Origin of the sequence: Methyloversatilis thermotolerans, assembly GCF_000372885.1 — a bacterium.
Lineage (GTDB): Bacteria > Pseudomonadota > Gammaproteobacteria > Burkholderiales > Rhodocyclaceae > Methyloversatilis > Methyloversatilis thermotolerans.
This window is the reverse complement of sequence record NZ_KB889967.1, coordinates 869,117-924,865: the sequence shown is the minus strand read 5'-3', so window position 1 is coordinate 924,865 and position 55,749 is coordinate 869,117. Positions and strand designations below refer to the sequence as shown.

Below are 55,749 nucleotides of genomic sequence, written 5' to 3'. Positions count from 1 at the left end.
GGCAAGGTGCATGATCTGCTCAAGCTGGTGCAGCTCGACTGGCTGGCCGACCGCTTCCCGGCCCAGTTGTCCGGCGGCCAGCGCCAGCGCATCGCGCTTGCCCGCGCGCTGGCGGTGGAACCGCGCGTGCTGCTGCTCGACGAGCCGTTCGGCGCGCTCGATGCCAAGGTGCGCAAGGAGTTGCGCCGCTGGCTGCGCCGACTGCATGACGAACTGCACATCACCTCGATCTTCGTCACGCACGATCAGGAGGAAGCGCTCGAGGTGGCCGACCGCGTGGTACTGATGGACCACGGCCGGGTCGAGCAGATCGGTACTCCGGAAGAGGTCTACCGCCAGCCGGCCACGCCCTTCGTGTATGGCTTCCTCGGCGCGGTGAATCATTTCAGCGGCCGGCTCGAGGGCGAAGGCATACGCGTGGGCGACGCGCTGCTGCGCCACGTCGCACCGGAGTTCAAGCATGGCGATGACGTGATCGCTTTCGCCCGACCGCACGAACTGGAGGTCCTGACCGACGACAGCGTTGCCGGAGGCGTGCCCGCGCGGGTGGCGCGCATCCTGTCCTTCGGCGTCACCGCGCGGGTCGAACTGGAGGGGCTGAATGGCACCGGCAACCAGCACTTCGAAGTCGAACTGAGCAGCGAACAGGCGGAACGGCTCGCGCTGCGGGAAGGGCAGACCGTGCGCCTGAACCCGTCACGCCTGCGCGTATTCGCGCGCTGACCGGACACGGAACACATCATGAATTTCCAGCAACTGCGCATCATCCGCGAAACCGTAAGACGTCAGTTCAACCTGACCGAGGTGGCGAACGCACTGTTCACCTCGCAGTCGGGTGTGAGCAAGCACATCAAGGACCTGGAAGACGAACTGGGCGTCGAACTGTTCGTCCGCAAGGGCAAGCGTCTGCTCGGTCTGACCGAGCCAGGCGCCGAACTGGTGACCATCGTCGAGCGCATGCTGCTCGATGCCGGCAACATCAAGCGTCTGGCCGAACAGTTCGCCCGGCGCGACGAAGGGCAACTGCGTATCGCTACCACCCATACGCAGGCACGCTACGCGCTGCCGCGCGTCGTGACCGAGTTCAAGCGTCTGTTCCCGCGCGTCCATCTGGTACTGCTGCAGGGCAGCCCGCAGGACATCGTCGACCTGCTCAAGGATGGCCAGGCCGATATCGGCATCGCCACCGAAGCGCTGGGCGACATCCCGGAACTGCAGTCCTTTCCGTTCTACTCCTGGCATCACGGCGTGATCGTGCCGGCCGGCCATCCGCTGGAAGCGGTCACCCCACTGACGCTGGAAGCGGTGGCCGAACATCCGGTGGTGACCTATCACGAGGGCTATACCGGACGCACGGCGCTGGATGCGACGTTCGCGCAGGCGGGGCTGGTCCCGGACGTCGTGATGTCTGCGCTCGATGCCGACGTGATCAAGACCTATGTCGAACTCGGTCTGGGCATCGGCATCATCGCGTCGGTGGCGTTCGACGCGCCGCGCGACCGCGCATTGCGCCTGCTCGACAGCAGTCATCTGTTCCCGTCCAACACCACGGTCATCGCCCTGCGCAGGAATCACTACCTGCGCAGCTATGCCTACCGCTTCATCGAACTGTGCCAGCCCTCGCTCAACGAGGTGACCGTGCGCGCCGCACTGAAGCCGTCATCCGACGACTGATCCGCTCCGGGCCGTTCCGGTTGCGGCATCGGCCCGGCATGCCCGCGCCGCACGGTTGCCGGGCGAGCATTTTCCGTACGCGTTTGATACGCCCGCTAATCATTACCCGGCAAAGCGTTGTTGAGAACCGTTCTCATCTCTATATAATCCCTCCCCGCCGCAGGGTTATTGCCACGGTACAGCGTCCCGTCGAAAGCGGGCGTTTCTCATCAAACACCACTCAAGCCAGCCAGCAACCGATGCCGAGCCAGCAACTGTCGCAAGCCCGCCAGAGTCGATACGGAGTCATTCCATGTTTCGTCTCACCGCGCGGGCAGCCGCCCTCGCAGCCGTTTTCGCGGCCTGCAACGCATATGCCGGCGAAGGCACTTTCGGCTGGATCTATACGCTGGATCTGCAACCCAAGGGCACCTGGGAATTCGAACAGCGCCTGCAGTACAACCGCGGCCAGGCGGGCGGCGAATATGAGTTCTGGCAGGGCCGCACCGAACTCGAATACGGCGTAAGCGAGAACTTCCAGCTCGCCGGCTATCTGAACACCAGCTACACCAACGCCTATCGCAACTATCCGGCCACAGCGGAATTCCCGAACGGCGAGACCGGCGGCTGGGGCGTGGCCTACGCGAGCGATGACCGCTACAGCAAGTGGCGTGTCGAGGGGATGTCGCTGGAAGCCATCTACCGTCTCACCAATCCGGTGATCGATCCGGTCGGCGTGGGCGTGTATGCCGAAGTGACGCTGGGCAGCGTGAAGGACGAATTCGAAACCCGTCTGCTGCTGCAGTCGAACTTCATCGACGACAAGCTGGTGCTCGCCGCCAACCTGGTCGCTGCGATCGAGAAGATCAAGTTCGTCGATGGCGAGACCGGCCCGGAAAGCATGGTCGATCTGCTGTTCGGTGCGACCTACCGCTTCGTGCCGAACTGGACTGCCGGCATGGAAGCGCGCTACCACAACGACTATTACGGCTATCACTACGAAACCCACACGCAGGAAGCCTTCTTCTTCGGCCCCAACGTCCATTACGCGACCAAGGAATGGTGGATCACCGGCGCCTGGCGTTTCCAGCCCACTGGCGGCAAATGCTGGGCGCCGAATGACGGCGAGTGCTCGGACGGCCGCGTCTGGGACAGCCATTCAAAGAACGAATTCATCGTCAAGTTCGGCATGCCGCTGTGAGGAGGTGACGCATGAAATGGACTCCGGCGGCCTCGCTGGCCCTGGTCCCGGTCGCCGCGGTGCTCGCACCCGCGGTGGCCGAGGCGAAGATCTACGTCAGCGTCGAGGACACGCAGCAGCGGCTGTTCCCCGGCGAACGGCTCATCCTGAACCCGGTCGCGCTCACCGAGGCACAGCGCGAACGCATGCGCGAACTGTCCTCGGTACGCGAGCCTTTCCGTGGAGAGCGGGTCTGGAAGAGCGAGAAGGGCGGCTGGTTCATCGTCGATGAAGTCGTCGGCAAGCATGAGATGGTCAAGTACGCGCTTGCCATCAATGCCGACGGCACGATACGCGGCATCGAAATCATGGAGTACGTCGAATCCTACGGTTACGAAGTCGGCGAGGCATCGTGGCGCGCGCAGTTCGTCGGCCGCACCGCGCAGGACACGCTGAAGCTGAACAAGGACATCAAGAACATCGCCGGCGCGACGCTGTCGTGCAAGCACCTGACCGACGGCGTGAAGCGGCTGATGGTGATGTACGACATGGTGCTCAAGGGCTCGAAGTGAGGGCGTTGCGACCCTTGCTCGGTACCTATGTCGACATCCGCGTCGATCACGACGATGCGGCGCGCGCAGCGGCGGCGCTCGAGGCCGGTTTCGCGGCGGTCGCGCGCGTGCAGCGCTGCATGTCCGCTTTCGATCCGGAATCCGACGTCGGCCGCATCAACCGGCTGGCGGTCGGCGATGCGCTGGACATCGATCCCTGGACGGCGGACGTGCTGAGGCTGTCGCTCGAGCTGCATCGCGCATCCGGCGGTCTGTTCGACTGCGGCATCGCACCGGAACTGGCGGCCTGGGGCATGCTGCCGCCCGCGCCCAGTGCGATCGCCGGCTCCAGCATCACCCGTCTCAGTTTTGCCGCCGCCGGCACGATACGGGTGAGCGCCCCGCTGCGGCTGGATCTGGGCGGCATCGCCAAGGGTTATGCGGTGGATCGCGCGGCAGACGCGATGCGTGCCTGCGGTGCGCGCGGCGGACTGATCAATGCCGGCGGCGATCTGCGGGTATTCGGTCCGGAGCAGGAAGCCATCCATCTGCGCGATCCCGGCAATCCGGCGCGGCTTCGTCTCGCCGGCTGGCTCGGCGACGGCGCCTGCGCCACCTCGGCCACCTATTTTTCGCGCCGCGATGTCGGCGGGCATGAGGTGTCTGCGCTGGTGGATCCGCGCAACCGGCAGCCGATGCGCACGCGCCGCAGCTACTCCGTGTTCGCACCGTGCTGCGCCGTGGCCGACGCGCTCACCAAGGTGGTCGCGGTTTCACAAGACGCCCATCATCCCTGCCTGGAGCGCTACGACGCTCATGCGCTGATACTCGAATCCTGTCCGGAGCGCCCATGAACCCCTCCCCTCGCCGCCGTGTCGGTCGCCTGCCGCGCGCACAGCGCGTCGCATCCCATGCCATCCTGGCGGTGTGCGCGCTGTCCGGCCTCGCCTTCTTCGTGGTGCACGATCTGCGTACATCGCTGTTCGATCTGCCCGCTCATACCTTCCTCGTCTGGCATGGCATGAGCGCAGCGTTCGCACTGCTGGTGTTCGGCGCGGTGCTGCCGGTGCATGTGCGCGCGGCATGGACCGTGCGACGCAACCGCGGCTCGGGTGTCGCGATGATCGCGGCAATGAGCGTGCTCATGCTGAGCGGGCTTCTGCTCTATTACGGCAATGAGGACGCACGTGACGCCACGGTGCTCGCGCACTGGATCGTCGGCTTCGCCAGCTGTGCGGTGTTTCCGCTGCATCTGCTGCTGGGGCGGCGCGCAGCGGCGACGACAGCGTGCATGACACAGGACGCGGGCCCGCTTCGCACCGCCCCCGACGGCTCGCTGGCCGCGGTGCGGGCCAGCACCGGCATGGAGCGCGGAACGAAGGGCCGGACCGCCTGAGCGCAGGCGGCTTGAATCCGATGTCCGCCGCGCCCCGGCGATGACCTAAAATGCGGAGGTTTCGTCGTCGCACCTGCGGCGATGGCCTCCAGGTCACAGCATGCCCACGCCCCGCCCGCTCAATACCGCCAGTCTGACCGCGCTGTACGACGCCACCGCGTTGCGCCGCATCGAACGCCACTATGCGCCCGACAGTTCGCCGCGCCTGATGGAGCGCGCCGGAGCGACCGGCGCGGCCAAGGTGATGCAGATCCTCGGCGGGCGCCACGGCCGCGTGCTGGTCATGTGCGGCCCGGGCAACAACGGCGGCGATGGCTTCGTCGTGGCGCGGCAGTTGAAGCAGACCGGCTTCGACGTGCTGGTGGCCTATGCCGGCGACGAACATCCGCAGGCCACCGACGCGGTATCCGCCTGGGCCTCGTGGCGTGCCGTCGGCGGCCTGACGGTACCGCGCCTGCCGCGCGGTCCGTTCGCGCTGGTGGTCGATGCGCTGTACGGCATCGGCCTGACGCGACCGATCACGGGCGAGCACGCGGACTGGATCGCGGCGGTCAATGACATGGACTGCCCGGTGCTCGCCATCGACGTGCCCAGCGGCCTGAACGGGGACACCGGCGCGGTGCTTGGCAACGCGGTGCGCGCCACCCACACCGCGACGATGATCGCGCTCAAGCCCGGCCTGCTCACGCTGGACGGGCCGGATCACGCGGGCGAGGTGTCGGTGCACGACCTCGGACTGGATTGCGCGGCCGTGCTGCCACCGTCCGGCTGGCAGACCGGCCGCGGCCTGTTCGAACATCTGCTGCGGCCGCGCGCGCGCAATTCCCACAAGGGCACCCACGGCAACGCGGTGCTGGTGGGCGGCGCGCGCGGCATGGTGGGCGCCGCATTGCTGGCCGGACGGGCGGCGCTCAAGGTGGGCGCGGGACGCGTCTATGTCGGCATGCTGGACAACGCGGCGCTGCCGCTGGATCCGGAACAGCCCGAACTGATGATACGCAGCCCGGCCGAACTGCTGAGCGGCGATCTGGCCACCTCGGTCGCGATCGGCCCCGGTCTGGGGCAAAGTCCCGCCGCGCTGGACCTCATGCGCGATGCCGTACAGACGCCGGCCACGCTGGTCCTGGACGCGGATGCGCTCAATCTCGTGTCGCAGTACCGCGACCTGGAAAAGGCGCTGCTGGACCGCACGGCCGCCACGCTGCTCACGCCGCATCCGATGGAGGCCGCGCGCCTGCTCGGCAGCACCACGGCAGCGGTGCAGAAGGACCGCATCGCGTCGGCGCGCGACCTGGCGCGACGCTTCCGTGCATCGGTGGTGCTCAAGGGCTGCGGCAGTGTGATTGCACTGCCGGACGGCAAATGGTTCATCAACACCACCGGCAATCCGGGCATGGCGTCAGCCGGCATGGGAGACGTGCTCACCGGCATCATCGCCGGCCTGCTCGCCCAGGGCTGGCCGGCCGAACTGGCCCTGCTCGGCGGCGTGCATCTGCACGGGCTGGCCGGCGACCGTCTGGTCGCTCTCGGCAAGGGACCGAATGGCCTGACCGCCGGAGAGGTGATCGAATCGGCTCGCGCGGCGTTCAATGCGCTGATTGCCGGCCACGCCATGCAGGAAGTCGGCCATATCCCGCTCTGATCCTTCCGTCACCGATCCGCCTGCCGCTTCCGCTCCGGTCATCCACGCCGCGCGTCGGCAGCCACTGGTCGGCGTCGCACTGATGCTGGCCGCGCTGTTCTGTTTCGCGGTGCTCGACACGACCGGGAAATTCCTGTCGCAGCGCTATCCGGTCGGCGTGCTGGTGTGGGCGCGCTACCTGGTTCCGGCCATCGTGCTCGGCACCGTGCTCGCGCCGCGCATGGGACGCCTGCTGCTGGCCACTCCACGCTGGCGGCTGCAGATGCTGCGCGCCGCACTGCTGGCTGCGGTGTCCTTCCTCATCATGGGCGGACTGAAATCGATACCGATGGCCGAGGGAACCTCTCTCTTCTTCATCACGCCGCTCATCGTCACCCTGCTGGCCGGGCCGGTGCTGGGCGAGCGGGTCACGCCCGGGCAATGGCTCATCGCGCTGTTCGGCTTTTCCGGCGTTCTGCTGATCGCGCGGCCGGACGGCCATCTGCCGCTGTGGCCGGTCATCATGCTGCTCGCCGGTTCGCTGTTCTACGCGCTGTACCAGCTTGCCACGCGCATGCTGGCGCCGACCGAAAGGCCGCTCACCACGCTCTACTACACCGCGCTGGTCGGTGCCGCACTGTCCACGCTGGCGCTGCCCGCGGCCGCGCACAGCGCCTGGCCGACGCCGCGCGATACGCTGCTCGTGCTGTCGCTGGGCGTATCCGGCATGGCCGGCCACTTTCTTCTCATACGCGCCATGGCCTATGCCCAGGCTTCGGTGCTCAGTCCACTCATCTATGTGCAGCTCGTGTGGGCCACGCTGATGGGCTGGTGGGTATTCGGCGATCTGCCCGGCCTGAGCGCCGTCGCCGGCGCCGCCATCATCGTGGTCAGCGGACTGGCCAGCGCCTGGCTGGCGCACCGGCGCTGACGCCGGCGAACACGCTCAGGCGATCAGCGCCTCGCGCCGCACGCGCTCCTGCAGGGCAAGACTGCCGGGCGGACGCGGAGCCCCGAAACGGCCCTCGGCGAGCAGCACCTCGATCTGCGCGGCAGGTACCGGGCGAGAGAAGCAGTAGCCCTGGACCTGGTCGCATCCCAGCGCGCGCAGCGCGCTCACCTGTTCCATGCGCTCCACCCCCTCGGCCACCACTTCCATGCGCAGCGCATGCGCCATGCGGATGACCGCTTCGACCACGTGGCGCGCCTCGGCCACGCGGTCCATATCGGTCACGAAGGTGCGATCGATCTTGAGCTCGCGCGCCGGCAGTCGACACAGATAGGCGAGACAGGAATACCCGGTGCCGAAATCGTCTATCGCCAGCGTCACGCCCATGGCCCGCAACCCGGCCAGCGCGCGCTGCACGCTGGTGGAATTCTCCATCACCACCGATTCGGTGATTTCGAGCGCCAGCAGGGCCGGATCGATATCGAACTCGTCGATGCAGGCCCGTACGCGATCGAGCAGGTCAGGCTGCCTGAACTGCTGCGGCGACAGATTCACCGCCACCGGAATGCGCCAGCCCGCGTGCTGCCAGGTGCGGATCTGGCCGCATGCCTCACGCAAGGTCCAGAAGCCTATGGTGTTGATCAGGCCGAAACGCTCGGCGACCGGGATGAACTCCGCTGGCGTGATCATGCCCTTGTCCGGGTCCTCCCAGCGTATCAACGCTTCCACGCCGCGCAGCCTGCCGTCGGATGTGCCGACCTTGGGCTGGTAATGGAGCACGAACTCGTCGTTGTCGAGCGCACGTCGCATGGCCCGCTGCAGCCCCAGGATATCGGCATGGTGCTCGTCCAGTTCCGCGGAATACATGCGCCAGGTGTTGCGCCCGGCGTGCTTGGCCGCGTACATCGCCGTATCGGCGCACACCAGCACGCGCGTGTCGTCGCCATCGTCCGGGCACAGCGCCACACCCACCGAGGCCGACACCTGGATGTCATGCGTGTCGATCTGCATGGGCTTGCCGGCCGCGTCCACCAGGCGTTGCGCCATGCGCCCGGCTTGGTCGCGGTCCATCCCGCCCTCGGACATCAGGACGAATTCGTCCCCGCCGATGCGCGCGAGTCGATCGCCCTCGCGCAGGCAGGCACGCAGACGGCGCGCGACGATGCGCAGCACTTCGTCGCCGACGTGGTGGCCGAGGACATCGTTGACCGGCTTGAACCCATCCAGATCGATGAAAAAGATGGCCAGGCGCTGGCCACTGTCGCGTGCGCGGACAGCCGCCTCGGCGAGATCGGATTCGAAGTTCGCGCGATTGGGCAGATCGGTCAGCGGGTCATGCATGGCCGCATGCATGAGCTCGGTGTTGGCCATTCTCAGGCGCTGCGCAAGCTGACGGGTACGATGTTCCATGCGCGCGTCGAACAGCGCGGCGACACTGCCTATCCAGGTGAAGCCGATCGCCGATACCGCGATCGTGAGGCCCAGCCAGGTGGGTTCGATTTCGTGGGCGGCCATGCTGCGCGCGCCCGGCGCCAGCCGGACCGCAGTCATGCACAGTACATGTGCCGCAGCACCGGCAAGCCCGGCCATCACGGCACAGCCCACCTTCAGCAGGAACACGCGCGAACCGCGAAGACCCCGTACTTTCACCAGCGTGAGACTGGCGATCGCGGTCGCCGTGGCCACCAGCAGAACGGCGAGTGCGAGCAGGACCGGATCGTAGCCAGGGGCGGGCGTGATGCGCAGCGACGACAACGCGAAGTGGAATACCAGCGCAATCCCCGCTCCGACCAGCAGCGCGCCCGGCAGCACCCGCGTCAACGAGGCCGCGATGCGGCCGGCCATTGCCAGCGCGGTCAGTGCGACCGCCACGGACACCAGCCAGGACAGCACGGTCCTGCCAAGATCGAAGCCGGTATGCAGAGGCAGCACCCGGGCCAGCATGCCGACGAAATGCATGGACCAGATCGCCGTGCCGAGTACCAGCGCGCCCGACGCCACCCACAGGCGCGCCGCCATGCGGTCGGCGCTGAGGATGCGCTGGGTCAGATCAAGAGCAGTCCATGCAGCCATGACCGCCACCAGCACAGACAGCACACCGAGCGGCAGATGATAGGGACCGCTCATTGCGCCCGGTACCCGACAGGCCTGGCGGCGACCCGAAGCGCGACCTGCGCCGACACGCATCGATTCATGCTCTCTCCCCCACACATCCTGCGGACCCTCGCGCCAGCGCCCGCGCTTCCTTCCCACTCGCGCCGGTCACCGTACGGGTTCTCGTATCGTTCCGGGTTTTCGGCCCGGGCTTCAGCAACTTGAGGACGTACGCCGCATCTGCCGGCGACCGGATGATCCGCGCCCGGCCGCTGCACAGCGTCCATGCCACAGGACGAGAGTACACCTTCCGCGCTCATCCGTGACGTCTTGTCGCGATGCTAGAATCGACGCCCACTCAGCTTCATGAACGACCATGCGCGAAAACGACCAGCTTGCAATCGAGATACAGCGGAACGTGGCGCTTGCGCTGGCCGAGGACGTCGGAACCGGCGACCTGACCGCACGCCTCATTCCTGCCGGTCGCGCCGCGCAAGGGCTGGTGACGGCACGTGAGGAAGCCGTTCTGTGCGGGCGCGACTGGTTCGAAGCCTGTCTGCGCGCACTCGACCCCAAAACCAGCGTTGCCTGGCATGTCGAAGAGGGCGAATGGATAGCGCCCGATCAGACGCTGTGCGAAATCATGTCGGAAACGCGCGCGCTGCTCACCGCCGAGCGGGCCGCGCTGAACTTCGTGCAGTTGCTGTCGGCCACGGCCACGCTCACCCGTCGCTTCGTCGATGCCATCGCCGGCACGTCGGCACGCATCGTCGATACACGCAAGACGCTGCCCGGCCTGCGCCTCGCGCAGAAGTACGCGGTCACCGTCGGCGGCGGCCTGAATCACCGCATGGGACTGTACGACGGCATCCTGATCAAGGAAAACCACATCATGGCAGCCGGCGGCATACGCCCGGTGCTGGCCCGTGCGCGCGCCATCGCGCCGTCGAACGCCTTCATCCAGATCGAAGTCGAAACGCTGGCCCAGTTGCGCGAGGCACTGGATGCCGGGGCAACCATGATCCTGCTGGACAACATGAGCATCGACCAGATGCGCGAAGCGGCGAAGATCAATGCCGGTCGTGCCGAGCTCGAAGCGTCCGGCGGCGTGAATCTCGACCGCGTGCGCGCGATCGCCGAAACAGGCGTCGACCGCATTTCCATTGGCGTGCTCACGAAGAATGTGCGCGCGATCGACCTGTCGCTGCGCCACGTCGAACGCTGAAGCCCCGCCGCGCAAAGTACGCGGCGCCCCCGGACCGGATCAGCGCAGATAGGTGCGACTGATTTCGCGGAATTCCTCCGAACCGGCCGCACCCAGCCATTCGAAAGCCACCATCTCGCGCGACACGATGACGACCCCATGCTGACGCAACCGCTCGAGCGCCAGCTCTCGGTTGGCCGGATCGCGCGATGCCACGCAGTCGGCCGCGACGAACACCTGGCGACCGCTTGACTGCAGATCCATCGCCGTCTGCAGCACGCAGATATGCGCCTCGACGCCGAGCATGACCACCTGGGGGCGGGAGGCATCGAGCAGCGGCTTCAGGCAACCGTCGGCCACACAGGAAAAGTGCATCTTCGACACGATGTTGCCGGCCGGTATCAGCTCGCGCAGTTCGCTCACGGTCGGCCCCAGGCCCTTCGGATACTGTTCGCTGACCAGCACCGGCACCGCCAGGCGCTGCGCGATGCGCACCATCCACACCGCGTTGTCGATCAGCCTCTGCGCGTCATCCATGGCAGGCAGCAGCCGCTCCTGCATGTCGATGAGCAGCAGGGATGAACGATGGCGATCGATCAACATCGGGAACTCCGTTTCATGAGGCTGTGAGGCAGCGCGCAGGGTAACAGGCCAGGGTGACGCTGAAAACCCGCCGTCGCAGTTCGCCGTAACGGGCCGGCCTGAGCTCCGCGGACCTGCGCACGCCGTCACTGTGGGACAGGGGGTGCAATCAGCGGGACAGGCCGTCAAGGAAGAGGTCGAGCGCACCGCCGGCCTGGACCCATGCGGCTTCTGGCCCGCTGTCGACAGGGCGCAGATGTCCCATCGCCAACAAGGCCGAAAGGCCATGCACCTGCGCCCAGCAGGCCTGTGCCAACTGCCGCGCATCACCCGTCCGGAATGTGCCGGTGTGCTGCCCGGCGGCGACCAGTTCGCACAGATGCGCGAACAGCGCGGCACCCGCCTCGCACAGCGCCGTGCCAGCATCGGGCTGCGCGACCCGCGCGAACATATGGGCAAGCTGCCGCGGATGGTCGAGACCGAACCCGATATAGGCCAGTCCGCTCGCCTTCAGGCGACTGCGTGCGTCAGGCGCAGCGTGCTCGACCGCCCGCCTGCTCCGCTCGATAAGGTCGCGGAACCCCTGCTCGGCAAGCGCGTCCAGCAGCGCGCCCTTGTCGATGAAATGACGATAGGCCGCGGTATGCGATACCCCCACCGCGCGCGCCATATCGCGCATCGACAGGCTGTCCGGCCCATCGCTTTCCATGCGCGCGGCGGCGCAGTTCAGCAGCGCTGAACGCAGATCGCCGTGGTGATAGCGGTCGTTTGCCATGCAGATACAGAACTTGATGTTTCCAGTGCTTACTTTACCTCCATTCTGATGTTACCATCGGAAACCTCATCCACTTCCGGCGCGGAGGCGGACCGCTCGCGCATTCAAGCGTCGGCGGCTCCATCGCGCCGCCGCCCGAGGCACACGATGGCGACTCCATTTTCCGACGCCCTGCTCGCGGCACTTCATCACCTGGCCGCGTTCACGCTGGTTTCCGTCCTCCTGGCCGAATGGTTCATGACGGCGCAGCCCGACCCGACCGAACGCGATCTGGCACAACTCCGACGGCTGGATCTTCTGTATGGCTTGATGGCCGTCCTCGTACTTGCAGGCGGCGTGGCGCGCCTGGTCTGGGGGGCGCAGGCATGGTCCTACTACGCGGCGAGTCCCGCCTTCTGGGCCAAGATGGTCTGCTTCGCGGTCGTCGGTGCGCTGTCCGTCAAACCCACGCTGTTGCTGCTCGCGACCCGCGCGCCGGCAGCCGACGGGCACGCGGACACGCTGCGTCGCGTCCGTCACTGGATAAGCGCCGAGCTGTGCGCCATCCCCCTCCTGCTGCTGTTCGCCAGCCTCATGGCACGAGGTTTCTGACATGACGGCACCGAACTTGCTGTCATCCGGTGCCCCCTGAACCACCGAATGGAGATGAAAGAATGGGCGTGATCGGCATATCGGACCATCGCACAGGCAACAACGGTGGAACGTCCACGGCGCCCTCATGGGGCCCGGGCGGTGACGCAATCCAGTGGACCGCCTTGTTGAGCGAACGACTCAAGGACGCGCGGATCAACATTGCGGAACTGCCGGAGGCGCAATACCGCGACTTCATCGAAAACGAGCAGAGACGCATCGACGCCAACGCTTTCCACCTCGAGCAGCAATACACCGAGCGTGTGGATCCGCCCGTCGACAGTCCGCTCACCCGTCCCTATGCAACCATTGTCGTCGGCGGCAAGGTCGTGGCCACGATAGACAATCAGGGCGTGATCACCACCGACGATGCGCTGAGCGATGCGCTGAAGAACCGCCTGGCCGCTGCCGACACCGGCAAGGGCGGGCCGCTGCAGGCGGAAACAAATGCCGCAATTCTTGCCGCCCACTTCGGCGGTCGCATCCGCCCGGCGAGCACAGCGATCACGCAGGCGAAGTACGAGGAACTGGTCGCCACCCCGGCAGCGACGCCGCGGGTGGATACGAACGCCATGCAGAAGGACCCGCTGCATGCGCAGATCGAACGCTGGAGCGCAGGGCTGGAAGACATCATGCGCCAGCGCGAATACTTTCTGGGCACGCGCTCGCCGTCGGGCGCCCCACCTGCAAGCTGAAGACCCCGGCCGCCCGTGCGGCCCGGGCTGCGCGGCCGGCAGCCCAGGAACCCGGTACTGTTCGCGGCTGACCTCCGCATTGCACCGCGATTCCGGATCGTTCAGAGCGTGGTTCGACGCGACCGCGACGAAGGCCGCCGGTGGCGGCACCATGATCGCGTACATGCATGTCCTGGCGGGTCAGCATCACGTGAAGGGGCGACGCCGGGCCTCGCGCAGGCGCCGTATCGTGGTGGGCTGCCGGCTAGAGCAGCGGCAAGGTATCCACTGACATTTCATCCAGTCGCGCAAGTTCTTCGGTTTCCTGCCACGCCTGGTACTCCAGCGCGCCAACGACGGCAATCGCGAGCAGCAAGCCGGCGGCGAGCGCGATCCTCCAGGCGCCAGGCGACGTCGCGCGTGCCGCCGGGGCCGCGTCCACGCCGCAAGCCAGGAGCCGCGCGTCCGGCTCCGGCACCGTCATGCTGCGCAAGGCGTCGCGCAGCGCGTCATCCGAAAACAATCGGCTCATGCCGAATCCCCTTCCGACAACAGGGTTTTCAATCGCGCGCGGGCACGGAACAGCAGCTGATGCGCCGCGTTCTCCGCAATCTGCAGTTCCCGTGCAATATGCGCCACATCGTGGTCCTGCCACGCCCACATCATCAACGCGACGCGCTGGCGTTCGGGCAACTTCGCCATCGCCCGCACCAGCTCTCCGCTTTCGGCCGCCTGCTGCCAGCTTTGTTCCGGCGTCGGGGCCTCGTCCGCCAGATCTTCGAGCTCGGCCTCGTCGGCCTGCGGGCGGATGCGCCGGAAGCGATCCATGCACAGATTGCGCACGATGCCGAGAAACCAGGTGCTGAGCTGAGCGCGTGCCTCGAAACGGGCACCGTGCTGCCAGAGCCTGCAGAAAGCCTCCTGTACCACGTCCTCGGCATCGGATCCGCTTCCGGTCAGTCGCCACGCCAGCGCATGCGCCGGCCGGCTCAGTCGCGAAACCAGCACGGTCGCCGCCCGGCGATCGCCGTCCAGTGCACGCTGCAACAGCGCCGCGTCGCTGCGCCATGTCACCGGCAGCACGGCCACGAAACCGCCCACGCCTTCAGCGCGCGAACTCACGCTTGATCCGCTCGCGCTGTTCCGGCGTCATCCTCTGCAACATGTCGCGCCGCTCGCGCAGCAGTGCGCGCCGCTCCTCCGGCGTCAGCGACTGGATGTAGGCGCGCCGTTCCGCACGCGCACGTTCCCGGTCGTCTTCGCTCATCGATTGCCACTGTTCGCGCAGACGTTCTCCGATGTCCTGCCTCTGTTCGGGCGGCAGCGTGGACAGGCGCTCGCGCAGCCTCTCGCGGAATGCTGCGCGCTCCTGCGGCGAAGCGGACTTCAGTCTTTCGCGCAGCGCGCGCGCCTGTTCTTCGCGCTGCTGCGGTGACTGTGCAGCCCATTCCGCCGGATCGGGAACCGGCGGCAGACCGGCGCCCGCCGCCGGCGTGATGAGCGCGAGCGCGAACAGGAAAAATGACAGAGGGTGGTATCGGACATGCATGACGAAACCCGGAAAAGGTGTCCTGCCATGTAGACGCGGCTCCGCACAGATGCTTACGCCCGCCCGGCCGCTTACCTTCTCTTACAGCGGCCAGGCGTAAGACCCCGGCATGACCCCGCGTCGACAGGGCATGGCAGCGCATTCCGCGCCCGCCGACAACCTGGAGCATGACATGAATACCCCGACCGCCGTCGCCGCAAGCCTGCTTCTGATCGCTGGCGCCGCTCTGGCCCAGACACCTTCCGGATACATGGAAACACGCATCGACAATCGCCAGGACAGACAGGAACAACGTATCGACCAGGGCGTGGAAAACGGTCACCTCAGCGAGCAGGAGGCGAACCGCCTCGCGCATCAACAGACGCACATCGACCGCGTCGAAAACCGCGCACTGGCGGATGGAACGGTCGACAAGCGTGAAGCGCGACGCATGGAGCATCTGCAGGACAGGGCGAACCGTTCCATCAGGCACCAGAAGCACGACCGCCAGAGCGCGAACTGACGTCGCGCGGACGCCGGCCCTCTGGCGGCGTCCATCCCATCCACCCGCTTGGCGTCCCGACCCGCTTCTCCCTGTCGCTCACCTCCGCGCCTTCCCCATCGCTCCAGGGTCAAAGGCCATCGTTCAGGGGTCCAATGCCTGCGGCCCGGGAAAATCTCCTGATAAGCAAAATTTATCAAAATCTAGGCAAAACCAGGGCTTGAGGCCTCCTTAAGGATTTTTTTCCGGCAAAAGGCGACGGCACCCTACGCCGGCTTTTGCGCCGAAACGTTTTTCTGTAGCGGATAAAGGAGAACCGACAGAAACACTGATATGGCAGCAAAGAAACTCTGATCAATTTTGCCCTCATAAGCGGATCAGCGATCTCCGATACGGAATTCAAGCTGCTGACGAAAGCACACCGCAACAACGCCCGGTCAGCCCAAGTTTCGCTTCACCCCGATTTCATTCAGCCATTCCAACTTGGAGATCCAACCATGAAGACTCGTATCGTGATCGCAGCTCTGATGTCCTGTTTCAGCGGCCTGTCGGCTGCGGAAGAAGCGAAGGGCGTGATGGGCGAGCGCTACGCTCCGGCGATGTCCGCCCCCGCATACGCTGCCGGCCTGAATGGCCGTGCCAAGCCGGTTGAAGTCGCCGCCAAGCCGGCCGGCCGCACCGGTGTCATGGGCGAAAGCCTGGACGCCCCGGCTGCCGCGCCAACCTACGCCTCCGGCCTGAATGGCCGCGTCAAGCCGGTTGAAGTCGCCGCCAAGCCGGCCGGCCGCACCGGTGTCATGGGTGAAAGCCTGGACGCCCCGGCTGCCGCGCCGACCTACGCCGCCGGCCTGAATGGCCGTGCGAAGTCGCTCGCAGTTGCCGGCAAGTCGCCCCAAATGCAGCAGCATCCCGCCGTGCTGGCGCAAAGCTCGCGCGATTTCGTCGTGACCGCCGACCTGGCCACCGTTACGCACCCGGCCATTCGCCACCGAGCGCACTGAAATCCCCGCAGGGGAATGCACGACAAAAAGGGGAAGGCTTCGGCCTTCCCCTTTTTGCTCAGCTCATCTCAGGCGCGCCTTCAGTTCCTCGGACGCCTGATGCAGGGCTGCCCGCGTCGCCGGCAACTGACTCAGCACATTGAGCAGTCCGAAGTCGTGGATCATGCCGTTGTAGCGCGCAACCGTCACATCCACCCCCGCGGCGTCGAGCTTGCGCGCGTAGGCCTCTCCCTCGTCGCGCAACACGTCCTTCTCCGCAGTCTGGATCAGCGCCGGCGGCAGACCGCTCAACTGCGTACGGTCGGCCAGCAGGGGGGACGCGTGGATCTGCTGCCGCTGGGCCGGATCGGTCGTGTAGGCGTTCCAGAACCACTTCATCATGTCGCGCGTCAGGAAGTGGTCATGCGCGAATTCGTCATACGACGCGTTCTCGAAATTGGCGTGCGTGACCGGCCAGAACAGCACTTGCGAACGGATGGCGGGCGCGCCCCTTTCCTTGGCCATGAGGGCCACAACCGCCGCCATATTGCCCCCCACGCTGTTGCCGACCACCGCGAGGCGACTGCCGTCGACGCCGATATCGGCGCCATGTTCGGCTACCCAGCGCGTCGCGGCATAGGCCTGGTTGATGGCGACCGGATAGCGCGCTTCCGGAGACGGCGTGTAATTGACGAATACCGCCACCGCACCGGAACCGGCCACGAGGTCACGCACAAAGCGCTCATGTGTCGGGTAGTCGCCCAGTATCCAGCCGCCGCCATGGAAAAACATGAATACCGGCAATACGCCCTTCACGCCCGCCGGACGCACGACGGTCAGATCGATGTCCTGCCCGTCGACCCGGATGCGCTTCTCGCTCACGTCGGCCGGTGCGAGCGGCACATTGGCGCCCGACTGCGCATTGACAAGGACGGCGCGCGCTTCCGCCGGACTGAGCGTTTCAAGCGGCTTGCCGCCGCCCGAGGCCAGCGCCTCGAGGAAGGCCTGGGTGCGATGTTCCACGCCGGGGCTGCCGGCGGCCAGCGCCACACTGGCGGTGGCGGCGAGTGCGATGGACGAAACGAGACGGGTGAGCGTTTTCATGATGCTGTTCTCCTTGACGATGCGAGCCGGGCTCAGACGGACACGTGCAGGCGCACGTCGATGTTGTTGCGCGTTGCATTGGAATACGGGCACACGATGTGGGCGCGGTCGACCAGGATCTGCGCCGCATCGCGATCCAGTCCGGGCAGCGAAATGCGCAGGTCGACCTCGATGCCGAAGCCATTCGGAATGGCGCCTATGCCGACGTCTCCCTGCACGCTCACATCGGCAGGAATCGCGAGCTTGTCGCGATGGGCGACGAACTTCATCGCACCCAGGAAGCAGGCGCTGTAACCGGCCGCGAACAACTGTTCAGGATTGGTGCCGGCTCCACCCGCACCGCCCAGTTCCCGCGGCGTGGTCAGACTGACGTCGAGCACGCCGTCACTCGACGTGGCTCGGCCATCGCGGCCACCGGTAGCACGGGCCTGGGCGCGGTAGAGGACTGTTTCGATTGCCATGGTGAATCTCCTTCGTAGGTTGGTCGGAAAATATGTTCAACTATTTAATCGCACACGACTAATAAGCCAGTCGCTAGCGTTTTAATCGCACGCGATGTTTATGTTTCAGAAAAAGGCGGTGCGCGTGCCCACCGCCTTTTTCAGATCACGCGTGACTGAACAAGCGTGATCGTGTCTGCAACAAGCTCGCCCTCAGATCGCCGATCTCTTCCAGCGAGCACTGCAGGGCCTCCGCAACCCCGCACTGCACGGCGGGAGCGCGCATCTGCAGCGACTTCCCCGCTTCGGTGAGCGATACGATGACCTGCCTTTCATCGCTGGTCGAGCGCTGGCGCCGCACGAAACCCTGAGCTTCCAGGCGTTTGAGCAGCGGCGTCAGCGTCGGCGACTCGAGAAACAGTTTCGTGCCGATGTCGGACACCGTCTGGCTGTCCTGTTCCCACAGCACCAGCATGACCAGATACTGCGGATAGGTCAGATCCAGCTCCTTCAGAAGTCGCCGATATACCTTGTTCATTGCGAGCATGGTCGAATACAGCGCAAAACAGAGCTGGTTTCCCAGCTTCGGTACGGCGTCTGCGTCGATGTCGCGTGTGTTGTGGCTGTCCATGGGTTGAACTTTATATCGCTTACTATTCAATTGCAAGCACTGCTTTATAAAGATGCCGTAAGAAAATGTATCGCCCGCACGTCCACGACGGTATCGACAGGACTCAAAGGACTTTCCCCCATGATGAAGAACACGCTGTCCTGGCTGACCATGGTGCTCATGCTGGCGACCGCATTGCCTGCCCAGGCGCTCCGCCCGCAAGGGAGGCCCCCCGATCCGGTGCTGACCATCACGCACGACGGCCTGCAACGCCAGGCCCTGATCCATGTTCCGGCAAGCTACCGCGAGGGCTCGCCGCTGCCCCTCATCGTCGCCATGCACGGAGGCGGCGGCTCGATGCAGCACATGGCCGACGATCGCCGCTTCGGTCTCATTTCGCTGTCCGAACGCAGCGGCTACATCGTCGTGTTCCCGAATGGCTACAGCCGCCGCGGCAACGGTCGGCTTGCCACCTGGAATGCCGGCAACTGCTGTGCGGCATCGCGCGACGAACAGATAGACGACAGCGGCTTCATCGCACAGGCGATCAAGGAAACGTCGCGCCGATACAGCGTCGACCCGGCGCGCATCTACGCGACAGGCATGTCGAATGGCGCAATGATGGCCTACCGCCTCGCCTGCGATCACCCGGACCTGATACGCGCGATCACGGCGGTGGCGGGCACCGACAACACCCGCACCTGTCCGGACGGACGGGCGGTATCGGTACTGCACATCCATGCAAAGGACGACAGCCGCGTGCTGTTCGAAGGCGGCGCAGGCGCGGCCTTCCGGCGGGAGCAGGTGGTGACCGATTTCACTTCCGTGAAGGACAGCATCCAACGTTGGGTGGCGCGCAACGGATGTCCGAGTGCTGCGCGCACCGTACTCGACACCGCGGGCGCGCGCTGCGAGCGCTACGCACCGTGCCGCGATGACAGCGAGGTGGCGCTGTGCGTGACCGATACCGGCGACCACTCCTGGCCGGGCGGCCGCAAGGGACGAGGCATGGAGCCGTCGCAAGCGCTGTCGGCCACGGAAAGAATGGATGAGTTCTTCCGCCGGCATGGCATGCACTGACGCTCCCTTGCAGGAAGACGCCGACACGCGCGCGGCTGCGCTCGCCATCGGGATAACATCCCGAATGCCAGCCCGACGATGGACACGGCGGGTCCGATCAAGCACGAGGAGAGCGCACATGAGCTTACGCAGTGGCAGTCTGATCGTCTTTGCAACCTTGCTCGCGGCCTGCGGCAAGCCCTCCGATGTCCCGGTCCCGTCCCCTGCCGAACCGCCGGTGAAGGACAACGCCAGCGATGCGCCACCGGTGGTACCGTCCGCGCCGCCCGCTTCACAAGCCCCGACCGGTAACGCACCGGCTCCCGCCGATGTGATGCCGGCTGCCGCACCGGTCGCGACGCCTCCGGCGCCCGCTCCAGCCGCACCGGATGTCGAGCAGCGCGCGCCGGTCGAAGGCGCCACTGCAGTCGCCGGCTCCGGCGGCGACGTGATCAAGGGCTGGAAGACCTGGCGTTCCGCCGCATGCGAACGCTGTCATGGTCCGGCCCAGGAAGGCATGGTCGGCCCGTCGCTGATCGAATCGCTGAAAACGCTGAGCAAGGAAGAGGTGCGCAAGACCGTCATCGAAGGTCGTCTGGAACGGGGCATGCCGGGGCATCCCTATCTCGCCGACAAGTTCGATGACCTGTATGCCTATCTGAAGGGACGCTCCGACGGCAGCATTCCGACGGTCAGACCGGACGGCGCCTGAGTGGCTCCCATGCAGCAGATACTGGTCTATGGTGATTCGCTGTCCTGGGGCATCGTGCCGGGCACGCGTCAGCGCCTCGACTTCGATGCCCGCTGGCCGGGCGCGATGGAGGGTCGCCTGCTCGCCGGCGGATACCGGGTCCGCGTGATCGAGGACTGTCTGAACGGCCGGCGCACCGTCTGGGATGATCCGTTCAAGCCCGGCCGAAAGGGCGTTGACGGACTGGCGCAGCGCATCGAAACCCATTCTCCGCTCGCGCTGGTCATCCTGATGCTGGGCAGCAACGATTTCCAGTCCATGCACCCGCACAGCGCGTGGCACTCCGCGCAGGGAACCGCGGTCCTGCTGCGTGCGATACGCGAGGCACCGATCGAGCCCGGAATGCCGGTCCCGCCGGTACTGGTGGTGGCCCCGCCGCCAGCGGGTACCCCCTCGGGCGCCATCGCCGCGAAATTCGCCGGCGCGGAATTCAAGTGCATCGGCCTGGCCAGCGCCCTGCATGCAGTGTGCGCGGAACATGGCGCCCACTTCTTCGATGCCGGAACCGTGGTGCGTTCCAGCGCGATCGACGGCGTGCATCTGGATGCGCCCGATCATGCCGCACTGGGCGAAGCGCTCGCCCGCGAAGTGCATGCGCTGGGCGTACTGAGCCGGCCGCCCGCTTGAGCAACGGCACCCCGGACCGCTCAGGGCCGGGTTGAAGCACTTTCCCGCGCGGCCGCCACATTGCGTTCCACCATGGCCTTGGCCACGGTGTGGTACAGCGGTTTGCTGAAGATGCGCGACACGCCGGCCGACAGCAGGGACACGGCCATCAAGCCGATGATGACCGAGTAGCCATCCACCATTTCCATCACGATGATGAAGGAGGTGATCGGCGCCTGTGTCACCGCGGCGAGGAAACCTGCCATGCACAGCACGAGCAGCATGCCCGGCGCGTCGGCCTGACCGAGCAGAGGCGCGAGATTGTTGCCCACGCCGGCGCCGATGGCCAGGCTGGGCGCGAAGATGCCGCCCGGCAAGCCGCTCAGGTAGGCAATCAGGGTGGCGATGAACTTGACCGGACCGTAATACCACGCGAGCTGGCTGTCGCCATCGAGCAGCGCGCGCGTCTCGGCATAGCCGCTGCCGAACGCCAGACCGCCGCTCGCGTACCCCAGTGCCGCCACCAGCAGGCCGCACAGGAAGGCGAAGCGAACCGGGCGGCGGCGCCGGTAGTCGGCCAGAGGACCGCGCCACGAGATCGACCCCATGATGAGCATGCGCGAGAACAGGCCACCGGATGCGCCGCACACCAGGGCGGTCACCGCAACCGCCAGCGCCATCTCGCGGTCGCTGCCGCCGATGGCGATCTGGCCGAAATAGCTGGACTTGCCGAGAAAGGTCTGCGACACGATGCCCGCGAGAACGATGGCCGTGATGATGAGACCGCTCATGCGCGCCTCGACGCTGCGCGTCAGTTCCTCGATCGCGAACGCGATGCCGGCCAGTGGCGTATTGAACGCAGCCGCGATGCCGGCGGCACCGCCCGCCACCAGCATGTGCGTGCGCGGGATGTGCAGACTGCCCGGCAGGGCACGATGCAGCGCATTGAGCAGCGAGGCACCGACCTGCACGGTCGGGCCTTCGCGACCGAGAGAGAACCCGCTGCCGACGGCCGCCACACCGACCAGCACCTTGCCGACGATGATGCGCAACGACAGCAACGGCTTCCAGCCGGGCACTTCCGGCCGCGTCATTTCCGCGATGGTCTGCGGAATGCCGCTGCCTTCCGCTCCGCCGAACCAGCGACGGGTCAGCCACACGCACAGCGCGCCACCGAAAGGGGCGATCACGAAGGGCCACCACGGGTAGTCGCTGCTGGTGCTGCGGAAAAGATGTATCGCGTGATCCGAAAGCTGCGCGAATCCGACCGCCAGCATCCCCACCCCGACCGCCCCGCCCCACAGCAGCAGGCGTCCCAGCCAGAGCTTCAGATAGGCGATCTGACGACGTCGTACCGCCCGATTGCGCAGATACAGACGGATGCGAATATAGGTTTTGCGCAAAGCGCCTGAATCAAACATCATGAATGGTCGGCCCGGGATGTACATTGACGCAAAGAACGAATCGCAAGATACGTGCCGCCCGGCCTGTCGGTCCGCACCCCGTCTGTCCGCGGGAAGTCTGCCCATCGTTGATGCGCGCTGCCGAGACATCATGCACCATCACAGGGCATGTTCTGCCAAGCATTTACATCGGGAGAGGGATCATGAGCCGAAAGTCTGCCGGGATCGCGGTCAGCCCGCATCATCTGGCCAGCGAATCCGCGCGCGACGTGCTGCGCGAAGGCGGCAACGCGATCGAGGCCATGATTGCCGCCGCGGCGACCATCGCCGTCGTCTATCCGCACATGAATTCGCTCGGCGGCGACAGCTTCTGGCTGATTGCCGAACCGGGGCAGGCACCGCGCGCCATCGACGCATGCGGTGCGGCCGGCGCGCTGGCCAGCCGTCACTGGTATTTCGACCAGGACATGTACGAGCGCATTCCGAATCGCGGCCCGCTGGCGGCGCTCACCGTCGCCGGCACCGTATCCGGCTGGCAACTCGCGCTGGAAGCCGCTGCCAAGGCAGGCGGAACGCTGCCGCTGTCGCGCCTGCTGCGCGACGCCGAACATCACGCGCGGCATGGTGTTCCGGTCACCACCAATCTGGCGCGCAGCCTCGCGGCCAAGATCGGAGAGGTGGGCGAACAGCCTTATTTCCAGCTCAACTACATGCCGGACGGCGAACTGCCGCAGGCCGGCACCCTGCTCTACCAGCCCAGGCTCGCCGACACGCTGGCCCAGCTCGTGCGCAACGGATTGGCCGATTTCTACACCGGCGAGCTGGCTCGGCGCATGGCGTCGGCGCTGGAACGCGCGGGCAGCCCGCTGCGGCTGGCCGACTTCGGCGCGCATCGCGCGCAATGGCGCACGCCGCTCGAACTGACCCACCGCCTGGGCCAGTTCTACAACATGCCGCCGCCCAGCCAAGGGCTGCTGTCCCTCATCATCCTCGGCCTGCTCGAGCGGCTGGACATCGGGCGCCACGATCCGATGTCGGCCGATTTCATCCATCTGGCGGTCGAAGCCACCCGCCAGGCCTTCATCATCCGCGACCGCTATCTGACCGATCCGGCGCGCATGCGGGTCGATCCGCAGTCGCTGCTGAGCAGCGACTGCCTGGACACGCTGGCCAGCCATGTCGATCCGGACCGGGCCGGTGGCCACTTCACCAGCCTGCCCGGCGACACGGTATGGCTGGGCGCCATCGACGGCGCCGGCCGCGCGGTCAGCTTCATCCAGAGCATCTACCACGAGTTCGGCAGCGGTGTGGTGGCGGGCGACACCGGCGTGCTCTGGCAGAACCGCGGCGTGAGCTTTTCGCTGCAGGCGGGCGCCCTGAACGCGCTGGAGCCCTTCCGCAAACCTTTCCACACGCTCAATCCACCGCTCGCCCGACTGAAGGATGGGCGCACCGTGGTCTATGGCAGCATGGGTGGCGACGGCCAGCCGCAGTTCCAGGCCGCCGTGCTGTGCCGCTATCTGTATGCCGGCAACGACCTGCAGCAGGCGGTATCGGCGCCGCGCTGGCTGCTCGGCCGCACCTGGGGCTCGGTCAGCGAAACGCTCAAGCTGGAAGGACGTTTTCCGCAGTCGCTGTTCGACGAACTGGCCGCGCGCGGCCACGTGCTCGAGGCGCTGGGCAATTTCGACGACAGCGCCGGCCATGCCGGCATCGCGGTCCGGCATCGCGACGGCCGGCTGGAAGGCGCGGCCGACCCGCGATCCGACGGTTCGGCCGAAGTCGCCTGAAGCCCGCCCCGGTCAGGCGGCGCCCACACCGGTGCGGATGAGGGTGCCGACATGCCGGCCGCGCAGGGCGGCGGTCAAGCGGCCGGGCACTCGACCATTGATGAGCTGCACATGCCGCAGATGGCGAGCGTTTGCCATCACCTCGAGCAGTGCGCGATCGAAGGGCAGCGGCCCGACCTGCCGCTGCAACTCATGCGCGTCGACATCGGCAAGCAGTTCTGCCTGTGCCGCGTCCGGCCCGTTCGGGTCGGCGGTATATACCCCGTCCACGTCCTCGACCAGGGTCAGGCTGGCGGCGCCCAATGCGTCGGCCAGCAGGAAGGCGCCGGTATCCGCGCGATGCGGCGGAATGCGCGAGGTCGGAAATTCGTGGTGATGGTAGGGCGGGAAGGCGCTGCCCACCACCGCGCGCGCGGCAGTCAGGTGAATGGCGAGCTGATTGGCGATGGCCGGATGCTCGATGTAGGACACGCCGTCCCGCGCCAGCAGCGACGCGAGGAGGTGCCCGTTCTGCCCGGCTTCGCTGGCCGCCAGCGGCGCCAGCGATCCGACCGGCAGACCGAGATCCAGCCCCACGCCATACAGGTGGCGTGCACGGATGCCGGCCCCGGTCAGGATGAGCAGGCGGTGTTCGGGCAACAGCGCGCGCAGCTCCTCGACCACGGGCAGGATGGCTTGATGGCCGCGATCCATGATGGCGCGGCCACCGATCTTCACGACATGCAGCCAGGGCAGCAGAGGTATCGGCTTGACGCCCGCGACCGGGCGCGTGAGCTGCCTGTCCTGCAGGGTCTGCCGCGCCAGCGGCGACGCCACATGCTTGATGGTATTCGAGCTATCGACCATGGTTCTGCCTTCAGTTCGCGGTGATGACGGTGCCGACATGTTCGCCGGCGAGCGCGCGGGTGAGCTTGCCGGGTATCAGCCCGTTGATCACCTGGACTTCGCGCACATGACGCGCCGCCTGCAGCAGATCGAGCACCGGAAATTCGAGGATGGAGTCGTGCAGCCCGCGCGACTTCATCTCATCCACTGAAATCCTGGGGATGAAGGTGGCCGACCTGTCAGTTTTTGGATTCGCCGTGAACAGGCCGTCCTCGTCCTTGACGAACACCATGGCCTTGCAGCCGAACTGCTCGGCCAGCAGGAAACAGCCTGCATCGGTCCGGTAGGGCGGAATGACGCCCTCGGCCGCCGGTCGCATCCACAGCTTGTAGGGCGGCATGCCGCTGAATATCACCGCATTGACCTGGGCGAGGTACAGCGGCACCGCCGACAGCCCCGCCCCATCCACCGTCGATATGCCGTGCTTCGCCATCAACTGCCCCAGCATGGCGGCGTTCTGGTCGGCCACCGAAGCGCCAAGCTGGGACAGCACGCCAGCCGGCAGATTGAGTCCGGCCGCGATGGCGTACAGATGGCGTGCGCGTGTGCCCGCGCCGGTTCCGATCAGCAGCTTGTGGCGCGCGCGTGCCGCGACGATTTCATCGACCAGTGGATACACGGCCGCGCGACCGCGGTCGATGATGCTCTGGCCACCGATCTTGATCACCGTGGCCTCGGGCAGGATGCGGAAATCCGCCGCCGTTTCCGCCGCAGCCTGCAGTTGCGCATCGGTCAGCGAGCGCTGCATCAGCAGCGCTTCCAGCTCCGCGCTCGCTCCCTGGGTTACCTCGATATCGGCCATGGACACTCCTCAAGTTCGATGCCGGGACGCGCGGACTGCGCGCGCATCCTGTATTCATGAGGATATAGCAGGCCGAAGCGTGTGCAAGGTCCGGTGCCGAAGAAAATGCTCGGGCATCGCCCGCTCAGCGCAGGCCGGACCGCGCGCGTCGCTTCTTCAGCCAGATCACGATTCCGGTGACCGACAGCAGCGCCACCGCCAGGCCCATCAGCGACACCAGGATGCGGCCGGGCAATCCGAGGATGCGACCGGAATGCAGCGGAAACTGGGCCGCCAGGAAAATGTCTCCGGCACTGCCCTCGCCCGGCACGACGGCGCCCACGAGATCGCCGCTGCGCGCATCGATGTACAGCCAGGGCGGCCCCAGCCCCGCTTCGCCATGATCGCCGCCCGGTTCGAAGAAACCCACGCCATACACGCCATAGCCATCGGCATAGAAGATGCCGCCGGGCGGCGGGGTCCAGCCGCGGCGGGCCGCTTCAGCACGCGCCAATTCGAGCGCCGACTCGCGGTCGAGCACGGGTTCGATCGGCTGGTCCGGCGGTCGAGGCGTCACGGTGTCGAACGGGTTCGGGCTGAGCGGCGAGAACAGAGCGGTCAGCGGGGCGACGAGCTGGCTGCGCAGATTCATCGACACCGAGGTGAACGCGAGCACGCACAGCAACAGCCACAGCCACACACCGCCCGAACGGTGCACATCGAAATTGAGCCGGTAGCCGCCCTGGCGCCAGCGGAAGGCGAAAGACTTGCGCCATGACGAAGCCTTCGGAAAGCTGATCCACAGCGCGACCAGGCAATCCAGGGTCCAGCCGACCGCGATCAGGCCCATGAACCAGATGCCCAGTTCGATGCCCCAGCCATCCGGTATGTGCATCGAGTAGTGCAGCTTGTACAGGAAGGGCAGCAGGTTCTCGCGGCTCAGGGACAGATCGCCCCACAGGCGACGGCCCTGGATGGCGCCGGTCGCCGGATCGAGCGCGAGCTGGTTGAAGCCCGGCTCGTAGCGACGTCCGGTGCGCGGGTCGACGCGTGGCTCCACCCAGATCTGCTGAGAATGGCCGGGCTCCACGGCCAGCGGCAGATAGTTCACCCGCAGCCGCGCATCGGCCGCCTCGATGCGTCGCGCCAGTTCGAGCGCAGGGATGGGCGTGGCGGTGACCGGCGCATCGAAGAAGCCTGGATTGAGCCATTCGTCCAGTTCGTGATCCCACGAAATGAAGGCGCCGGTCAGTCCCGCGACGAACAGGAACAGCGCAGACGCGAGACCGAACCAGCGGTGCAGCAGCACGAGCACGTTGCGCATGATGGAATGGAATGCGAAAGCCGGTGCGATGCGGGCGGCACCCGGCCGCCCTGCACGCTCACCAGCGATAGTTGAGACTGGCCATCACCAGGCGCCCGCGACCGCGATAGCAATAGCCGTCGTGACACATGAGATAGGCCTTGTCGGTCAGGTTGTTGGCGCGCAGCGCCACACTTGCACCGTGCAGCATGCCGCCCAGGTCATAGCCGATGCGCGCATCGACCAGCGTGTAGTCATCGTTGCGCAAGGTGTTCTGGCTGTCGGCATAGCTTTCGCCAATCCAGCGTGCCCCCACGCCGACATCCAGGCCATTCACGAACGAATACTTGCCCCACAGCGACGCCATCTGCCTCGGTATGCCGACCGGCTGCCGGCCTTCGGTGCCGTCGTTCGAGCGCGTGATATCGACATCCTGCAGGGTGTAGGCCGCGACCAGCTCCAGTCGCTGAAGCAGGTGCCCGCTGGCTTCCAGTTCGATGCCCCGGCTGCGCGTCTCTCCGGTCTGGATCCGGTTGTTCACGTTGGCCGGATCGCGCGTGAGCGCGTTCTGCTGCACGAGATGGAACACGCTGGCGGTGAGCAGCGCGCGGCGGCCGGCGGGCTGGTACTTGATGCCGGCTTCGACCTGCTTGCCCACGGTTGGCTTGTAGGCATCGCCATAGAAGTTGGTGCCGAACTGCGGCGAGAACGAGGTGGCGTAACTCACGTACGGCGCAAGCTCCGGCGTGAGCATGTACAGCACGCCCAGGCTGCCGGTGGTCTTCCAGTCGGTCTGGCTGCTCGACGATCCGGCCATCCTGTCCTTCTGCGTCTGTTCGGCGCGATCGCGGCGCACGCCGGCGGACAGCCGCCAGTCGCCCCACTGCGCCTGGTCCATCGCGTACGCGCCGGTGTTGGTGCCGCTCACATCCTGATCTACCGACAGCGTGGACGGTCGCGCGATGGACTGGTGATAGTCCGGATCGCTGATGCTGATCGACGGCGCGGAGCCGCTCAGATAGCGGATGCTGCCATCCAGCTTCGAATGATCGATGCCGCCGATCAGCTTGTGCTGCACGGCGCCGGTCGCGAAACGCGACTCCAGCGAGGTATCGACGCTCAGGTTGTGCATGCTTTCGTATACCCCGTAGGTCGTGCGCTGGATGGTGTCGCCATCGGCATCCAGGGTGCCGCTGAGATACTGGTTGTCGGTATCGACATGGCCGTAGCGCAGGTTCTGTCGCAGCACCAGCGTGTCGCTGATGCGGTGTTCGGCTTCATAGCCGGCGACATACTGCGTCTGTTTCAGGCCGTCGAAATCGACGTCGCCGGGCCAGAACCGGCTCAGTTCGCCGGAAGGCAACTGGAACGGTCGCGGCGAACCGGCGGTTTCGAAGTGCTGCGCGTGCGCCAGCAGCGTGATGCGCGTGCGGTCCGATACCTGCCAGGTCAGTGCAGGCGCGAAATACAGGCTGTCGTCGTTCACACCCACGACATCGGATTCGCTGTCGCGTGCGAGCGCGGTCAGGCGATAGCTCACATCGCCGTTCTCGGTCAAGGCACCGCCGAAGTCGCCCTGCGCCTGATAGTGGTCATCGCTACCCACCTGCACCTCCACCTCGCGCAGCGCCTCCCGCGTCGGACGCTTGCTCACGCGATTGATCATGCCGCCCGGGCTGATCTGGCCGAACAGCACCGAATTCGGCCCCTTCAACACTTCCAGACGTTCCAGGCCATAGGGTTCGGTGCGGAAATAGGACAGCCATCCGGTATTGGTCTGACGCAGCCCATCGCGATAATCGGCGGTGCTGGTGACATCGAAACCACGCACCGTGATCTGGTCGAAGCGCGGGTCATTGCCCCAGGCGGCGATCTGCACCCCCGCCGTATACGCGACCGCCTGTTCGACATTCAGCACACCGCGATCGCGCATCTGGTCGGCAGTGACCACGGTCACCGAACGAGGCGTTTCCAGCAGCGGTGTGTCGGTCTTGCTGGCCGATGCCGCGCGACGGGCCACATAGCCATCCACCGGCCCGGTGGCGGTCTCGGCCTCGGCATCGGCACGCGCGGTCACCAGCACCGCCCGCATGGTCGTGACCCCGGACTCGGGTACCGGCGCCTTGCGCAGCGCGTAGCTGCCGTCACTGCGCGCGACCGGTTCGAGGCCGCTGCCAGCGAGCAGGCGGCGCAGGCCCTCTTGGATATCGAAACTGCCCTGCAGCCCTGCAGTGCGCAGATTCGCCACCAGGGCCGGATCGAAACTGAGCAGCACGCCGGCGGTGGCGCCCGCCTGGTTAAGCGCCGCCGCGAGCGGGCCGGGCGCAATGTCGAAACGGAAGACAGTGGCGCCGGACTGCGCAGCCACAGGAGCGGCCCACAGCATGGAAGCGGCCACGGCGCCGCCGAAGGCCAGCGCAAGCGACAACGAAAGAGGCGCCGCCCGCAGGCGGCGCTGACTTGGACGGAAGATCGGCACGGAAAGCATTCCTCGAAAGGTTGGAAAGAAGGTTTCCTTCCACTGCCAATCGAGTGAAGAAAAAGTACAGTGCCGGCGTTGGTTACCGCGCGGATGCGCCCGGACGCGCGGGCAGCAGCGCATGCCCGGCAGCCGGATCGCCGGCGTCGCGCGCCAGCACCCGCACCGGCAGCGTGGCTGCCACCGCAGCCAGCGCACGCACGCTGTCGGCCAGCGGGAAGGTGCCGGAAATGCGCCAGTCGGCGACCTCCGGCGACACGACGATGGGCGCCCGGCGATAGCGCGCCAGTTCGACCGCGAAATCGGAAAGCGTCATCGCATCGGCGACCAGCATGCCGCGCGACCATGCGTTGTCCGCCACTCCGAGCGCGCGCAAGGTGGTGACGCCGGCGCGGTCGAAGCGCACGAACTGACCGGCATGCAACAGGGCGGGACCGCGAGCCGGAACGGCCGCCGCCGGATGGATGGCGACGCGCGACTCGAGCACGCCCACTTCGCTCCAGCCGTCTTGCTGCCGCACCGAGAAACGGGTACCGAGCGCCTCGACCCGGCCTTCGGCCGTCACCGCGAAGAAGGGTGGCACCGCTTCGGCCGGATGGCCGGTGCTGATCAGCACACGACCGCGCCGCAGGACGACGAGCCGGGCCCGCGCGGTGAAATCGATCTCGATGGCGGTGTCGGTATCCATCTGCAGCACGCTGCCATCGGCCAGGATGACGTCGCGCATTTCGCCCACCGCCGTGCAGTGATCCGCCGACAGATCGCTGCGTCGCCAGCCCTGCCAGCCGGCGACGCTGCCGATGAGGGCGGCCAGCATGCCTCCCATGACACGTCTGCGGCCACGATCAGGCGTGGCACGCCGGCCGAGCACGTCGGCGGCGGTCTGCGCATGGGCGGCCGGCAACTGCGCGAACAGCGCGGTGGCGGATTCCGCCCGGCGCCAGCCGGCTTCGTTGCGGGCGTCCTCGGCACGCCAGGCGCGCCAGCGCTCGCGATCGGCGTCGGTCGCCTCGCCCGACGCCAGCAGCACGAACCACTGCGCCGCTTCGGCCAGCGCGTCCGCGTCGGGATCGGCCAGCGACGACGGATCGCTCACGACAGATCGATCCGCATGCAATGGGTGATGGCCTGCAACATGTACTTCTTCACCATGCTCACCGACACCTCCAGCCGTGTGGCAATGTCGGCGTAACTCAGGCCTTCGAGCTGCGACAGCAGGAAGGCGGTGCGCGCCCGTTGCGACAGGCCGTCGAGCACGGCATCGATCTGTTCCAGGGTTTCCAGTATCAGCGCGCGCTCCTCCGGGCTGGGTGCCAGCGGCTCCGGCCGTGTGGCGAGCGCTTCGAGATAGGCGCGCTCGATGTCCTGGCGACGCAGGTGATTCACCATCAGGCCGTGCGCCACCGTCGTCAGGAAGGCGCGCGGCTCGCGCAGTTCCGACAGCGCACCCGGCTTCAGAAGACGGACGAAGGTATCGTGTGCCAGATCGGCAGCGCGATGCGTGCACCCCAGCTTTCGGCGTAACCACGCATGCAGCCAGCCGTGGTGGTTGCGGTACAGATCGGCGACGGAATCGGCGGTGGACACGGGCACTTCCTGGGCGGGAACAGGCCCGCTGCGGGCACTGCGGACCATACTGATAATGGTTCTTATTCTCCAACACCCTGCCGCACCGCGTCAATCCCGGCCGGCGCACCGCGCTGCCGGAATCGCGCCTGCCTCCGGTCAGCGCCGCCGTCGCGACGCCCACACGCCAGCCAGACCCGCGGTCGCCAGCAGCAGCGCCGACGAAGGCTCAGGCACGGTATTGACTTCGCGAAAATCGAAGGTGGCGGAAAACGCCAGTTCCTCGTTTTCCGTGAACCGCCACTGATCCCTCAGCATCTCGTCCAGGTCGCTGAAAGCCGAGGCGGGAATGTTCCAGCCGGCCCCGCCCAGCACATTGCCCACCGTGGCCAGACGCAGGCGCGAATCGTCAGGAATGGTCAGTTCGAAGTTGGTCGCGAACAGGAACATCATGTAGGTATCGCCGGCATTCACCGCGACATCGAAATCGAAGGTGTACTCCTTGAACTCCAGACCGGTGGTTACGGGTACCGAAATCACGTCGCTGCGATACAACACCGGGCCCTCGATAAAGCGCGTAAACGGGTTGTACTTGACCAGCAGCGCCTGCATCTCGACCGGAATCATGTTGGTGCCGCGGCCCTGTATGGCATCGCTGAGCAGGAAGGTGAAATCCAGCATCCGGTTGGTGCCGGTCGGCGCACGCAGGAACTGGCCCCATCCCGAAAATCCCGAAGATCCGAAGTCGCCGATGTTGGTCGATCCGTCCCACGACGACAGCGTACTCACCACCACCGGCGCCGCCGTCGCCGACTGCATGCCCGCTGCCAGTCCGAACAGCAGCGGCGCCATCGTTTTCCATCCCGCATTCATCTTCAGCCCTCCTCCTTGTGTCACGGTGTGCCCGGCGCGTACGTACCGAAAAGCTGCCTTCGCCGAGGCCTTCAAGTCGCCCGAAGCGAGGGCGATTCCGAGGTCGCATTCTGTTTGCGTGGCAGAGAACGCATCAATACGCATATGCGCGTAGCGGAGCGGCAAGCGTCAGGCCTCGTGTGGCAGGCGTCACGGAAGGCGCGTTGCCGGGGCGACCCGCCGTCCGGCCCCGGAAACAGACCTGCCCGCCGCTGTCCGGGGCGACGCGCCCGCTCCCGCACCGCGCCGTGACGCGCTGCACGGCCTCATGCGCGAACCTGCGGCCACTACGCACTAGTGCGTATTGCTCCACCTGGCCACCGATCGCGTAATCTTGGCCATCCCAGAAACGGTGATTGCCATGCCTGTCCGACATTCCCTCCGCCACCGCCTGCTGTTCGCCGCCCTGCTCGCTGCCGGCTTCTGCTCGCCGGCCCGGGCGGTCAATTTCGAAGTGCTGTTCGACGGCTTCGATTACGTGGCCGACTTCGACGACTACGAACTCAAGAGCGGTTCAGCAACGGTGAACTCTCTCGTGGTTGGCGATGCCGGTGCCGCATCCTTCCTGCACAGCGGCGGCACGCTGCGCGTCACCGATACGCTCACACTGGGCATGCGCGACGGGTCGGTCGGTGTCTATTCCCTGTCCGGCGGCTCCCTGCTGACCAGCAAGATGTGGGTGGGCGCCGGTGGAAGCGGCTCCTTCCTGCACAACGGCGGCGGAATCAGCGTGAGCGGCAGGCTGTACATGAACGGTACCTACCTGATGCAGAACAGCAGTTCAGTGCTGCTGGCTTCCGGCGGTGTCGAAGTGCTGGGTGGCACCATGCTCATCTACGACGGCGCGATCACCGGCAATGTGTACACGGTGTTCAGCAGCAGCACCAACGGCCCGCCAACGATCAAGCTGTTCGGCGGAGAGCTCAACGGCAATGTGACCATAGACACCGGCAAGCTCACGCTTGAAGGAGGCACCATCAGCGGCAATGTCACCATCAACCGCAACGATGGCCTGCATCTGGCCGGTGGACGCATCGATGGCACGCTCATCCTGAACGCCGGGGTGAATGCACTGAGCTATACCGGCACCACCTTCGTGGGTGGCCTGATCAACTACCGCACCATGACCAGCACCAGCGGCGAGAGCTGCTGCGCGCCGGGCGTGCTGGACATCGGCAGCGGGGGTTTCGACAACCGCGGCACCTTCTACGCACGCGGACGCATCAACAGCGCCGGCCAGAGCCGCAATTCCGGCACCTGGCGCGTCGATGCGCCACTCACGCTGGGCGGCACCGGCGGCCTGCTCAACAGCGGCATCCTGCAACTGTCGTTCGGCGAGGCGTCGAACGTGACGCTCGAGCAGAGCGCATTCGTGCTCGCCAACACCGGCCAGATACAGATCAATGGTGCGCGCGTGAACGGCAATGGCCGTCTCGAGAACCGTGCAGGCGGACGCATCGAGGGCTACGGCAACATCGACAGCGTGTTCGCGCAACAGGGATCGCTGCTGGTGGCGAACGGCACGCTGAACGTGAGCCGCGGTTTCATCAACACCGGCGCCATCACGGTCAACGAGAACGGCACGCTGGGCGGTGGCGAGATCGACAGCCGCGGCAGCATGCAGGTGTATGGAAAGGTCAACAGTGCGGTGCGCAACAGCGGTTCGCTGATGGCGGACGTGCGCTACGCGTCGCCGGTCGTGTTCGGCGGCAATCTGTACAACGAAGGCGTGATGGAGGTCCGGGGGGGCACCGTGCGCCTGGATCGCGGCATGCTGAATCGCGGCACGGTGAACGTCGATCGCTACGCGAAACTGGGCGGTGGCGAGATCGACAACCGCGGCAGCCTGAACGTGGCCGGCACGGTGTCCGGCGATGTGCTCAACACCGGCCGCATCGACACCGCGCCGCCCGGCACCGACGTGCTGTTCGAGGGCACTGTGCGCAACCAGCGCGATGGGCTGATCGCGATCGCGCAAGGCGTATCGGGCAGCAGCACCCGTTTCACCGGGCCGGTCACGCTGGCCACCGGTTCGCGCCTGGAAACGGCGAACGGCGCGAGCGCCGGATTCAGCGGCCTGCTCACCCTGATGGATGGCAGCCGCGTGTCGCTTGCCAGCGGCAGCCGGCTCGATCTGCTCGGCGACGTCATGATCAACGGTCGCATCGATGTCGACGGCAGCGGCTGGCTGGCGTTCCTGGCGGGAAGCTCGCTCGACTTCGACGCCATCACCTCGCGACTTGAAACCCGGGGCGGGCTGCTCCTGCACACCACGACGCTGGATATGGACCTCGACATTTCCGTGTCGGGCACACGCCGCTCCCAGCGCATCGACGCCGAAAGCCTCGCCATCTGGAACAGCACGCTCGCCCTCAACCTCAACAGCGGCATCACGCTGCGCGAGGGCGACCGCTTCGACCTGCTGGACTGGACCACCTTCGAAGGCGATGGCTTCAGCCGCATCGATACCTCGGGGGTTCGCCTCGCCGACGGCCTGGGCTGGGATTTCAGCCAGCTCTACACCACCGGCGAAATCGCCGTCGTCGCGGTGCCGGAGGCAAACACCTGGGCGATGCTGCTGGTCGGGCTGGCGGTGCTCGGGCTGAGCACGCGGCGCAAGCAGTACGCGTAAGGGCGCGCCAGCCCATGCTGCCCGCGTCCGGCATCACGCGCGGGGCGCCACCCTGCCCTCACCCGCCCGGCGTCCTTCGGTCCGTCGGCGGGAACGGCGCCGGCGCGGCCTTGCCCGCATCCGGATCGTTGCGGTTCGACGCCATGTAGGCGATGAGTGCCATGCGCATCGCCTCTTCGACCGACATGTGCACCGGCGTCACCCAGGCGCGCGGAACGAACACCGTATAGCCGCCTATCATGTAACCCATGGGCAGATACACGGCGATCTGGTCGGACAGCTCGGCCAGCCCGTCGGGCAGTCCATCCATGGACTGACGCGTCACCAGGCCGACGATGCCCATTTCGTTGCCCGGCATGCGCAGCAGCACCACCTGCTGCGCCGGCGTGTCGGTGTGCGGCGCGAAGTAGTCGGCAAAATTCTTCAGAGACGAATAGATGCTCTTCACCACCGGCAGATTGGTGAACGGCAGCTCCACCAGCGACAGCAGCCGGCCGGTGGCCGGCTGCGACACCAGCGCACCCAGCGCAAGGATGAGCACGGCACCGAGCGCGATGCCCAGCCCCGGCAGATAGAAGTCACCGACGATGGGCCGAATGAGCATCATGGCCAGGCTTTCCGTCCACGTCACGAACAGCACGAGCACGTACACGGTCAGCGCCAGCGGCAGGAAGGTGATCAGGCCGCGAAAGAAATACTGGTAAAGACGGTGGTTGTTCATGAGGAATGAGGGGAACGAAGGCGGGATCAGCATACCTTGTGGCGGCTGCGGCCGGCGCGTGCGGTCGTCCGCGCGGGGCCATCGGTCCTTCCACCCTTGTTCTCGCGGCGGCTGTCGCTGATCGCTTGCGTGGCGCTGCGTCGCGCGGCCGCTCCGCTCTTCCGCCACCGCTGCCTGGCGACGCCCTGTCGCAAATGCCGCGTTGCCGACACCCATGTAGGCATTCTGCCGGTATGCCCCCGGCACCCGTCCGGCCTCGTTCACGGGACGCGTCTGGACACCTTGTGCCCGATCAACAAATGACCAGACGAAACCGCCGCTCACCCAATGAAAACGACATTCATTGTTCCAGATCACCAGGAATGGAAGGCTCTCCGATCCATCATGAACCTCAACGTCATACCACCGATGCGGCACACATATTGCGAACGAGGAAGGTCCGATCCGGACGCAACAAGGAGCCCATCATGGCAAATGTCACCTTTTCATCCCCGCTGATGCCGCGCGACGTCACCGTCTATGCGGTGGCTGGCGAACGCGGCACGCTGCTCGCTCTCGCCAAGGAGCACCACATTCCGATTCCCTTCGACTGTCAGGACGGCGAGTGCGGGTCCTGTCTTGTCGAGGTCGTGCATTACCACCCCGGCGTGCGCTATGGCATCGCCCTGACCGAAAAGGAGAAGGAAATCCTGCGACAGCTCGGCAAGATCACCAAGCAGGAAATCATGGACGCCGAAGTCAACGACATGCCGCCGCGCCACCGCCTGGCCTGTCAGTGTTTCGTCCGCAACGAGGACATCGCCGTTGTGTTCGAAGGCGATGTGACGAAGCCGGTAAAGGGCCCAGCCCTGTCCATCGCCGCCGCGATCTACAAGGGCGGTGTCGGCATCCGCACGCTGGACCAGTTCCTGAGCTATGCAGTCAAGGTCGAGGAGGACGCCGCGCTGCACTTCGAGAACCTGGCGGAAAAGATGAAGTCCTGCGGCAATGAAGATGTCGCGGCCCTGTTTTCGCAACTCGGGGGCTACTCGCGCCTGCACCTTCAGGAAGCGAGGGCGAAGTGCACCCGATACGAAGTCGTCGAGCACCTGCCCGCCAGTTCCGCCTGGCCCGACCATGCGACGCCGGAACAGACAGCCTTATGGGCGGCCGACCCCGCCCTGACCCGGCTGGGAGCGCTCAAGGCCGCGCTGCAGGGCGAACGCCGCGGCTACGAGTTCTACTACGCGATCGCCCACACCACGCGCGACGCGACCATCCGCACGGTCGCCCGGGAATTCGTGCGTGAGGAAGCCGAGCACGTCGAAAAGCTGAAGCTGTGGATAGCACAGGAGGAAGCGGCGCTGCGTCGCAGCAGCGACACGGTTGCGGGCTGACACCCGCGAGCGGGACGAGCCCGTCTTCACGCCGGCCCGTCCCCCTTCCTGTGTGCGCGAACGCGTCGTTCGCCGTCGCACGGCTTCCGGCCCCTGTCCGACCCGCCCGGCCCGGGCACCCGCCTTGCTGCCGGATGCGCGGACCGCCTCCGCGGCCCTTCGCAACACTCCATCCCTGCACAGGAGGCTCACGCCATGACCGCTCACTCATCGGAATCGCACACCCGCAGATCGCAGGAGGCGCTGACGCTGTTGCGCGCCGATCACAAGCATGTCGACGAACTGTTCGAGAAGTACGAGAGCGCGCGCACGAGCGCCCAGAAGAAATCCATCGTGCGGGACATCTGTACCGAGCTCGAGGTGCACGCGAGCATCGAGGAGGAAATTTTCTATCCGGCGGTAAAAGCTGCGCTCAAGGACAAGGAACTGGTGCCCGAAGCGACGGTGGAACACGCCACCCTGAAAGACCTGATCGGGCAGTTGCGTGATACCGAGCCTGACGGCGAAATGTTCGATGCCAGGGTGAAGGTGCTGTCCGAATACGTGAAGCACCACGTGAAGGAGGAACAGAACGAAATGTTTCCCAAGGTGAAGGACACGGATCTCGACCTGTCCGAACTGGCCGAACAGATGAAACAGCGGAAGGAAGAACTGCTGGCCAACGCGCCTCACTGAGCGCAACGCGGTGGCGGGCGGCCCGCCGCTTCGCGTCTTGCGCCGATACAGGCCGATGGGCCAGCTCAGTCGCCCGTCATCCGCCTCGCGCGGAGCGGCGGGCGCGCGCGGCGACCAGTGCGAGCCCGGTCAGCATGAGGCCCCAGGCGGCCGGTTCGGGCACCACGGTCACGTCACCGTCGCGCACCGCCCACACCGGGAAGGCATTGCCCTTGGCCACGAAGTACTGATCGCCGCCCTGGAAGGACACCACCCAGGCACCGGACGCATCGGTCACGCCTTCAGAGGACCAGTAGTAATTGGGCTGGATGTTGCGGAACGGACCGTCCTGAAAGACGGGCGCACGCGCCACACCCGCAGCGGTGTAGGCTCCGAGATTGCCGAGGGTGACGTTGTACAGATGGGCCAGTTCGCTCTGCGTGCTGGTGATGTTCCAGCCGATGTCCGAACCGCCGTCGTACCGGGTGGTGAACACGAAACTGCTGCCATTGACCGGTCGCGTCGTCGGCAGGCGCCAGTCGTCGATGCCATATACGTCCAGCGCCTCCACCCAGTCCCGCGCGCCCTGCCAGCCGAACAGGCCGCTCACCGAGTCACCCAAGGTAACCGCCGCATTGGCATCGGCCAGCCAGGTGATGTCGAGCACCGTGTCGTAATACGCCTCGAAGCCGTTCGCGGCGTTGCCGTCGAGGTCGCGGCCCTGAAGCGTGGTGGTCCAGGTGCCCATGGTCGGGTCGCTCGCCGCCAGCAGCGGCGACGACATGCCCGCGCACATCAGGGCGAGCACGGCAGGCAGGCGTGCGGAAACCCGCCGCCCGAAGGAAAAGGAGAACAAGCTTGTCATGAACGGCCCTCTTGGATGGATGCATGAACAGGCGAATGGCGCGAAGCCCCCTGCCCTGACCGGGCTGCGGGCTCCGCACGCGCCTGGACGCGGATTTCGGCTTCTGTCGGCGCGCTGTGCAGAGCCGTGACAGCACTGCATGCAAAGTATGTAAAGCGCCGTCTTGAGGGGTCAATCGGCCGAAAGTACTTCCGTCATGCCTGCCGTGAAATAGTCCGGCATGCGCCACGCTCGCGCCGTGAATGCGCCCTTCTCGCGCCCGCTCACGACGGCCGTACGGCAGCCCCTGCGCGCGCGCAGAACGCAGGCGGGAGAACGCGGACGGAATACGCCGGGTGCGCCCTGCGTCCGCTCACGGCGTAAGGTCGGCAGCGTCAGGCCGGCAGGTGCGCGCCTGCAGCAGGCGGATCGCCGTTCATTGTTGCCGGGTCCGTTCGCCGCGCCGTCTCAGCACAGCGCCGATCACGCCGGCACCGGCCAGCAGCGTGGCCCAGTTCGCGGGCTCGGGGATGGCAGGACGGACGTCGACATTGTCGATCTGTATGCCGTCGACGCTGCTCACCTTGAGCATGAAAAAAACCAGCGCGTCCAGATCGAGCTGTATGCGCGAAACACCCGACGCGTCCTGTGCCTCGACCGTGCGCTCGCCGAGCGCGCGCTGGACGCCATCCGGAACGCATTCAGGAGTCTGGAATTCATGTCTTTCAGCTTTTCGCAAGGCAACACACGAAAATCCATTCGTCCGCGAGATCGTCATCCGTTCGGTGCGAGTGGCCATGTGGCGCTGTACGAGATCGAGAACGAAGAAACCGTGACCACTCTCGCGGCCAGGCATCAGCGTGAGGATGATGACTGCTGATTAGTCGGCGCGGCCCGCCAGTCATGCAGGGCTGGTCACTGACTGCTCAAGAGGACATGCCGACCAACGTTTTCCCGGCCGATCGATCCGCGGCAAGGGCGGCGGCGTACAGGACATCGATGCTCATGTCACGGGCGATGGCGCAAGCCAGTCTTCCACCTTCAGCCTGGGCATGCGCTGAAACTCGCGCAGGTTATGCGTCACCAGTGTCAGCGCACGTGATCTGGCATGTGCCGCGATCAGCATGTCATGGCTGCTGATCGGGGTGCCGGCGGGGGTGCCAGCGCGCTCAAGCGTGGCGCGTATGTCGGCATAGTGCGCGTCCGCCGGCTCGTCGAGGGGCCGCACCACCATTGCCTCCAGCAGCGCATTGACACGCTCGGTCAGTACTGCAGAGCCTTTTCGTTGTGCGCCGAAGCGCAACTCGCAGGCCACTACGATGCGGGTGCACACCACGTCCGGGGCCACATCGGACAGGTGCTGCATCACCGGGCCACGCGGGTCGCGGATCAGTTCAGGCAGTGCATTCGCATCCAGCATCCAGAGCGTTTGCGCCATCGGAACTCGGCCCGTTCCTGGGGCGGCAGGTCTTCCACCTCGGGCAGACCTTCGTCCAGCGGCGCCCAGGAAGCCAGAAGGTCCAGCAGGCGGTTCTTGCGGATGGGCGTGAGGATGAGGCTGTCGCCTTCCTTCCGGATCAGTACCTCGGCACCTTCAAGTTCGAACTCTCGCGGGATGCGTACCGCCTGATTGCGGCCGTTGCGGAACAATGAGGCGTGGCGTTCGGTGATGGTTGATCCTGGAGTGTGGCTGGCATATGGCGCAACAGATACCTTGGTTCGGCAGCGGTCAACGTCGGAGAGGGCGCGGATCGTGTGTTGCCCGAAAAACAGGCGAATGGTGCTTTGGGAATGTTGCTGCGTCCCCTGTTGTTACGCGTGCCTGGTCGCAGCATCGTGATCTATCATGACGCATCAAGATGAATCCTGACGGAGGCGACATGTCCGCCCAGACTCGCGAAAAGTTCTCATCTCAGGCCTCGCCCGAAGTGCTCGCCGCGCTGAGGCGGATTGCCGAATCCGAAGGCCGGCAGTTCCAGGTGGTGCTGGACGAAGCCCTGCGCGACTATATCGAGCGCAAGGCACAGGGCCGGCCGCGCAGGCATGTCATGGAAGCGTTCGCGGACAGCCTCGGCGAATTCGACAGCCTGTACCGCGAGCTTGCCAAGTGAGTGCCAAGTGAGCGCCCAGTGAGGGCACGGGATTACCTGACCCTTGCCGACGTGCTCGCGCTGCATGCCGTGCTGATTCAGCGATATGGCGGCAGCCCGGGCCTGCGTGATGCCGGAGCACTCGAATCCGCGCTGTTCCGACCGCAGTCCGGCTACTACGAAGACGTCGTGGCCGAAGCTGCGGCGCTGTTCGAAAGCCTCGCCATCAACCACCCCTTCATCGACGGCAACAAGCGTGTCGCCTTCGCCGCGACCGACGTGTTCCTGCGCATCAATGGCTGCCGTCTGAATCAGTCACCGGACGCCGTATTTGCCCGGATGATGGACATGTTCGACGCCGGCACCTTTGACATCGCCCATCTGGAGCCGTGGTTGCGCGGCATCATCGCCCGGCCGGAATAGCGCGTGGCGGAAACGCTCATGGGGTCGCGATGAGGCGTGCGCGGCATTCCTTTCCAGCAGGAGAAATCCGTCGCGTCAGGGGCAGGCTTCAGTGGGAAAGTGACCTCGACGCGATGATCGCCACCCCCTGCATCGAATCTGATTACGCGCTGCGCTACAGCAACCGCGACTTCGACTCATTTGTCACACATCTCGGGCTGAGTTCGGCGATGAGCTGAACCGGGCAGAGGTGGAAGAGGGTGGAGAAAACAGGGGAAATGTTGCTACGTCCCCTATTGTTTCTAGGATCCGTGGGACGGGCGGATCATAGGTTGGAATGCGAGACGTGACAAAGGAGTGTTTTGGGTGACCGGGGGCGAAAACGTGGTTTGTCCTTTATTGCTAGTTGCATGGAGCTGAACATCGACAGCACGGGGTTCTCTTGGTGACGCATGGGAATTCGGGAAAAGTAGGAAGAGAATTCGGGGCGGGAGTCTGCCTCAAACCTCGACCCCGAGCAGAGGTCGGGGTTTCTCACCATTATGTTAAGTTAAGTGCTTAACGCGACGGTTTGCTCTACGCTACTCCCTGACGTAGTCGAAGGGCGGGGAGTGAACCGCCCCGGATTTTGCGGAGGCTCCAAGTCTTGAGAAGATGGAGCCATGAAGAAATCATCGAAGTTCTCACCTGAGGTTCGCGAGCGTGCTGTCCGGCTGGTGCATGAGCACCGCGGGGAGTACCCGTCGTTGTGGGCGGCGGTCGAATCGATCGCACCGAAGATTGGTTGCGTGCCGCAGACGCTGCTGGATTGGGTCAAGCAGGCGGAAGTCGACGCGGGCGCGCGTCCGGGCGTGACGACGGCGGATGCGCAGCGCATCAAGGATCTGGAACGCGAGGTCAAGGAGCTTCGCCGCGCCAACGAGATCCTGAAACTTGCCAGCGCGTTTTTCGCCCAGGCGGAGCTCGACCGCCGTTTGAAGTGATGTACGGGCTGGTCGATGAGCACCGCGACCGCCACGGGGTCGAGCCGATGTGCAAGGTTCTGCAGATCGCCCCGTCGGCCTATCGGCGCCATGCGGCGCGCTGCAGAGATGCTTCTCTGCTCAGTGCCAGAGCGAAACGGGATGCTGCGTTGCAGCCTGCGATCAAACAGGTGTGGGATGCGAATCTGCAGGTCTATGGCGCGGACAAGGTCTGGAAGCAGATGAACCGCGAGGACGTAGAGGTTGCGCGCTGCACGGTCGAACGTCTGATGCGCAGGCTCGGCCTGCGAGGTGTCGTACGTGGCAGGAAGGTGCGTACCACGGTCGCAGACCCCAAAGTGGCGTGCCCGCTGGACAAGGTCAATCGGCAGTTCAGTGCCGAGCGGCCGAACCAGCTGTGGGTCTCGGATTTCACCTACGTCTCAACCTGGCAGGGCTGGTTGTATGTGGCTTTCGTGGTGGATGTGTTTGCCCGACGCATCGTGGGCTGGCGCGTAAGCACTTCGATGAGTACCGACTTCGTGCTCGATGCGCTGGAACAGGCGCTGTACGCGCGTCAGCCCGAGCGCGACAGCAGCCTGATTCATCACTCGGACCGCGGCTCGCAATACGTGTCGATCCGCTACAGCGAACGACTGGCAGAAGCAGGCATCGAGCCTTCGGTGGGCAGCAAGGGCGACAGCTACGACAACGCGCTGGCCGAGACCATCAACGGGTTGTACAAGACTGAGCTGATCCATCGCCGTGCGCCGTGGAAGACACGGGAGGCGGTGGAACTGGCCACCCTCGAATGGGTGTCCTGGTTCAACCACCATCGCCTGCTCAGTTCCATCGGCTACATTCCGCCTGCCGAGGCAGAGGCGAACTACTATCGGCAACTCACCCGTCGGGCCGACCTCGTGCCAGCCTGACTTAACCCAACGGGCCTCCGCGAAACCCGGGGCGGTTCAGCTTGGTTAATAACTTAGTAACCGCTTTTATGGCATCTTACGGTCGCCAGCATTACATTCCGGTTTTTCTTTTAAAGCAATGGCACAGCGCGCCAGATGATAGGCTCACTCAGTATCGTTGGTTGAACGGCAATCTGGTGATGGAGCGGAAGCGGGCGAAGTACGTCGGACACGCGAGCCACACCTACTCGCTTCTTAGCAAACCTCAACCTGATCCGTATATAGAACGAGATTATTTTGGTCGCCTGATCGATGACCCTGCGGCAATTATTCATCGTCGGTTGCTACAGCCTGGAATTCGAGAGTGCTCAAGCGCGGAGGCGTCTCAATGGACTCGATTTATTGTTTCGTTGATGGTGCGCGCACCGGAAATTATCGCGTTCGGACGGTCTGCAAGTGCCCGTCGTATCAGTCAGTATGAGCGTATGACCGCGGAGGAGATCGCCGGGATTGGTGGGGCAGGTCTCGATTCTGAGCTAAGGCGCTTGGCAAGGGAGCTTAGCGATACGGAGAAAGGGGATATGCTAATTAAAGCCTTGCCCCGAGTTTTGGAGACCCCAATTTTCGTGGATGCCGTGAACAATAAACACTGGTTTGTTCGCGATGTTTCCTCTGTGGAGATAGATTTGCTTATTGGCGACCAACCGCTCTGTGCTGATGACAAGCTGAGCGCATGTCGAATACTTTACTTACCACTTTCGCCCAATAGAATATTCTTTGCTACGTCTGACCCCAAGCGCATGAAACGAATCGATGCGATGTCGAAGAGGGAGCTCGTAATGGCAATTAATCGCGATACAGTGTCCAAGGCATCTAGGTACGTATGGGGAACGTGCGGGCGGCATGAGCCGTTAGTCAAGAAGTTTTTGAAAGCGCCCAGTAGGCCCGATTAAATTGTGTGGCGGTCGGTTTTTTGTAACGGCTTACAAGTGTAATGAGCTTCTAGTTTTAACTATTTTTGTTTCGCCTGTTTTTATTCTTTGTGTGCCGCGCGCAGGCGGTTCCCCCTCGCCCCACATATGGCCTCGATATGGGCGGACGCAGAGCCCCCAATGTGCGAAAAAATGGCCGCGAGCCCGTTCCCCGTGCCCGCGGCCTGACGACAATCGACGCAACGGCGCCGATCATCTGGGTCAAGTCAGTACGTCTTGTACGGCAGGAACTTCCCGCTCATCGTGATGCTCACGCGGTCGCCAGCGGGATTGGCTTCCCGGGCCAGATCCATCTTGAAGTCGATCGCGCTCATGATGCCGTCGCCGAATTCTTCGTGGATGAGTGCCTTGAAGGTGGTGCCGTACACATTGATCAGTTCGTAGAAGCGGTAGATCAGCGGGTCGGTGGGCACGGCGGTGGGCAGCGAGCCCTTGTAGGGCACGACCTGGAGCTGGGTGACGGCTTCTTCCGGCAGGTCCAGCATTTCGCCTATCGTTTTTGCCTGGGCGGCATCGAAGGTCATCTGGCCGAGCAGGCCGGCGGTGACCCATTCCTTGCTCAGGCCGACGGCCTTGGCGATGTCGGCCCACTTCAGGCCCTTGGCAACCTTGCGTTCGATGATGAGGTCGGTCACGTCTTCGCGCTTCATGTCAGTCTCTCCTTTGACGGGTTCAGGCGGATTGGCTCGCTTGGCCGGGATGGACAAGGGGCGGATGCTTGGGGTCCCAGTCGGGACCGGGTTGGAATTCGCGCGAGCGCTTCACCAGGAAATCCACCAGGTGATTGCGCAGCGTGTAGAAGGCGGGCTGCTGGTGCAGGGTTTCGCGCACGCGCGGCCGGGCCAGCGGATTGACGACGATTTCGGCGATCTTGGCGCGCGGGCCGTTGGTCATGAGCACGATGCGGTCGGCCAGCAGGATGGCCTCATCCACGTCGTGGGTGATCATGAACACGGTCTGCTGCGTGGCTTCGACGATGCCGATCAACTCGTCCTGGATGCTGCCGCGGGTGAGCGCGTCGAGCGCGCCAAACGGCTCGTCCAGCAGCAGCATTTTCGGTTCGATCGAGAAGGCGCGGGCGATGCCGACGCGCTGCTTCATGCCGCCGGACAGTTCTGCCGGCTTCTTGTCCAGCGCGTGGCCGAGATGCACCAGTTCGAGGTATTTCACCGCGTGTTCGCGCACCTGTTTGGCCGACCAGTCGGGGTGACGGCTGCGCACGGCGAATTCGACGTTCTTCAGCGCGCTGAGCCAGGGCATGAGTGCGTGCCCCTGGAACACCACGCCGCGGTCGAGCGAGGGGCCGCGCACTTCGCGGCCATCCATGATGACGTGGCCGTCGGTCGCTTCGTCCAGTCCGGCCAGGATGTTCAGGATGGTGGTCTTGCCGCAGCCCGAGTGACCGAGCACGCACACGAACTGGCCGCGCTCGATGCCGAAATGCAGCTCTTCGAACACCGGTGCGGGATCGGGCTTGCCTGGTTGCGGAAACTGCCGCTTCAGGCCCTCGACCTTCAGGAAGGGTTGGGTGGTCATTGTGGTGAGGCCTTTTTTTGCTGCGGATGACGCGGATGCAAGTGACGGGGCGTCGTCGAGATCGCCGGACGCCTGCGTGCGCAGCGTCACGACCGGTGCGAGTGATGCGTTCATGCTCGTTCCCTCCCCGCTCATTCGCGCCACGAGATCGCACGCGCGATCCACGCCAGGATGTGGTCCAGCAACATGCCCACCAGACCGATCAGCAGGATGGCCGTGATGATGTTGGTGATGGACAGGTTGTTCCACTCGTTCCAGACGAAGTAGCCGATGCCGGTGCCGCCCACCAGCATTTCGGCGGCAACGATGACCAGCCAGGCGATGCCGATGGAAATGCGCATGCCGGTAAGTATCGTCGGCGCCGCCGCCGGCAATATGACCAGGAAGGCCTTGCGCATCGGGCTCACTTCGAGGGTGCGGGCCACGTTCAGCCACTCTCGGCGTACCGATGCGACGCCGAAGGCGGTATTCACCAGCATGGGCCACAGCGAGCAGATGAAGATGACGAAGATGGCGGAAATGCCCGAGTCCTTGATGGTGTAGAGCGCGAGCGGCATCCAGGCCAGCGGAGAGATCGGCTTCAGGATCTGGATGAAGGGGTCGAGCGCCTTGTACACCAGCGGCGACATGCCGATCACGAAGCCCAGCGGAATCGCCACCAGCGCGGCCAGCAGATAGCCGCCAAGCACGCGCGCGATGGAATAGCTGATCTGTATGCCCAGCCCCTTGTCATTGGTGCCGCGGTCGTAGAACGGATCGCTCAGGTGTTCCCATATCTTGGCGGCGACCTCGCCCGGGCCAGGCATGGCGGACTGGCCACCGGCCTGAGCCTGGGCGCCCATCAAGGCCGCGTACTCCGGGTCCATGTCCGGGGCTGCGCCGCCGCCCGACGGCGCACTGGTCGCCAGATACCACACGCCGACGAACAGCGCGAAGAACAGCGCCGACAGCAGCGGCGCCAGCCATGCCTTCTTCATGCCGCCACCTTCTTGATCTTGAAGCTGTTGATGTATTCCTCGGGCTTGGCGGGGTCGAATTCCTTCTTCATGACCGAGAACTTCTTGGTCGTGCTTGACGGCACCGGCAGCCCCACTTCCTTCATGAGCTGGGCCGCGTCGGTGGCGAGGAACACTTCCTTGGCGATCTTCTGGTAATCGATATCGCCCTTGATCTGGCCCCAGCGCTTCATCTGGGTCAGGATCCACACGGCGAAGGATTCCCACGGGAAGGGTTCGAAGCCGATGCGGCCCGGCACCTTCTGGATGCCGCCCAGGCCGTCGGCATAGGTGCCGGTAAGCACCTGTTCGACCACGGTGACCGGCTGGTTCAGATAGTTGGCGGGCGCGATCGCCTCGGCGATCTGCTTGCGGTTGGCCGGGTTGCTCGCGGTGGCCGTGGCGCTGATGACGGCGCGCAGAAGCGCCTTGTAGGTGTTCGGCATGGTGGTGACGAACTCCTTGCTCGCGGCGAAGGCGCAGCACGGATGCCCTTCCCAGATGTCGCGGGTGAGGGTGTGGATGAAGCCCACGCCGTCGTACACCGCGCGCTGGTTCACCGGATCCGGCGCGAGGAAGCCGTCGATATTGCCGGCGCGCAGATTGGCCACCATTTCCGGGGGCGGCACCGAGCGGATCTGCACATCGGCATCCGGGTCGATGCCGTGCTCCGCCAGGTAGTAGCGCAGCAGGTAGTTGTGCATCGAATAGTCGAAGGGCACGGCGAACTTGAAGCCCTTCCAGCCCTTGGGATCGCGCTTGTCCTTGTGCTTCACCGACAGCGTGATGGCCTGGCCGTTGATGTTTTCCACGGCAGGCATGGTCCAGGGAATCGGGTTCGAGCCGGCGCCGACCGAAATCGCCAGCGGCATCGGCGACAGCATGTGGGCGGCGTCGTATTCCTTGGCCAGCGACTTGTCGCGGATGACCGCCCAGCCGGCGGTCTTCACCACTTCCACGTCCAGCCCCTGCTTCGAGTAATAGCCCAGCGGGTGCGCCATGATGATGGGCGTGGCGCAGGTGATGGGGATGAAGCCCACCTTGAGCTTGGTCTTTTCCAGCGGGCCGGGCGAGGCGAAGGCATCCTTCACCGTGCCCAGCGGCAGGAAGGTGGAAATGGCCGCCATCGCGGTGCTGGCGCCGACCGCGCGGATGAAGTTGCGGCGGGTTTCGTCGTGCGGGAACAGCGCGCGCATGACGGCGCCTTCGACCGCGCGGTCCAGCATGGCCTCTTCCGACAGCGATTCGGCGTGATCGTGTTCCGCCTGGCTGTGGTGGCGGCCGCAGGAGCAGCCACTCAGTTTCACGTTCGGGTCGAAGGGGTTGCGGAAGGTGCTCATGGCGGGCTCTCCTTGTGCTGTAGTTCAGTGAGCGAAGCAGGGAACGGGGTTGGGTGCGTATTCGATGTCGTGCGCGTACAGCTCGTAGGCGGCGCCGTATTCCATGCAGCGCGCGACATCGCGGATGAAAGCGTCGTCGTAACCGGCGCGACGCAGCAGGTGAAAACCGAGTTCCATGCCGGAGGCGATGCCACCGGCGGTGACGATGCGGCCGGCATCGACCACGCGCGCATTCGATATGCGGCAGGCGGGCGCGATTTCGGCGAGCCGGTCTATCGGCAGCTTGCCCAGATGGGACGATTCGATGCGGTCGCCTTCCTTGCGGTTGGTGGCGGGTATGCCATCGAGCAGGCCCATGTGACCGTACACCCAGGAACCGGTGCACACGCTGGTGAGCAGGCAGTGCGCAGGCAGCGTGCCGATGAATTCATGCAGCCTCACATTCCACATTTCCTGACGGGTGCCGGCACCACCGGGGATGAGGAAAGCATCCATGGCCGGCCGGTCGGCGAAGCTGTAGTTGGGCAGCAGCGTGAAGCCGGCCTGCGCCTGCACCGGACGCATGGCATCCGACACGAGGAACACCTCGAGTTCGGGATCGAAGCGGCGCGCCACCGAAAACACGCCATGCGGTGCGGTGAAGTCGACGATCTCGGCGTCCTTGAAGACATAGATGCCAAGCCGGAATCCGCGCTTGCGCTGCGAGCCCACCGTGAAATCTCCCCGTGCGTTCATGGAACGTACTGTAGGGATGGGCGCGCGCCGGCTGTATCGCGACAGCCGTGATTGTTTTGTAGTGCGTGAACTACACGGCCGCCGGGCGGCGGCCGTCGCGGGGATGCCGTGACAGGGTCAGGCGGTGGCGCGCTGCTGGTTCAGCGCCTGCGACACGGCGCGCTCGAACATCGGTGCGGCGTCGACGACGCGCGCGTCGCCGCGCGACAGTTGCAGCGCCAGCGCGTCCGGTGCAATGGATGTGGCGCGCGGCGAGGCAGGATTGGTGAACAGATAGATGCCGCGCTGCGGGCTCACCCAGTTCAGCCGCATGCGCACGAAGCTGCCGTCGGCCTGGCGGAATTCCAGCCAGTCGCCGCGCTTCAGTTCCATGATGCGGGTTTCCGCATCGAAATCCACCTGGGCCGGCAGGTTGAGCGAAATGTCCTCGTACTCCAGCCCGTCGTGCTCGATGTGCTCGGTCACCACCTCGGGTGCCGGCAGCGCGTCGTTGGCGGATGCCGCACCGGGCACCCATTGCGTCACCGGCGGTGGCGCCGACGGCACGCCCGGCTTGATCCACTGCGCGTGCAGGTCGAACAGGCCGTTGAGCAGCAGCAGCTTGTCCGACGGATGGATCTGCGCGGTATCGAAACCCTGGTTGAGCCTGCGCAACAGACCGGGCAGCGCCTGCACCAGGCCGCGCCGCTCGTCCGGATCGGCCTTGGGCTGCACGCTCCAGATCAGTTCGTCGGCGGTAACCAGCGCCTGACGGTAATCGACATCGGCTTCGTCGCCGCGCTCGGCCAGCATGCGCAGCAGCGTGCGCCAGGCGCCATCGAGCAGCGACTGCACCACGGTGGGCAGCGGTGTGCGCAGGCGGTCGTCGATGTCGTCGTCGGCGCGCCGACGCGCGTCCTCGCGCCGCAGCCTGTCCTGCTCCCGCTCGGCGGCAAGCTGGGCGGCCGCTTCGGCGCGCTTGGCCTCTTCCGCCTCGATGTCGCGGATGAAAGCTTCGAGGTCGTTGTTGCAGGCCTCGAACAGACTGATGTCGCGCTCGAAATCGCGCAGGATGCGGTCGACGATTTCCGCCAGCTTCAGGTAGAGCGGATCGTCGTGGCCGACGTCGCGCCCCCAGCGCAGCATGGCGTCGGAAATGAGGTCCAGCAGATGGCGCGCCGGATGGGCGCGGCTGGAAAAGAAACTGCGATCCAGCATGGCCACCTTGACCAGCGGAATCTGCAATCGGCCGACCAGCGCCTTGATCGGGTCAGCGATGTTTGCGTCGTTGAAAATGAGGTCGAACAGCATGGCCACGATGTCGACCGTGATGGCGTCGAACTGGCCGAGGTGTCGCCCCAGATCCGAACTGCGGAAGTCGCGCAGCAGGTTCACCGGCCCGGCGCCCACCAGCGAAGAGGTGGGCAGCATGCGCAGGTCGGCCTCGGCCTGCAGCGCGCTCAGCGCCTCGAACACGAAGGGCGAGGCCGGCGTGACCGCGCCGCCGGCGGGCGCGGCTGCCGGCAGCGGCATGCCCTGCGCCGACATCTGGCTCTGCACGAGCTGGGCCAGCATGGCGTAGATGTCGCCTTCGCTCGCCTCGCCGCCGTGACCGCCGCCCGCGCCGAATGGATCGCCGAAACCATTGAACGACGTGGTGCCGAAACCCTGTACCGACGACACGGTGCCGAAATCCTGCTGCGGCTGGAAGCCGCTTTCCTGGGCTGCCGCAGCAGGTGCGCGCGGTCGTGCGCCAACCGGGCCGGTGCGGCGGAAGCCGCGACGCAGGCCGGGCAGGATGTTCTGCCGCACCAGGCGCTGGTTCAGCTCCTGATAAAGCCGCGACAGCTCGTTCGAAATCTGCGATTCCAGCGACTGCAGCAGCACCAGCCGCATCTGCACGCCCGGGTCGACCTCTTCGCAGGCCGCGCGCAGCGCCTGGGCGACTGCCTCGGTGCCTATCGGGTTGTCCGCGTCGCTGGTTTCGTCCTTGCCGAGCAGCGTACCCAGACGCTGCTCGACGCCATACAGCTCTTCTTCGCAGTGTTCCTTGAGCTTGCGGGTGATTTCGCTGAGCGCGATGTCCTGCGTCAGGTCGTCCTCGTCCACCAGGCTCAGTTCGTCCAGCGAGGTGGGCGCCTCGGTGGATTGTTTCAGCGGTTCGCCGCGCACGCGCGCGTCGAAATAGCGCGACAGGTGGTCGATGAAGGCGCGTTCGATGACGGCCCACTGTTCGCGCGCCTTGCCGCAGGTAAACATGTAGAGGTTGCGCTGGTCGCGATCCAGTTCCGCCTCGGCGCGCGACACCAGATCTTCCTCGATCTTGGTGAGCATGCCGTGCAGGGATTCGCGCAGACGACGCAGCGTGAAATCGCGGCAGTCGTTGAGCACGCGTCCGCGTTCGGGCGGCAATGCAGTCGACGGTGGTGTGGGAACGGCGCTCATCATGGTCTTTCTTCGGTCCGGCAGTCCGACCGATCAGGCCTGAGCCCGGGCAGGCACCTTCCGAGCGGGCGGCGCTGCGCCCTGCTTCGCTGCAGCCCCGCTGTCTTGGCGCGGCAGGCACCGAAGACCGGAAGCTTTGCGTCGCCGCCTCTCGACGGGTTTGCCCTGGTTCAGCCCGGGAACGCGGTGCATTCCCTTATCGGACTTCACTCAATTTAACGGACTGTCGCCGGCAGACTTGAGCGCTCGTTACACGTCGCAACACGCGGCGGCGTGCCGCAGGTCAGACGTGGAGCGTGGCGATGATGGAATCGATCTCTTCCTGCGATTCGGCGATCACCGCCTGCAGCGTCTCGTTGTCGAGATCGGCTTTCACGGCATCGGCAATGACCTCCTCGTTTTCCGGAGGTTCGCAGCAGAAGGGATTGGGGAAGGCGGCGAGACTTTCCGCCAGGAACAGCACGTCGGCCAGCGAACGTGGCGGCACCACCGGACCGGACATGGTTTCGTCGTCCACTGCCTCGATGATCTGCGCCGGCGCCTTCAGCGCCTCCAGCACGGCACGGCCGACGCTGCGGCTGAAGCTGAACATCAGTCCCCCCAGTTCCTCCTCGCGCTGCAGCAGCGCAGGAAAGGCCGAGGCGCGCGCCAGCAGATAGAACTGGCCGATCTCGTGCACGACGCCGGCGAACATCGCCGCGTCCGGATTCAGACGCGACAGCCGGCGCGCGATGACGAAGCTGAGCGCCGAAACATGGATGGTGTGCTGCCACAGGTCATACGTCATGACGCGCAGCCGTTCGTCGGCGCGCGCATCCACCATCTGGCGCACGATGAGCGACATGGTGAGCATGCGCACCGGATCGATGCCGACACGGCCGACCGCGGTGCGCACGTCGCTCACCTCGTTGCCGCTGCGGTTGTAGGCCACCGAATTGGCGAGCTTGAGCGTCTTGGCGCTGAGCACGGGCTCGGCGCCGACCAGACGCGCCACTTCGTTGATGTTGATGCCCGGGTCCTCGAGCGCCTGGCGGATGCGCAACGATACTTCGATGCTGGTCGGGAAGACGATATCGCCCGATTCGAGCTCGGCGGACAGACGTTGCAGTGCTTCGAGCGATGCGTTCACCGGTTCACCCATGATGGTCTCGCAGTCCACGTGACGGATGGTCGGTTATCGGCCCGCGTCACGCGAACTTTAGAACAACTGACTGCCGGACGGGTTCCGGCGCATGGCCGCCTAACCGGCGTTGGCCGCGATGAAGGCCTTCATCGCGACGACGTCCGCATCCATCACTTCGAAGCGCTGGGGCAGGGATTCCAGGTTCTCCATGCCGGCCGGACGCACCGGCTCGCGGCCCAGCGCCTCCACCACGGTTTCCGAGAACTTGGCCGGCAGCGCCGTTTCCAGCACGATCATCGGCACATCCGCTTCGCGCCGCTCCAGCGCCACCTTCAGGCCGTCGGCGGTGTGCGTGTCGATCGCCCTGCCCCAGCGCTCATTGGCAAGGCGCATCGTGCTCACGCGATGGGCGTGATTGCTGGAACCGGACTGGAAGCCGTAATCGCTCGCCACCCGGCCGAACAGCGGCGAGGCCGACAGATCGAACGGACGGCCGCGATCCACCTCGCCCCACATGGCGCGCACCTGCGCGGTGTCGCGGCCGGTCAGGTCATAGATGAAGCGCTCGAAATTGCTGGCCTTGGAAATATCCATGGACGGGCTGGTGGTGTGCAGCGTTTCCGCCGTGCCGCGCGGGCGGTACACGCCGCTGCGGAAGAACTCGTCCAGCACGTCGTTCTCGTTGGTGGCGACCACCAGGTGGCGGATCGGCAGACCCATCATGCGCGCGATGTGGCCGGCGCACACATTGCCGAAATTGCCGGAGGGCACGGTGAAGCTCACCTGCTCGTCGTTGCTCTTCGTGGCCGAGAAATAGCCCTTGAAGTAGTACACGACCTGGGCCGACACGCGCGCCCAGTTGATCGAATTGACGGTGCCGATGCGGTACTTCGCCTTGAATTCCAGGTCGTTGGACACCGCCTTCACCATGTCCTGGCAGTCGTCGAACACGCCGCGCACCGCGATATTGAAAATGTTCGGGTCCTGCAGGCTGAACATCTGCGCGGTCTGGAAACGGCTCATCTTGCCGTGCGGGCTCAGCATGAACACGCGGATGCCGCGCTTGCCGCGCATGGCGTATTCCGCGCTCGAACCGGTGTCGCCCGAGGTGGCGCCGAAAATGTTCAGCGAGTCGCCGCTGCGGGCGAGCGCGTACTCGAACAGATTGCCCAGCAACTGCATCGCCATGTCCTTGAAGGCCAGCGTCGGGCCATTGGACAGTTCGAGCAGGTGCAGGCCGGGTTCCAACGTGTACAGCGGCGTGATGTCGCGCGCGTCGGAACCGGAGACGGTGTTGCAGTACACCTCGGGCGTATAGGTGCGGTCGATCAGCGCTTTCAGGTCATCGGCCGGAATGTCGTCTGCGAAGCGCGACAGGACGGCGAAAGCGAGCTGGCGGTAATCCATGCCGCGCATGGCATCGAGATCGGCACGCGAGAAGGCCGGATACTGCGCCGGCATGGCGAGGCCGCCATCTTCCATCAGGCCGCCCAGCAGGATGTCGGTGAAACGCTTCTGCGGCGCCTGGCCGCGGGTGGAGACGTAATGCATGTGCGATGCGCGCGTGTCGTGCGGAAACGTAAAGTCCGCCATTCTATCGCGGCCGCCTACTCGTCGCCGGACAGGGTGATGCGGCTGCCGCGCGCGCCCTCGTCGCGCCCGAGCTGCATGAACACGATGGACGACAGCATGGACAGCAGGCCAACGCAGGCAAATGTGGAGCGGAACACGTCGATCACCGCGTGCGCCGCGCCTTCACCGGTGCCACCGAAGGCGGCGAGCAACATGGCGGCAGCCGCGACACCCAGGCTCATCGAAAGCTGCATCACCACCGACAGCAGACTGTTGCCGGCCGCCGCCGTGTCGTCGCCGAGATCGATCAGCGCCAGCGTGTTCATGGCCGTGAACTGCAGAGACGCCACGATGCCATAAAGGGTCAGATGCGCCAGCAGTACCCCGTCGGCAGTGGTGGCGTCGTGCAGCGCGAAGGTCGCGATGAGCAGCCCTTGCGCCAGCGTGTTGCCTACCAGCAGCCGGCGATAGCCGAAATGACGGATCAGCCGTTCGGCCAGCGCCTTGGCGCTCATCGCGCCGAGCGCCGCCGGCACCAGGAAGAGCCCGGCGCGCGTCGGCGAATAGTCCAGCCCGATCTGCAGGTAGAGCGGCATCAGATAAGGCATGGCGCCGCTGCCGATGCGCGCGAACAGATTGCCCAGAATGCCGACGGAAAAAGTCGGGATGCGGAACAGCGCGAGCGAGAACAGCGCGCCGGGCGTACGTGCCGCATGCAGCCAGTAGCCGGTCAGACAGGCCAGGCCCGACACCACGAGCAGCAGCGAAGCCGCGGTGCTCAGCGCGCGTTCGCCCACGCCCTGCAGTGCCAGCGACACCAGCACCATGCCGGCGCCGAACAGCACGAAACCCGCCACATCGAAACGCGCCAACCCGCCCCGCAGGTCCGGCATCCAGCGCAGGCTGGCCAGCAGGCCCAGTGCGCCGACCGGCAGATTGATCAGGAACACCCAGTGCCAGCTCGCGACATCGACCAGCCAGCCACCCAGTGCCGGCCCGATCAGCGGCCCGAGCAAGCCGGGTATCGTGACGAAGGCCAGCACACCGAGCAGCCGGTCGCGCGGAAAGGCACGCAGGATGGCCAGCCGCCCGACCGGCAGCATGAGCGCCCCGCCCGCCCCCTGGATCACCCGTGCCAGTACCAGTGCGCCCAGGCTCGGCGCCAGCGCGCACAGCAGCGAACCGGCGCTGAACAGCGCGATCGCGCTCATGAACACGCGGCGGCTGCCGAAGCGGTCGGCCAGCCACCCGGACAGCGGAATCAGCAGCGCCACGGTGAGCATGTAGGCCACCACCACCGCGTGCATCTGCAGCGGGCTGTGGTCGAGGTCGCGCGCCATCGCCGGCAGCGCGGTATTCAATATGGTGGCATCCAGCGTCTGCATGAAGAACGCGGTGGCAACCAACCAGGGCAATGCGGTGTAGGGCGAAGCGGCAGCGCTCATCGGGGACCGGCCGCAGCGGCCGAAATCGACGGAAGACGCGAGTGTCGCCGCAGCCGGCGATGGCGTCAAAAGGACAACGCGCATCGCACCTGGAGCGGAGCCGGGGTGTCGCAGGAGCGAGCGCAGCTCGCGATCCCACCCCCGAACGAAGCCCACGGCCCGCCCACGCCGCATCGCGGCCAGAGGCCGCTCCCACAACAGCTCGCCCTGACCGCGACCGAGCCGGGGTTCTGTAGGAGCGAGCCCCGCTCGCGACACCACCCCCGAACGAAGCCCGCGGCCTGCATGCGCCGCGTCGCGACCTGGGGTCGCTCCTACAACAGCGCACCCAAACCACGAACGGAGCCGAGGTTCCGCAGGAGCGAGCCCCGCTCGCGACACCACCCCAGAACAAAGCCACCGGCCAGCCAAGACCGCGTCGCGACCTTGGGGTCGCTCCACAAGAGCACGTCCCCCACGAAAGGAGCCGGGTTCATGTAGGAGCAAGCCCCGCTCGCGACTCCACCCGAGAACAAAGCCAGCGGCCAGCCAAGGCCGCGTCGCGACCTGAGGGTCGCTCCTACGGCAAAGCGCGCCCTGACCACGAAGGACACCGGTTTCGTGTAGGAGCGAGCCCCGCTCGCGACTCCACCCCAGAACAAAGCCAGCGGCCAGCCAAGGCCGCGTCGCGACCTTGGGTCGCTCCTACGGCAAAGCGCGCCCTGACCACGAACGACACGGGCGAGGTCACATCGACCACGGCCGCCTGCCCCCTCTCCCACATCAGTGGGAGAGCGGCCAGGGTTGAGGGCTAGCGGGCTTGCCCGCGATTCCACCCTCGAACAAAGCCCGCGGCCTGCATGCGCCGCATCGCGGCCAGAGGCCGCTCCCACAACAGCTCGCCCGAAGCGGCATCGGAGCCGGGGTTTCGTGGGAGATTCTATGTTCGGCCGCAAGCGTTTTCGTGTTGTTTCGGGACATAGTCGGCCGCGTTCTTCATCACAGAGA

General features: G+C 65.6%; 55 protein-coding genes, 1 riboswitch and 1 other annotated feature (1 of these 57 running past the window's edge). Of the genes, 25 read left to right on the top strand and 30 right to left on the bottom strand.

Going from position 1 to position 55,749, the window contains the following annotated elements; translation table 11 throughout:
• From A3Q7_RS0103710 to A3Q7_RS0103675, 8 genes are all read left to right on the top strand, one after another.
• On the top strand, nt 1-723 hold the 3' portion of the coding sequence (locus A3Q7_RS0103710) for a sulfate/molybdate ABC transporter ATP-binding protein (protein ID WP_018410508.1). It extends 342 nt beyond the left edge of the window; only the last 723 of its 1,065 coding nucleotides appear in the window; its start codon lies off the left edge, out of view; it ends in the stop codon at nt 721-723.
• An 18-nt stretch (nt 724-741) separates the two neighbouring features.
• Complete coding sequence (locus A3Q7_RS0103705; protein WP_018410507.1) at nt 742-1,674, top strand: CysB family HTH-type transcriptional regulator; 933 nt, start codon at nt 742-744, stop codon at nt 1,672-1,674.
• A gap of 292 nt (nt 1,675-1,966) precedes the next feature.
• A complete protein-coding gene (locus A3Q7_RS0103700) occupies nt 1,967-2,854 on the top strand; it encodes a DUF6662 family protein (protein ID WP_018410506.1) in 888 nt (295 codons plus the stop codon).
• Nucleotides 2,855-2,865: 11 nt separating this feature from the next.
• Complete coding sequence (locus tag A3Q7_RS0103695; protein WP_018410505.1) at nt 2,866-3,405, top strand: FMN-binding protein; 540 nt, start codon at nt 2,866-2,868, stop codon at nt 3,403-3,405.
• Between the two features lie 5 nt (nt 3,406-3,410).
• The gene (locus A3Q7_RS19360; RefSeq protein ID WP_157278090.1) at nt 3,411-4,238 is read left to right on the top strand and encodes an FAD:protein FMN transferase; all 828 of its coding nucleotides are present in this window, start codon (nt 3,411-3,413) and stop codon (nt 4,236-4,238) included.
• The gene (locus tag A3Q7_RS0103685) at nt 4,235-4,780 is read left to right on the top strand and encodes a hypothetical protein (protein WP_018410503.1); all 546 of its coding nucleotides are present in this window, start codon (nt 4,235-4,237) and stop codon (nt 4,778-4,780) included. Before A3Q7_RS19360 ends, A3Q7_RS0103685 begins: the two co-directional genes overlap by 4 nt.
• Nucleotides 4,781-4,880: 100 nt before the next feature.
• On the top strand, nt 4,881-6,422 hold the full coding sequence (locus A3Q7_RS0103680) for a bifunctional ADP-dependent NAD(P)H-hydrate dehydratase/NAD(P)H-hydrate epimerase (protein WP_018410502.1): 1,542 nt from the start codon (nt 4,881-4,883) through the stop codon (nt 6,420-6,422).
• Nucleotides 6,379-7,332, top strand: coding sequence for a DMT family transporter (locus A3Q7_RS0103675; protein ID WP_408630401.1), 954 nt, complete (start codon nt 6,379-6,381; stop codon nt 7,330-7,332). The genes A3Q7_RS0103680 and A3Q7_RS0103675 overlap by 44 nt, the downstream gene beginning before the upstream one ends.
• 15 nt (nt 7,333-7,347) lie before the next feature.
• On the opposite strand, the gene A3Q7_RS19355 is transcribed toward A3Q7_RS0103675, so the two are convergent.
• On the bottom strand, nt 7,348-9,477 hold the full coding sequence (locus A3Q7_RS19355; RefSeq protein ID WP_018410500.1) for a putative bifunctional diguanylate cyclase/phosphodiesterase: 2,130 nt from the start codon (nt 9,475-9,477) through the stop codon (nt 7,348-7,350).
• Between the two features lie 343 nt (nt 9,478-9,820).
• Between A3Q7_RS19355 and nadC the strand changes: the two genes are divergently transcribed.
• Nucleotides 9,821-10,669 carry a carboxylating nicotinate-nucleotide diphosphorylase gene (gene nadC / locus A3Q7_RS0103665; RefSeq protein ID WP_018410499.1) on the top strand — a complete coding sequence of 283 codons (849 nt, stop codon included), beginning with the start codon at nt 9,821-9,823 and terminating at the stop codon, nt 10,667-10,669.
• Between the two features lie 39 nt (nt 10,670-10,708).
• Here the strand turns inward: nadC and A3Q7_RS0103660 are convergent, their stop codons facing one another.
• Nucleotides 10,709-11,251, bottom strand: coding sequence for a hydrolase (locus tag A3Q7_RS0103660; RefSeq protein WP_018410498.1), 543 nt, complete (start codon nt 11,249-11,251; stop codon nt 10,709-10,711).
• Nucleotides 11,252-11,399: 148 nt separating this feature from the next.
• Nucleotides 11,400-12,005 (bottom strand): TetR/AcrR family transcriptional regulator, encoded by a 606-nt coding sequence (locus tag A3Q7_RS19350; protein ID WP_018410497.1) that lies wholly within the window; start codon nt 12,003-12,005, stop codon nt 11,400-11,402.
• A 147-nt stretch (nt 12,006-12,152) separates the two neighbouring features.
• Here A3Q7_RS19350 and A3Q7_RS0103650 point away from each other — a divergent pair, with 147 nt between their 5' ends.
• A complete protein-coding gene (locus A3Q7_RS0103650; RefSeq protein ID WP_018410496.1) occupies nt 12,153-12,596 on the top strand; it encodes a DUF2214 family protein in 444 nt (147 codons plus the stop codon).
• Between the two features lie 167 nt (nt 12,597-12,763).
• A complete protein-coding gene (locus A3Q7_RS20230) occupies nt 12,764-13,330 on the top strand; it encodes a hypothetical protein (RefSeq protein WP_157278088.1) in 567 nt (188 codons plus the stop codon).
• Between the two features lie 244 nt (nt 13,331-13,574).
• On the opposite strand, the gene A3Q7_RS0103640 is transcribed toward A3Q7_RS20230, so the two are convergent.
• From A3Q7_RS0103640 to A3Q7_RS0103630, 3 genes are read right to left on the bottom strand one after another with little or no spacing between them, the layout of a single operon-like run.
• The gene (locus A3Q7_RS0103640; protein ID WP_018410494.1) at nt 13,575-13,841 is read right to left on the bottom strand and encodes a hypothetical protein; all 267 of its coding nucleotides are present in this window, start codon (nt 13,839-13,841) and stop codon (nt 13,575-13,577) included.
• A complete protein-coding gene (locus tag A3Q7_RS0103635; RefSeq protein WP_018410493.1) occupies nt 13,838-14,431 on the bottom strand; it encodes an RNA polymerase sigma factor in 594 nt (197 codons plus the stop codon). Before A3Q7_RS0103635 ends, A3Q7_RS0103640 begins: the two co-directional genes overlap by 4 nt.
• A complete protein-coding gene (locus tag A3Q7_RS0103630; protein ID WP_018410492.1) occupies nt 14,415-14,858 on the bottom strand; it encodes a DUF3106 domain-containing protein in 444 nt (147 codons plus the stop codon). The genes A3Q7_RS0103635 and A3Q7_RS0103630 overlap by 17 nt, the downstream gene beginning before the upstream one ends.
• A 172-nt stretch (nt 14,859-15,030) precedes the next feature.
• Here A3Q7_RS0103630 and A3Q7_RS0103625 point away from each other — a divergent pair, with 172 nt between their 5' ends.
• Together A3Q7_RS0103625 and A3Q7_RS0103620 are read left to right on the top strand one after the other, a co-directional pair.
• The gene (locus A3Q7_RS0103625; protein WP_026224454.1) at nt 15,031-15,360 is read left to right on the top strand and encodes a hypothetical protein; all 330 of its coding nucleotides are present in this window, start codon (nt 15,031-15,033) and stop codon (nt 15,358-15,360) included.
• 476 nt (nt 15,361-15,836) lie between these two features.
• Nucleotides 15,837-16,340 carry a hypothetical protein gene (locus tag A3Q7_RS0103620; RefSeq protein WP_018410490.1) on the top strand — a complete coding sequence of 168 codons (504 nt, stop codon included), beginning with the start codon at nt 15,837-15,839 and terminating at the stop codon, nt 16,338-16,340.
• A 63-nt stretch (nt 16,341-16,403) separates the two neighbouring features.
• Here A3Q7_RS0103620 and A3Q7_RS0103615 read toward each other — a convergent pair whose 3' ends face one another.
• The 3 genes from A3Q7_RS0103615 to A3Q7_RS0103605 all read right to left on the bottom strand — a co-directional run bounded on the left by A3Q7_RS0103615 (nt 16,404) and on the right by A3Q7_RS0103605 (nt 18,494).
• Nucleotides 16,404-17,423 carry an alpha/beta hydrolase gene (locus A3Q7_RS0103615; protein WP_018410489.1) on the bottom strand — a complete coding sequence of 340 codons (1,020 nt, stop codon included), beginning with the start codon at nt 17,421-17,423 and terminating at the stop codon, nt 16,404-16,406.
• Between the two features lie 32 nt (nt 17,424-17,455).
• Nucleotides 17,456-17,884 carry an organic hydroperoxide resistance protein gene (locus A3Q7_RS0103610; protein WP_018410488.1) on the bottom strand — a complete coding sequence of 143 codons (429 nt, stop codon included), beginning with the start codon at nt 17,882-17,884 and terminating at the stop codon, nt 17,456-17,458.
• Nucleotides 17,885-18,029: 145 nt separating this feature from the next.
• Complete coding sequence (locus A3Q7_RS0103605) at nt 18,030-18,494, bottom strand: MarR family winged helix-turn-helix transcriptional regulator (RefSeq protein WP_018410487.1); 465 nt, start codon at nt 18,492-18,494, stop codon at nt 18,030-18,032.
• A 120-nt stretch (nt 18,495-18,614) separates the two neighbouring features.
• Here A3Q7_RS0103605 and A3Q7_RS0103600 point away from each other — a divergent pair, with 120 nt between their 5' ends.
• From A3Q7_RS0103600 to A3Q7_RS0103590, 3 genes are all read left to right on the top strand, one after another.
• The gene (locus A3Q7_RS0103600) at nt 18,615-19,553 is read left to right on the top strand and encodes an extracellular catalytic domain type 1 short-chain-length polyhydroxyalkanoate depolymerase (protein ID WP_018410486.1); all 939 of its coding nucleotides are present in this window, start codon (nt 18,615-18,617) and stop codon (nt 19,551-19,553) included.
• Nucleotides 19,554-19,671: 118 nt separating this feature from the next.
• Nucleotides 19,672-20,244, top strand: a complete 573-nt coding sequence (locus tag A3Q7_RS19340) for a c-type cytochrome (protein WP_018410485.1) — start codon at nt 19,672-19,674, stop codon at nt 20,242-20,244.
• A gap of 9 nt (nt 20,245-20,253) precedes the next feature.
• Complete coding sequence (locus A3Q7_RS0103590) at nt 20,254-20,910, top strand: SGNH/GDSL hydrolase family protein (RefSeq protein ID WP_040570793.1); 657 nt, start codon at nt 20,254-20,256, stop codon at nt 20,908-20,910.
• A gap of 20 nt (nt 20,911-20,930) precedes the next feature.
• Here A3Q7_RS0103590 and A3Q7_RS0103585 read toward each other — a convergent pair whose 3' ends face one another.
• Complete coding sequence (locus tag A3Q7_RS0103585) at nt 20,931-22,313, bottom strand: chloride channel protein (RefSeq protein WP_018410483.1); 1,383 nt, start codon at nt 22,311-22,313, stop codon at nt 20,931-20,933.
• A gap of 182 nt (nt 22,314-22,495) precedes the next feature.
• On the opposite strand from A3Q7_RS0103585, the gene A3Q7_RS0103580 reads away from it, so the two are divergent.
• On the top strand, nt 22,496-24,082 hold the full coding sequence (locus A3Q7_RS0103580) for a gamma-glutamyltransferase family protein (protein ID WP_018410482.1): 1,587 nt from the start codon (nt 22,496-22,498) through the stop codon (nt 24,080-24,082).
• Nucleotides 24,083-24,094: 12 nt separating this feature from the next.
• Here the strand turns inward: A3Q7_RS0103580 and A3Q7_RS0103575 are convergent, their stop codons facing one another.
• The 7 genes from A3Q7_RS0103575 to A3Q7_RS0103545 form a co-directional block, all read right to left on the bottom strand.
• Nucleotides 24,095-24,928, bottom strand: coding sequence for an amino acid kinase family protein (locus tag A3Q7_RS0103575; RefSeq protein WP_018410481.1), 834 nt, complete (start codon nt 24,926-24,928; stop codon nt 24,095-24,097).
• A gap of 10 nt (nt 24,929-24,938) precedes the next feature.
• Nucleotides 24,939-25,769, bottom strand: coding sequence for an amino acid kinase family protein (locus tag A3Q7_RS0103570; RefSeq protein WP_018410480.1), 831 nt, complete (start codon nt 25,767-25,769; stop codon nt 24,939-24,941).
• 124 nt (nt 25,770-25,893) lie between these two features.
• On the bottom strand, nt 25,894-27,072 hold the full coding sequence (locus tag A3Q7_RS0103565; protein ID WP_018410479.1) for a PepSY-associated TM helix domain-containing protein: 1,179 nt from the start codon (nt 27,070-27,072) through the stop codon (nt 25,894-25,896).
• Between the two features lie 58 nt (nt 27,073-27,130).
• Nucleotides 27,131-29,539 (bottom strand): TonB-dependent siderophore receptor, encoded by a 2,409-nt coding sequence (locus tag A3Q7_RS0103560; RefSeq protein ID WP_018410478.1) that lies wholly within the window; start codon nt 29,537-29,539, stop codon nt 27,131-27,133.
• 73 nt (nt 29,540-29,612) lie between these two features.
• Complete coding sequence (locus A3Q7_RS0103555) at nt 29,613-30,626, bottom strand: FecR domain-containing protein (RefSeq protein ID WP_018410477.1); 1,014 nt, start codon at nt 30,624-30,626, stop codon at nt 29,613-29,615.
• Nucleotides 30,623-31,165: a sigma-70 family RNA polymerase sigma factor gene (locus A3Q7_RS0103550; RefSeq protein ID WP_018410476.1), complete on the bottom strand. Its 543-nt coding sequence runs from the start codon at nt 31,163-31,165 to the stop codon at nt 30,623-30,625. Before A3Q7_RS0103550 ends, A3Q7_RS0103555 begins: the two co-directional genes overlap by 4 nt.
• Nucleotides 31,166-31,255: 90 nt before the next feature.
• Entirely contained in the window at nt 31,256-32,134 is an 879-nt protein-coding gene (locus A3Q7_RS0103545; protein ID WP_232417807.1) for a PEP-CTERM sorting domain-containing protein, read from the bottom strand.
• Between the two features lie 235 nt (nt 32,135-32,369).
• On the opposite strand from A3Q7_RS0103545, the gene A3Q7_RS0103540 reads away from it, so the two are divergent.
• Entirely contained in the window at nt 32,370-34,640 is a 2,271-nt protein-coding gene (locus A3Q7_RS0103540; RefSeq protein WP_157278086.1) for a PEP-CTERM sorting domain-containing protein, read from the top strand.
• A 58-nt stretch (nt 34,641-34,698) separates the two neighbouring features.
• Here the strand turns inward: A3Q7_RS0103540 and A3Q7_RS0103535 are convergent, their stop codons facing one another.
• Nucleotides 34,699-35,361, bottom strand: a complete 663-nt coding sequence (locus tag A3Q7_RS0103535; RefSeq protein WP_018410473.1) for a DUF502 domain-containing protein — start codon at nt 35,359-35,361, stop codon at nt 34,699-34,701.
• 467 nt (nt 35,362-35,828) lie between these two features.
• On the opposite strand from A3Q7_RS0103535, the gene A3Q7_RS0103530 reads away from it, so the two are divergent.
• Nucleotides 35,829-36,737 carry a 2Fe-2S iron-sulfur cluster-binding protein gene (locus A3Q7_RS0103530; protein WP_026224449.1) on the top strand — a complete coding sequence of 303 codons (909 nt, stop codon included), beginning with the start codon at nt 35,829-35,831 and terminating at the stop codon, nt 36,735-36,737.
• 195 nt (nt 36,738-36,932) lie between these two features.
• Nucleotides 36,933-37,412, top strand: a complete 480-nt coding sequence (locus tag A3Q7_RS0103525) for a hemerythrin domain-containing protein (protein ID WP_018410471.1) — start codon at nt 36,933-36,935, stop codon at nt 37,410-37,412.
• Between the two features lie 76 nt (nt 37,413-37,488).
• Here A3Q7_RS0103525 and A3Q7_RS0103520 read toward each other — a convergent pair whose 3' ends face one another.
• Nucleotides 37,489-38,256: an Lcl C-terminal domain-containing protein gene (locus A3Q7_RS0103520; RefSeq protein ID WP_018410470.1), complete on the bottom strand. Its 768-nt coding sequence runs from the start codon at nt 38,254-38,256 to the stop codon at nt 37,489-37,491.
• A 238-nt stretch (nt 38,257-38,494) separates the two neighbouring features.
• On the opposite strand from A3Q7_RS0103520, the gene A3Q7_RS21380 reads away from it, so the two are divergent.
• Complete coding sequence (locus tag A3Q7_RS21380; protein WP_198289155.1) at nt 38,495-39,115, top strand: type II toxin-antitoxin system RelE/ParE family toxin; 621 nt, start codon at nt 38,495-38,497, stop codon at nt 39,113-39,115.
• Nucleotides 39,116-39,238: 123 nt separating this feature from the next.
• On the opposite strand, the gene A3Q7_RS0103510 is transcribed toward A3Q7_RS21380, so the two are convergent.
• Entirely contained in the window at nt 39,239-39,673 is a 435-nt protein-coding gene (locus tag A3Q7_RS0103510) for a type II toxin-antitoxin system VapC family toxin (RefSeq protein ID WP_026224446.1), read from the bottom strand.
• On the bottom strand, nt 39,625-39,885 hold the full coding sequence (locus A3Q7_RS19330) for an antitoxin (RefSeq protein ID WP_018410467.1): 261 nt from the start codon (nt 39,883-39,885) through the stop codon (nt 39,625-39,627). The genes A3Q7_RS0103510 and A3Q7_RS19330 overlap by 49 nt, the downstream gene beginning before the upstream one ends.
• A 230-nt stretch (nt 39,886-40,115) precedes the next feature.
• Here A3Q7_RS19330 and A3Q7_RS0103500 point away from each other — a divergent pair, with 230 nt between their 5' ends.
• From A3Q7_RS0103500 to A3Q7_RS20410, 4 genes are all read left to right on the top strand, one after another.
• On the top strand, nt 40,116-40,346 hold the full coding sequence (locus A3Q7_RS0103500) for a hypothetical protein (protein ID WP_026224445.1): 231 nt from the start codon (nt 40,116-40,118) through the stop codon (nt 40,344-40,346).
• 18 nt (nt 40,347-40,364) lie between these two features.
• Nucleotides 40,365-40,748 carry a type II toxin-antitoxin system death-on-curing family toxin gene (locus A3Q7_RS0103495; protein WP_018410465.1) on the top strand — a complete coding sequence of 128 codons (384 nt, stop codon included), beginning with the start codon at nt 40,365-40,367 and terminating at the stop codon, nt 40,746-40,748.
• Nucleotides 40,749-41,389: 641 nt separating this feature from the next.
• Nucleotides 41,390-42,621, top strand: a protein-coding gene (locus tag A3Q7_RS0103480) for an IS3 family transposase (RefSeq protein WP_088178478.1) whose coding sequence is annotated in 2 segments (ribosomal slippage) — nt 41,390-41,678 and nt 41,678-42,621 — 1,233 coding nt in all. Because the reading frame shifts where the segments join, the coding sequence is not laid out codon by codon here.
• Nucleotides 41,668-41,784, top strand: a sequence feature (AL1L pseudoknot). It overlaps the preceding gene by 117 nt.
• Nucleotides 42,622-42,689: 68 nt before the next feature.
• Nucleotides 42,690-43,553: a DUF4238 domain-containing protein gene (locus A3Q7_RS20410; protein ID WP_077231300.1), complete on the top strand. Its 864-nt coding sequence runs from the start codon at nt 42,690-42,692 to the stop codon at nt 43,551-43,553.
• A 245-nt stretch (nt 43,554-43,798) separates the two neighbouring features.
• Here the strand turns inward: A3Q7_RS20410 and cynS are convergent, their stop codons facing one another.
• The 9 genes from cynS to mdtD form a co-directional block, all read right to left on the bottom strand.
• A complete protein-coding gene (gene cynS / locus A3Q7_RS0103475; RefSeq protein ID WP_018410461.1) occupies nt 43,799-44,242 on the bottom strand; it encodes a cyanase in 444 nt (147 codons plus the stop codon).
• Between the two features lie 22 nt (nt 44,243-44,264).
• Entirely contained in the window at nt 44,265-45,128 is an 864-nt protein-coding gene (locus A3Q7_RS0103470; protein WP_018410460.1) for an ABC transporter ATP-binding protein, read from the bottom strand.
• A 131-nt stretch (nt 45,129-45,259) separates the two neighbouring features.
• Nucleotides 45,260-46,105, bottom strand: coding sequence for a nitrate ABC transporter permease (gene ntrB / locus A3Q7_RS0103465; RefSeq protein ID WP_018410459.1), 846 nt, complete (start codon nt 46,103-46,105; stop codon nt 45,260-45,262).
• The gene (locus A3Q7_RS0103460; protein ID WP_018410458.1) at nt 46,102-47,463 is read right to left on the bottom strand and encodes a CmpA/NrtA family ABC transporter substrate-binding protein; all 1,362 of its coding nucleotides are present in this window, start codon (nt 47,461-47,463) and stop codon (nt 46,102-46,104) included. Before A3Q7_RS0103460 ends, ntrB begins: the two co-directional genes overlap by 4 nt.
• A gap of 24 nt (nt 47,464-47,487) precedes the next feature.
• On the bottom strand, nt 47,488-48,198 hold the full coding sequence (locus A3Q7_RS0103455; RefSeq protein ID WP_018410457.1) for a DJ-1/PfpI family protein: 711 nt from the start codon (nt 48,196-48,198) through the stop codon (nt 47,488-47,490).
• Between the two features lie 117 nt (nt 48,199-48,315).
• Nucleotides 48,316-50,625, bottom strand: coding sequence for a DUF1631 family protein (locus A3Q7_RS0103450; RefSeq protein ID WP_232417805.1), 2,310 nt, complete (start codon nt 50,623-50,625; stop codon nt 48,316-48,318).
• An 84-nt stretch (nt 50,626-50,709) separates the two neighbouring features.
• Nucleotides 50,710-50,797: riboswitch (cyclic di-GMP riboswitch) on the bottom strand.
• A 108-nt stretch (nt 50,798-50,905) separates the two neighbouring features.
• Nucleotides 50,906-51,763, bottom strand: a complete 858-nt coding sequence (locus A3Q7_RS0103445; protein ID WP_026224442.1) for an HDOD domain-containing protein — start codon at nt 51,761-51,763, stop codon at nt 50,906-50,908.
• 99 nt (nt 51,764-51,862) lie between these two features.
• Entirely contained in the window at nt 51,863-53,296 is a 1,434-nt protein-coding gene (gene thrC, locus A3Q7_RS0103440) for a threonine synthase (protein WP_026224441.1), read from the bottom strand.
• Between the two features lie 56 nt (nt 53,297-53,352).
• Nucleotides 53,353-54,762, bottom strand: a complete 1,410-nt coding sequence (gene mdtD / locus A3Q7_RS0103435; RefSeq protein WP_018410453.1) for a multidrug transporter subunit MdtD — start codon at nt 54,760-54,762, stop codon at nt 53,353-53,355.
• Between the last annotated feature and the right edge of the window lie 987 nt (nt 54,763-55,749).

Bases quoted from the DNA above. Each gene is read 5' to 3' on its own strand.
- A3Q7_RS0103705 (WP_018410507.1), top strand. From the start codon at position 742: ATGAATTTCCAGCAACTGCGCATCATCCGCGAAACCGTAAGACGTCAG.
- A3Q7_RS0103700 (WP_018410506.1), top strand. From the start codon at position 1,967: ATGTTTCGTCTCACCGCGCGGGCAGCCGCCCTCGCAGCCGTTTTCGCG.
- A3Q7_RS0103695 (WP_018410505.1), top strand. From the start codon at position 2,866: ATGAAATGGACTCCGGCGGCCTCGCTGGCCCTGGTCCCGGTCGCCGCG.
- A3Q7_RS0103685 (WP_018410503.1), top strand. From the start codon at position 4,235: ATGAACCCCTCCCCTCGCCGCCGTGTCGGTCGCCTGCCGCGCGCACAG.
- A3Q7_RS0103680 (WP_018410502.1), top strand. From the start codon at position 4,881: ATGCCCACGCCCCGCCCGCTCAATACCGCCAGTCTGACCGCGCTGTAC.
- A3Q7_RS19355 (WP_018410500.1), bottom strand. From the start codon at position 9,477: ATGAGCGGTCCCTATCATCTGCCGCTCGGTGTGCTGTCTGTGCTGGTG.
- nadC (WP_018410499.1), top strand. From the start codon at position 9,821: ATGCGCGAAAACGACCAGCTTGCAATCGAGATACAGCGGAACGTGGCG.
- A3Q7_RS0103660 (WP_018410498.1), bottom strand. From the start codon at position 11,251: ATGTTGATCGATCGCCATCGTTCATCCCTGCTGCTCATCGACATGCAG.
- A3Q7_RS19350 (WP_018410497.1), bottom strand. From the start codon at position 12,005: ATGGCAAACGACCGCTATCACCACGGCGATCTGCGTTCAGCGCTGCTG.
- A3Q7_RS0103650 (WP_018410496.1), top strand. From the start codon at position 12,153: ATGGCGACTCCATTTTCCGACGCCCTGCTCGCGGCACTTCATCACCTG.
- A3Q7_RS0103640 (WP_018410494.1), bottom strand. From the start codon at position 13,841: ATGAGCCGATTGTTTTCGGATGACGCGCTGCGCGACGCCTTGCGCAGC.
- A3Q7_RS0103630 (WP_018410492.1), bottom strand. From the start codon at position 14,858: ATGCATGTCCGATACCACCCTCTGTCATTTTTCCTGTTCGCGCTCGCG.
- A3Q7_RS0103625 (WP_026224454.1), top strand. From the start codon at position 15,031: ATGAATACCCCGACCGCCGTCGCCGCAAGCCTGCTTCTGATCGCTGGC.
- A3Q7_RS0103620 (WP_018410490.1), top strand. From the start codon at position 15,837: ATGAAGACTCGTATCGTGATCGCAGCTCTGATGTCCTGTTTCAGCGGC.
- A3Q7_RS0103615 (WP_018410489.1), bottom strand. From the start codon at position 17,423: ATGAAAACGCTCACCCGTCTCGTTTCGTCCATCGCACTCGCCGCCACC.
- A3Q7_RS0103610 (WP_018410488.1), bottom strand. From the start codon at position 17,884: ATGGCAATCGAAACAGTCCTCTACCGCGCCCAGGCCCGTGCTACCGGT.
- A3Q7_RS0103605 (WP_018410487.1), bottom strand. From the start codon at position 18,494: ATGGACAGCCACAACACACGCGACATCGACGCAGACGCCGTACCGAAG.
- A3Q7_RS0103600 (WP_018410486.1), top strand. From the start codon at position 18,615: ATGATGAAGAACACGCTGTCCTGGCTGACCATGGTGCTCATGCTGGCG.
- A3Q7_RS19340 (WP_018410485.1), top strand. From the start codon at position 19,672: ATGAGCTTACGCAGTGGCAGTCTGATCGTCTTTGCAACCTTGCTCGCG.
- A3Q7_RS0103590 (WP_040570793.1), top strand. From the start codon at position 20,254: ATGCAGCAGATACTGGTCTATGGTGATTCGCTGTCCTGGGGCATCGTG.
- A3Q7_RS0103585 (WP_018410483.1), bottom strand. From the start codon at position 22,313: ATGATGTTTGATTCAGGCGCTTTGCGCAAAACCTATATTCGCATCCGT.
- A3Q7_RS0103580 (WP_018410482.1), top strand. From the start codon at position 22,496: ATGAGCCGAAAGTCTGCCGGGATCGCGGTCAGCCCGCATCATCTGGCC.
- A3Q7_RS0103575 (WP_018410481.1), bottom strand. From the start codon at position 24,928: ATGGTCGATAGCTCGAATACCATCAAGCATGTGGCGTCGCCGCTGGCG.
- A3Q7_RS0103570 (WP_018410480.1), bottom strand. From the start codon at position 25,769: ATGGCCGATATCGAGGTAACCCAGGGAGCGAGCGCGGAGCTGGAAGCG.
- A3Q7_RS0103565 (WP_018410479.1), bottom strand. From the start codon at position 27,072: ATGCGCAACGTGCTCGTGCTGCTGCACCGCTGGTTCGGTCTCGCGTCT.
- A3Q7_RS0103560 (WP_018410478.1), bottom strand. From the start codon at position 29,539: ATGCTTTCCGTGCCGATCTTCCGTCCAAGTCAGCGCCGCCTGCGGGCG.
- A3Q7_RS0103550 (WP_018410476.1), bottom strand. From the start codon at position 31,165: ATGGTCCGCAGTGCCCGCAGCGGGCCTGTTCCCGCCCAGGAAGTGCCC.
- A3Q7_RS0103540 (WP_157278086.1), top strand. From the start codon at position 32,370: ATGCCTGTCCGACATTCCCTCCGCCACCGCCTGCTGTTCGCCGCCCTG.
- A3Q7_RS0103535 (WP_018410473.1), bottom strand. From the start codon at position 35,361: ATGAACAACCACCGTCTTTACCAGTATTTCTTTCGCGGCCTGATCACC.
- A3Q7_RS0103530 (WP_026224449.1), top strand. From the start codon at position 35,829: ATGGCAAATGTCACCTTTTCATCCCCGCTGATGCCGCGCGACGTCACC.
- A3Q7_RS0103525 (WP_018410471.1), top strand. From the start codon at position 36,933: ATGACCGCTCACTCATCGGAATCGCACACCCGCAGATCGCAGGAGGCG.
- A3Q7_RS0103520 (WP_018410470.1), bottom strand. From the start codon at position 38,256: ATGACAAGCTTGTTCTCCTTTTCCTTCGGGCGGCGGGTTTCCGCACGC.
- A3Q7_RS0103510 (WP_026224446.1), bottom strand. From the start codon at position 39,673: ATGGCGCAAACGCTCTGGATGCTGGATGCGAATGCACTGCCTGAACTG.
- A3Q7_RS0103500 (WP_026224445.1), top strand. From the start codon at position 40,116: ATGTCCGCCCAGACTCGCGAAAAGTTCTCATCTCAGGCCTCGCCCGAA.
- A3Q7_RS20410 (WP_077231300.1), top strand. From the start codon at position 42,690: ATGGCATCTTACGGTCGCCAGCATTACATTCCGGTTTTTCTTTTAAAG.
- cynS (WP_018410461.1), bottom strand. From the start codon at position 44,242: ATGAAGCGCGAAGACGTGACCGACCTCATCATCGAACGCAAGGTTGCC.
- A3Q7_RS0103470 (WP_018410460.1), bottom strand. From the start codon at position 45,128: ATGACCACCCAACCCTTCCTGAAGGTCGAGGGCCTGAAGCGGCAGTTT.
- ntrB (WP_018410459.1), bottom strand. From the start codon at position 46,105: ATGAAGAAGGCATGGCTGGCGCCGCTGCTGTCGGCGCTGTTCTTCGCG.
- A3Q7_RS0103460 (WP_018410458.1), bottom strand. From the start codon at position 47,463: ATGAGCACCTTCCGCAACCCCTTCGACCCGAACGTGAAACTGAGTGGC.
- A3Q7_RS0103455 (WP_018410457.1), bottom strand. From the start codon at position 48,198: ATGAACGCACGGGGAGATTTCACGGTGGGCTCGCAGCGCAAGCGCGGA.
- A3Q7_RS0103450 (WP_232417805.1), bottom strand. From the start codon at position 50,625: ATGATGAGCGCCGTTCCCACACCACCGTCGACTGCATTGCCGCCCGAA.
- A3Q7_RS0103445 (WP_026224442.1), bottom strand. From the start codon at position 51,763: ATGGGTGAACCGGTGAACGCATCGCTCGAAGCACTGCAACGTCTGTCC.
- thrC (WP_026224441.1), bottom strand. From the start codon at position 53,296: ATGCATTACGTCTCCACCCGCGGCCAGGCGCCGCAGAAGCGTTTCACC.
- mdtD (WP_018410453.1), bottom strand. From the start codon at position 54,762: ATGAGCGCTGCCGCTTCGCCCTACACCGCATTGCCCTGGTTGGTTGCC.